Consider the following 55,490-nt stretch of genomic DNA (forward strand, 5'->3'; position numbering starts at 1 on the left):
TACCCCGCCGAGCTCCCCGAGAGCGCCCCCGAACTACCCAACGCCACCAACACAACGGCCGATTGATCGGCTACACCACGACAAGGGACACGACCGCGACCAGCCCCCACCGGCCCGCACGTCGGCGACGAGGACCAGCCCCCGGGACGACCGTCCCCTCCCGCGGTCCATGACGAAGGCCCGCACCCCCGAAGGGAATGCGGGCCTCGGTGTCGCCGGGTCTCGCCAGGTGTTACCGGGACTGCTGGGCCGGAACCCCGCGGGAGATCGGCTCGTCCTCGGTCGGCGAGCCGGCCGCGGCCACCGCGGCGCCCGTCAGCGTGGCCAGCATCTCGCGGACGTTGGTCAGCTGGGCGTTGATGCTGTCGCGACGGTTCGTCAGCGCGGCGAGCTCGCGCTCCGATTCCGAACGGATCCGGTCGGCCTTGGCGTTCGCGTCCGCGACGATGTCCTCGGCCTGACGCTGCGCCGTCTCGACGGTCTGACGTGCCCGGCGCTCGGCGTCCGTGCGCAGCTTCTCGGCCTCCAGGCGGAGCTGCTCCGCGCGGTGCTCGATCTCGGCGAGGCGCTTCTCGGCCTTCTGCTGACGGGACGCCAGGTCACGCTCGGACTGCTCACGCCGCTTCGCGAGGTTCGTCTCGAAGTCGGCGGCGGCCTGCGCGGCCTTCGCGCGGGTCTCCTCGAAGAGGGCGTCCGCCTCCTCGCGCTTCGACTGCGCGTCCTTCTGGGCCTCGGCACGCAGCTGCGACGCGTCGCTCTTGGCCTTCTCGACGATCCGGACGCCCTCGTCCTCGGCCTTGGACTTGCGCTCCGCAGCGAACGATTCTGCGTCGTTGCGCACCTGCTGGGCCGCCGACTCGGCGAGCTCGCGGTGCTGCTCGGCGGCCCGTCGGGCCTCCTCGCGCAGGTCCTTCGCCTCCTCCTCCGCGAGGCGGAGGATCTTCTCGACACGCGCGCCGAGACCCGCGTACGACGGCTCGGCGTCGGTCACGGCGGCCTGGGCGTTCTGCGTCTCGAGGTGGAGCTCCTCGATGCGCTTTTCCAGAGCGGTGATGCGGGCGAGAGCGCTGTCACGGTCGGAGACGAGCTTGGAGATCCGTTCGTCCACCTGAGCGCGGTCGTACCCACGCCGCACAAGCTCGAAGCCGTAGGGGGAAGTGTCGCTCATGGGTTTCCTGTCGAGTGAGACCGGTGAGGTGATAGGTGGAATCCTAGGGGCGAAAGCGGTGTGTCATCGAGCGGATGCGTGTTTGATCTGGAGAATGACACCCCTTTTGGGTGGCTGGCTATGAGATCGCTTGCCAAAGCCTCTGAGGACGAACCGGTCAAACACCACAGAACACTACAGAATCAACCCTGGTCGCTAGCCTTCTGACGACTTGCCACCCGATCGAGGGGCACCCACCGAACTGCCCGCCTTGACTCCGCCCTCCTTGTTGGCCGACGGGGCCTCGAAGGACTCCAACGCCTCCAGGACGTCCTGGACACGGGAGATCTCGCCGTTGATGTTCTCCCGCCGGCGCTCCAGGATCTCCAGCTCGCGCCGGCCCTCCTCGACGGTGCGCCGGGCCTCGCGGATCGCCTCGGCCTTGAGCTCCTCGGCCTCGCGGATCAGCGTGGCCTTCTTCTGCTCGGCCTCCTTGAGCAGCCCCTCGGCCTTCTTGACGGCGGCGATCCGGACCTTGCCCGCCTCGGAGTTGGCCTCCGAGACCAGGTCCTTGGCCTTGGCCTGGGCCTTGGCGAGCTGCTCCTCGGCGGCCTTGATGAGCGCGTCGCAGCGGTCGCCGGTCGACTTCATGGTCTCGGCGGCCTCCCGGCGGGCCCGCTCGTGCAGCTCCTCGATCTCGTTCGTGATGCGCTCGCGCAGCTCCTCGGCCCGCTCCCTTATGGCCGTGGCGTCCCGGCGGGCGCCGACGAGCAGCTCGTCCGCGTCCGTACGGGCCTTCTCGACCCGGGTGTTGCCCTCGACCGTGGCCTCGGACACCAGCCGGTCGGCCTCCTTGCGGGCCGCGCCCACCATGGTGTCGGCCTGCGCCTCGGCGTCCGCGGTGGTCTTGAGCGCCTGCGCCTGCGCCTCGGTGAGCAGCTTGTCCGCCTCGGCGGTCGTCTCGTTGATGAGCGTGTCGACCTGCTCGGCCACGTCCTGGCGCCGCTTGTTGGCGTCCTTGCGGGCCTCGTCGAGCGTCCGGTCGGCCTCCTCGCGGGCGGCGTTGACCATGCGCTCGGCCTCCGCCTCCGCCTCCGCCCTGAGCCGCTCGGCGTCGCTGCGGGTGCGGTCGGCGTGCAGCTGGGCCGAGCCGACCGTCTCCGCGGCCTCGGCGCGCAGCCGCTCCGCGTCCCCGGTGGCGTCCGCGATGAGCTTCTCCGCCTTCGCGATGGCGTCCGCGCGGACGCGGTCGGCCTCCGCGATGGTCTCGTTCTGGAGGAGCTCGGCCTCGTTACGGGCCTCCGTGATGAGGGTGTCGGCCTGGGTCGCCGCGTCCGACCGGATCCGGTTGGCGTCCTCCCGGGCCTCCGCCCGGGTACGGCTGGCGTCCTGGTCGGCCTGGGCGATGGTGTCGGAGGCCTCGGTGCGCACCCGCTGGGCGTGCGCGGACGCCTCCGAACGCAGCCGCTCCGACTCCGACATGGCGTCCGCGACCGTGCGCTCGGCGAGCGCCTTCGCGGCTTCCGACGCCTCGCCCGCCTCGCGCCGGATCCGGGTCGCGTCCTCGCTGGCCCGCTCCCGCTCGGCGTAGGCGTCGGCACGGACCCGGTCCGCCTCCTCCTCGGCCTCCCGCCGGGTACGGTCCGCGGCGTGCTCGGCGGCCGAGCGCAGCCCGGTGATCTCCTCCTGCGCCTGCTCGTGCAGTCCGGCGACCGAGTCCCGTACCTGCTGGGCGTGGAGTTCGGCGGCCGACACCATCTCGGTGGCCCGCCGGTCCGCCTCCTCGACCAGCCGTACCGCCTCGGCCTGCGCCTCCTCGACCCGGTTGCGGGCGGAGGCGAGCAGGTCCTCGCTCTGCTCGCGGGCCCGCTCCCGCTCCTGGTCGGCCTCCTGGCGGGCGGCACCGAGCAGGTCCTCGGCCTCGCGGCGGCGCCGGGCGGCCTCCTCCTGGGCCGCGGCCAGCGTCTCGGACGCCTCGGTGGACAGCCGCTCGGCGGCCGCCTGCGCCTCGGCGCGGACCCGGTCGGCGGTGTCCTGGGCCTCCTGCTTGAGCCGCTCCGCCTCGGCCGCGGCCTCGGACCGCAGCCGTACGGCGACGTTCTCGCCCTCCGCGCGCGACGCGGAGGCGTCCGCGGCGGCCTCGTCGCGCAGCCGCTCGGCCTCGGTCTCGGCCTGCTGCTGGAGGGTACGGATGCGTTCGGCGGCCTCGGAACGCAGCCGCTCCGTCTCCTCGGCGGCCTCCCGGCGGATCCGGCCGGCCTCCTCGCGGGCCTCGGTCAGCGACTGCTCGGCGCTCGCCAGCCGGTCCTCGGCCTCGCCGTGCAGCCGGGCCAGCTCCGCGGCGGCCTCCGCACGCCGGGCCGCCACGCCCCGCTCGGTCTCCTCGCGCAGCTCGGCCGCGGCCCGTTCGGCGTCCGCCTTGAGCGCCTCGGACTGCTCCTCGGCCTCCGCGCGGAGCCGGTCGGCCTCCTGCCGGGTCCGCTCCAGGGTCTCCTCGGCCTGCCGGCGCAGCGCGGTGGCGCGCTCGATGGCCTCGGTGCGGACCTTCTCGCTGTCGGCGGTCGCGGTCTGCCGCAGCTCGTCGGCGTCGGCCTTGGCCTTGGCGAGCAGCTCCTCGGCGGACTTGGCCGCCTCCTCGATCTGCTGCACGGCCTCGCGCCGGGCCTCGGCGCGGATCGACTCGCCCTCGGCGACCGCGTCGGCGCGCAGCTGCTCGGCCTCACCGCGCAGCCGGCGGGCCTCCTCCTGGAGCTCGACCGTCTTGGCGCGGTACTCCTTGGTGTCGTCCTTCGCCGTGCCCTTGAGCTGCTCGGCGATGTCGTGGGCCTCGGCGCGCAGCCGGTCCGCCTCGGTCTCCGCCTCGGTGCGGATCCGCTCGGCCTCCTCGGCGGCGGCCCTGGTGGTCCGCTTGGCCTCCTCGGCCGCCTTGTTCAGGACGTCCTCGGCGGTCTTGGCGGCCTTGGACAGCTGGGAGGCGCTCTCCTCGGCGGTGAGGGTGCGGGCCTTCTCGGAGGCCTCCGCGATGATCTTCTCGGCCTCGGCCTTGGCGTCCGTGACGATCTGCTCGGCGTCCGCCCTGGTGACCTCGGCGTCCTTGGTGGCCTCGGTGACCAGCCGGGCGACCTGCTCCTTCGCCGTCCGGGTGCGCTGCTCGTTGGTGGCCTCCGCGCTCGCCAGCGCCTTGGCGGCGGTCGCCTCGGCCTCCGCGACCAGCTTCTCGGCCTCCGACTGCGCCTTGCGCAGCGCCTCCTCGGCCTCGGCCATCCGCTGCTCGGCGGCCCGGCTCAGCTCCCCGGCCTGCCGACGGGCCGCGTCCGACTCCGTCGCGGTGGAGGTGCGCAGCTGCTCCGCGTGGTCGGTGGCCTCCTGGGCCTGGGTGGAGGCGGCGTTGAGCAGCCGCTCGGCGTCCCGGCGGGCCCGTAGCAGAATCTGCTCGGCCTCCGCGCGCGCCGCCTCGGTGTCGCTGGTCAGCCGCTGCCGGGCCTCGTTCGTCAGGCGCTCGGCCTCGGCGCGGGCCGCGGCCATGGCCTGCTCGGCCTCGGCGCGCGACTCGTCGAGCAGCCGGCGGGCCTGCGACTCGGTGCGCGCCCGCAGCTGCTCGGCCCACGCCACGTTCTCGTTGACGTGCGACTCGACGGTCTGCCGGCGTTCCGCCAGCTCCTGGTCCAGCTGCTGGCGGCGGGTCACCGCCTCCTGGTGCAGCTCGGACTGGAGCCGCGCGGCCTGCTCGGCGTGCTCCTGGAGGATCCGCTGGGTCTGCGCCCGCGCCTCCGCGGCCACCCGCTCCGCCTCCTGGCGGATCTGGTCGGCCTGCATCTGGGCGTTGCGGAGCATCTGTTCGGCCTGGTAGCCGATGTCACCGCCGTCGAACGCGGGCCGGGACATGATGGTGCGCCGCGCCTCGTGCAGCTTGGCGCGCAGCACCTCGACCTGGTAGCCGAGGTCCTCGGCATGCTGGATCGCCTTTTCCCGCTCGGTCTTCAGCCGCTTCATCTCGGCTTCGAAACGAGTGAGGTGGTCGACGTCAGCCGCCGGCTCTCGCTCCTGGCTCTCGTAGCCCCGCACTGCGCGGTCCCATCCGTCCCCTGGTCGCAACCTTCTCCGTACGAGCCCCGTCCATCCGCCGAACGGGGCCCCCGGGGAATGGTGTCAGATCAACGGCGGAGCACGGGCTGCTGCCCCGACGCTCGTCCCCCGAAACCCGGACCCCGGCATGCGGCCGCCCCGGCCCTGCGAACCTGCGAAGGGGCGACCGCCCCCAACCCTACCGGCCCATATGTACGAGGGTCAGTGCTCAGGTGACTCAACGGCCGCCGAAGTGACCAGTTCTGTCAGTACTCCGTGGCAATCCTTCGGATGCAGGAAGGTGATCCGCGACCCCATGGAGCCGCGCCGTGGCTCGTCGTACAGAACGCGTACGCCCTTGGAACGGATGTCCGCGGCGTCGGCGTCGACGTCCGCCGTACCGAACGCGATGTGGTGGACGCCCTCGCCGTTCTTCGCGAGCCACTTCCCCACCGCCGAGTCCTCCCGGGTCGGCTCGAGGAGTTGCAGGTAGGAGGCGCCTCCGTCGGACGTCTCGTTGATCTTGAGCATGGCCTCCCGCACGCCCTGCTCCTCGTTGACCTCGGTGTGGAACACCTCGAAGCCGTACGTGGCCCGGTAGAACTCGACGGTCGCGTCGAGGTCGTGGCAGGCGATCCCGATGTGGTCGATTCGCGTCAGCATGGATTCAGTGCAGCGCCACGGCGATGGTTACGCAACGTGCCAGCGATCACACTGACGGCCCGATGACGGCACGGAGTGCCACGCAATACATTCGAAGTAAACCCTCGTTCACTCCTCGGCAGTGCAGCCGGTAAGGGGAATCACCGCTCATGACTTCTGAAACTCCCGGCAGGCCCACCTCGGTGATCGTCGCGGGCGCCCGGACGCCCATGGGACGACTGCTCGGCTCGCTGAAGTCCTTCTCCGGAGCCGACCTCGGCGGCTTCGCGATCAAGGCCGCCCTCGACCGTGCGGGGATCGGGGGCGACCAGGTGCAGTACGTGATCATGGGCCAGGTGCTCCAGGCGGGTGCCGGGCAGATCCCCGCCCGGCAGGCCGCCGTGAAGGCCGGCATCCCGATGAACGTCCCGGCGCTCACCGTCAACAAGGTGTGCCTCTCCGGGCTCGACGCCATCGCCCTCGCCGACCAGCTGATCCGCGCGGGTGAGTTCGACATCGTGGTCGCGGGCGGCCAGGAGTCCATGACCAACGCCCCGCACCTGCTCCCGAAGTCCCGCGAGGGCTTCAAGTACGGCGCGATCGAGATGCTCGACGCGATGGCGTACGACGGCCTCACCGACGCCTTCGAGAACATCGCCATGGGCGAGTCCACGGAGAAGCACAACACGCGCCTCGGCATCCGGCGTCCCGAGCAGGACGAGTTCGCCGCCCTGTCCCACCAGCGGGCCGCCGCCGCGCAGAAGAACGGCATCTTCGAGGCCGAGATCACCCCGGTGGAGATCCCGCAGCGCAAGGGGGAGCCGGTCGTCTTCAGCAAGGACGAGGGCATCCGCGGCGACACCACCGCCGAGTCGCTGGGCAAGCTCCGCCCGGCCTTCACCCGCGACGGCACCATCACCGCCGGTTCCTCCTCGCAGATCTCCGACGGCGCGGCGGCCGTGGTCGTGATGAGCAAGGCCAAGGCCGAGGAGCTGGGCCTGCAGTGGCTCGCCGAGATCGGCGCCCACGGCAACGTGGCCGGACCGGACAACTCGCTTCAGTCCCAGCCGTCCAACGCCATCGCCCACGCCCTGAAGAAGGAGGGTCTGGGCGTCGGCGACCTGGACCTCGTCGAGATCAACGAGGCCTTCGCCGCGGTCGCCGTGCAGTCAATGAAGGACCTCGGCGTGTCCACGGAAAGGGTGAACGTCAACGGCGGCGCCATCGCCCTGGGCCACCCCATCGGCATGTCCGGCGCGCGGCTCGTGCTGCACCTGGCCCTGGAGCTCAGGCGCCGGGGCGGCGGGGTCGGCGCGGCGGCGCTGTGCGGTGGCGGCGGGCAGGGTGACGCGCTGATCGTGCGGGTACCGAAGGCCTGAGTACGTTTCGCTGAGCGAACGGAAGCGAACGGAGCGAACGGAGCTGTGATGCAGGACGTCTCCTCACTGGTGGCCCAGGCCAGGGAGGGCCGACCGCGTGCGGTGGCCCGGCTGATCTCACTGGTGGAGGGGGCGTCACCGCAGCTCAGGGAGGTGATGGCGGCGCTCGCGCCGCTGACCGGCAACGCCTATGTGGTGGGTCTGACCGGTTCCCCCGGGGTCGGCAAGTCGACCTCCACCTCGGCGCTCGTGACCGCCTATCGCAAACAGGGCAAACGAGTCGGCGTCCTGGCTGTCGACCCGTCCTCCCCCTTCTCCGGCGGAGCCCTCCTGGGCGACCGCGTCCGGATGTCCGACCACGCCTCCGACCCCGGCGTCTACATCCGCTCGATGGCCACCCGGGGCCACCTCGGCGGCCTGGCCTGGTCGGCACCGCAGGCCATCCGAGTCCTGGACGCGGCGGGCTGCGACGTGATCCTCGTCGAGACGGTGGGCGTCGGCCAGTCGGAGGTCGAGATCGCCTCCCAGGCGGACACGAGCGTGGTGCTGCTGGCCCCGGGGATGGGCGACGGCATCCAGGCGGCCAAGGCCGGAATCCTGGAGATCGGCGACGTCTACGTCGTCAACAAGGCGGACCGCGACGGCGCGGACGCCACGGCCCGCGAACTGAACCACATGCTCGGCCTCGGCGAGTCCCGCGGCCCCGGCGACTGGCGGCCGCCCATCGTCAAGACGGTCGCCGCCCGCGCGGAGGGCATCGACGAGGTCGTGGCGGCCCTGGAGAAGCATCGCGCCTGGATGGAGGAGCGGGGCGTCCTGACGGAGCGCCGGCTGGCCCGCGCCTCCCGCGAGGTCGAGACGATCGCGGTGACGGCGCTGCGCGAACGCATCGGCGACCTCCACGGGGACCGCCACCTGGGTGCGCTGGCGGAGCGCATCGTGGCCGGCGACCTGGATCCCTACCGCGCGGCGGACGAACTGGTGGCGGGCCTGACGGCGAGCTGAACACGGCTACGACCGCCGTGGGACGCGCCTTGTCAGGCAGGCTCACGATGCGTGCGGCACCGCTCTGGGGCGCGCTCGCCCAGAGCCCGGCAGACAACCCACAGATCCTGGCAGTCATCGACGTCGATTCCGAAATCTGTGTGGGTGATGCTGATCGATCCGGGCTCTCTCCGCGAGAACCGGGTCAGGAAATCCGAATCCCTCACGAGCGAATCGTAATTCGGATCTCCAAGCGCCTCATGCATGCCGGCCGAGCACCATCGCATTCCGGCATATCGCACGGAGGACGGCGTCACGGAGCGACCCGGCTTCTCGATCGCGTATCCTGACGGGCCGATGTCCCGTACGTATATGGGAGACCGGTCTTCGCCTGCAGGAGTCACCAGCAGATTCATCATGGTGGCCTGCCCGCTGTCGTCCCGTACGTGTTGCAGAAGTCCGGCCAGAGCGTTGTCCGACAGTACTGCGTCGCTGGTCGTCAGGACATGTTCGCGGCCGCCGATCTCCCGCACCAGGGCGCGCACTGCGTGGAGAGTTCCCCTCCTTGGGGTGTGCAGAACGGTCGATTCGAATCGGGAGTCCTCGGACAGAAGCGCATCGACGTCGTCCCTGTCGGGGCCGGAGGCGATCAGGACCTCTCGAATCCCGACCGAGCAGGCCTGGTCGAGAAGTCTTTCCAGGATGGTCTGCCGCCCGATCCTCAACAGGGCCTTGGGAACCTCTATACCGCATTCTCTGAGCCTCGTGCCCGCGCCGCCGGCCATGACGGCGAGCACGGGCGGTTGCAAGAAAGTCATCCCAGCCCCTGATGGTGACATTTCCCCCTAAAACATATGTTTCAGGGCGATGAGTACTTGCACTTTTCTGACTGCATGGTCGTGTTTGAGTGGAAACCTAGCGTTCCGGACCTCCGCTTGCTACTCTCCGTCCTTGTGACGAATGAGCCCGCTCCGGGATTCTTGCAAAGGATTTTGCAACGCCATTCGACTGGGATGCAAGTGCTGCTTCTGGCAGTGGTGACACTGGCCGCCGTCGGGCTTCTTTGGTGGGCTTCCGTACTGCATGCCTCGGCGGGTAAGGATTTCCTGAACGCGATTGCCACCGGGCTTCTAGTGTCTGCTGCTTTCGGTGTTGCGCAGTCGCTCCTGACCGGAAGGGTCGCGACGGAAGTTCTCAGGTCGTCGATCGTCGGCGAGGTGAGTCGGTCACTTTCCACCCTCAACAACACGTACTACCCGACGAACGAATTCGAGGCGTCGGTCGAGCCTTCGGTCTCCTTCAATCAGCTCCTCACCGCGGACCTCAATGAATCCTCGGTCTTCTGGTTCCGCGGGGTTTCGGCGAGGTATACCGCCGTGAGGCTGGAGCTCAACAGGAATGCCAACGTCCAGGCCAACCTGATACTCCCGGATCCTGCTGTCGCCACGTCGATCGACGGCAGAGTCGACTATCTTTATCGGCAAGGGGTTTACCCGGGCAAGAGTGTCGAGGAAATCAGGTCGACCGTCAGTCGCGATATCAGGGTGGGGCTGGTCGGCCTCATGGAGGCGTGCAGGCGCTGCTCGTCCATTCAGCTCATACTCACGCCGACTCCACTCCTCGACCGCTACGAGATCTTCCGGAACGCCATCTGGGTCACCATGTTCAGCGCCAAGGGGACAGGGCTCGTTTTTCCCAGAACGCTGCGCTTCCAGGAGAACTCCGTCATATACCGGATGCAGGAGGCCGAATGCCTGCAGACACGACATCATCCGGGTGTTCGGGTGCTGGAAATACCGAGACTCTCCAGTGATCGGGAATTCATGGACTTCTATGAAGTGGTCACGGGGGCTCGGATTTCATCGCAAGGAATGACGGAGTTGCGGGAGGCGTACAGAGAGTTCGCCTCGGGTTTTCGAGTCAAGGCCGACCTCTAGGGGAGACTGGGACATGAGCGGGGAATTTCTGGGGCGGATCATCGGCAGAGTGGGGTCCTGCTCGGCGGACATGACCGTCCTGGAGCTGCAGGAGATGTGGCAGGAGGTAATGGCTTCCGGCTCGTCCTCCGAGCGGTTGCTGGCCGATTTCGGTAGTCTGCTCCGCGATGAGCGATGGCGAGCAGCACTGGTCGGGCAATCTCGAGAGACGGCGACTCATTACGTCTGGACGCTTGCCGCCGGCTTCGCCGGTCATCCCAGACTCTGCATACACGAGTACAAGAGCCGGACGGAGACCGGGTCCGGCCATGCCAACACCATTCACAATCATCGCTACGATTTTGTGAGCCATATCCTCCGCGGCGGTTACACGCACGAGGATTTCTCGGTGGAAGGCACCGGAAGACCGCTGGCGGACTGGGGTGCCCCAAGCCTGGTCTGTACTTCCCGTCTCGCGGCCGGTCAGGGAATTCTCCTGGAGAGTCATGAATTCCATCGGGTCACGCATATCAAGGACAGCACCTTCACCGCCGTTCTGAAGACGGCGTCCAGGAGGGATCACAGCGTATCCTTCTCGGCGCCGGACCGGGCGCCCGCACGGCACTACCCTCTGCCCGTCCGGGCTCGCCTACTGATGAAAAGACTTACTCTCGACGAGAGCGGGGCTCAGTCCAGTGGACCTTGACGAGTCATTTGCCGCCGAATTGCGCGAAAAAGTGCATGCCCTGTACGCGCGGAAGGTGGGTGACGTCCCATTCCACGGCTGGCATCACGTGAAGTTCGTCTCCGCCAAGGCATGTGAGTTCGCTCCTGAGTTGGGAGCCGACGTCCTGCTCGTGTATATCGCTGCCCTCGTGCACGATGTGAATTACCTGATCGACGTCCGTACGGACGCGAGCGGCGGCTCGGAGTTGCGCCGCAAGATCCTCGGGGAGTCCGGGGCGTCCGACGCGCTGGTGGACAGGGTCGAGCGGATCGTCCTGGAGGCGGAGATCCAGTCCCGGACCTCGGACATCTCCCCGGAGGCGAAAGCATTGAGCGATGGAGACACCCTGTTCAAGGCGCTGCCCGTCACACCCGTGATTCTCGCCCCTCGGTACATGAAAGAGACCGGCCGGGACCTCCGGGAACTCGCGAACAAGATCGTCGACGAGCAGGTCCCCCTTAATGACCAGGGCATCTACTTCTACGCCGATTCAGCGCGGGAGCGCTATCGGGTCTGGGCTGAGACGGGCCTCAACCTCTGGCGGCACATCCTCGACTCCTTGGATGATCCGGCCATCCGCGACCTGGTGGCGTCCGTGGCAGCCCTCGAGGGCTGACAGTGCTCTGTCTGCGGATGGTGTGCCGCCCGCCGTGCGGGCGGCACACCAGGACGCGTCAGGGCGTCAGGGCCTTCCGCGCTGCCCGCGCAGGTGTTCCGCGATGGGCTTCAGGCCCTTGTCCAGCTCCATGAGTGCCTCCGGCGACAGCAGGTCGATGAAGTGCCGCCGCACGGAGGCGACATGATGTGGCGCCACCTTCTTCATGGTCTCCATGCCGTGCTCGGTGAGGACGGCGTACAGTCCGCGGCGGTCCGACTCGCAGTTCTCCCGGCGGACCAGGTTCGCGTTCTCCATGCGGGTGATCTGGTGCGAGAGCCGGCTCTTGGACTGGAGCGTGGCGGACGCGAGGTCGCTCATGCGCATCCGGTAGTCCTCGGACTCGGACAGGTTCACCAGGATCTCGTAGTCGTTCATCGTCAGGCCGAAGGGCTGCAGATCCTTTTCGAGCTGGTACGTCAACAGCCTGTTGACCTCCAGGTGGGTGCGCCAGGCGCACTGCTCCGCATCGGTCAGCCAGCGCGTGGCCGTCTCGGTCTCCATGAATGAAGTCTACCTAAAATGTTGAAAGGCGAACTAGTGAGGGTGGTGTGACTGTGCGCACGCGTTCGAGGTCACACTCCGCAGACTACCGCTCACAGCCCGAAGCGACGCTGGAGGTCCCCCAGCTGTCCGGGAAGGCGCGGTGTGCCCTGCTGCTGTGGCGGCCCGGTGAAAGGGCCTCCCCCACCGGGTACCCCGGGCTCGTGCGGAACCGCTCCCGTGGCCTGCTCCGCCATCAGGGTTTCGGTGGACTGGAGCAGGACCGTGCCGGCCCCCACGAACTCGAACTGGTGCTCTTCCCCGGAGGCCCCGCCGAGGCCCGTCATCGCACGTAGACCGCCCATCACGCCGGTCAGGTAGGCGTGGTCGTAGTGGTGGCAGGGGGAGGGGCAGTCGGCCCATCCCACCAGGGCCTGCGGGTCCACCCGGATCGGCGGTTCCATGAACACCACCGGACCGTTGGACGCGGCCACAAACTTTCCGGTTCCGATAAGGGTCAGAAAACCGGGAACGATGGACTGCTTGAGCGCAAGACTTGGCTGAAAAGCGAGCAGATTGCCGGAGCGAATGGTCAGGTTGCCGTCGTCCAGGTCATACGAATTGACGTCGAAGGCCCGGTCGGCGAGGAGCATCCGGCCCGAGCCCGCCGCCACCACCCAGTCGCTCGCGTGCAGAGGCGAATGGAAGGAAGTGCGGACCAGACGGTCGAGGCGGCCGTGTCCCACGCCGTTGAAGTCGATCGAGCCGTAGTAGGCGATCATCTTCCCCTTCTGCAGGAACCACTGGCTCCCCTTGAGCTCCACGCAGAAGGTGTACTTGTTGACGTTGTCGTCGACGGGCAGCGTCATGGGGTCGTGCACGACCGGTCCGGCGGCACCGTATCCACTCACAGCTTCTCCTCCGAGGCCTGCACGTAGACCATCCCGTTGCCGCTGAGCTCCAGCTGGAACGCCTCGCCGGAGCCGCGGCCCACCATGTCCCGCCAGCCGAGCGCCGTCGACAGCTTGTTGCGGACGTCGCCGTGGTGGGCGACGTACGCCTGGGGGTCGACGTGGACCGGGCGCTGCGGGGTGACCGGGATCTCGAAGACCCCGCCGTGCGCCATCACGGCGACCGCGCCGTGACCCTTCAGGGTGGTGGTGAACAGGCCCTGCCCCGTGACCTGGCCGCGCACCATGCCCATCACCCCGCCCTGCGAGCCCATGAACATCGTGCCCTGCTGGAGCGTCCCCTCGAAGGCCAGCAGCCGGTCCGCCTCGACGTAGAGCGTGTCGCCGGTGAGGGTGATGACCTGGACGTGATGGCCGCCGTGCCCGAAGAAGACCGTGCCGCTGCCCTCGACCGTCATGAGCGGGGTCGCCTCGCCCGCGACCCGGCGGCCGAGCATCGACATCACCCCGCCCTGGCCGCCCTGGATGTTGGGGGTGAAGGACACGTCGCCCTTGTACGCGAGCATCGCCCCGCGCTGACTGAACAGCCGCTGCCCGGGGACGACGGTCGCCTCGACCATCTTGGAGTTCACCTCGCGCAGGGCCATCTCAGACGTCCCCCGCGATCGTGTTCCGCTCGCTCGGCTGTACGTACACCAGGCCGTCCCCCTCGAACCGGATCTGGAAGGCCTCGCCGCCGCCCTCGCCGAGGAAGGTGCGGAACGTCACACCCGACTGGAAGGACTGGCGGAGGTTGCCCTGGTGGGCGATGTACGCACCGGGGTCGACGGTCAGCGGGTACTGCGCGCTCACCCGGAGCACCACCGCCGGGCCGTCCGACATGATGGCGGCCTGGCCGTGGCCCTCGACCGTCGTCGTGAACAGGCCGTTGCCCTGGGAGGCGCCGCGCAGGCCGGTGAACGTGGTGCCGGTGCGCAGGCCGGCGTCGGTCGCCAGCAGGTTGCTGGACTCGACGTACAGCTTGTCGCCCTGGAGGCCGACCAGGTTGATCTCGGACGCCCGGTCCGCGAACCAGCACGTCCCGTGCCCCTTCACCTCCATCACCGTCATCTGCTCGCCGGTGAGCCGCCGGGTCACCATCCCCCGCAGCCCCTCACCACCGCCCGTCATCTTCTTGAACGTCATCTGCCCGTCGTACGCCACCATCGAGCCGTTCTTCGCCTTCACGGCGTCCCCGGTCATCTCGACGGCGAGCACCTTGCTGCCCTGGAGTCGGAACATCGCCACGCAGCGAAGGTAGCCGCAGCCCGGCACCGGCGACAGGTCCCCCGGGTGGACATCGACCCGGATCCTTCCCCTAGAAGGTCGGCCGCCGCTCCCCGGGCAGCCGGATGACCGCCGTGCCGGCCGTCGGGTCGACGGTGGACCTCGGGGGCGCACCGTCCTCCTCGTCGTCGCGCAGCACCAGCGAGCTCTGCCGCTCCTCGAGCTCGTGCTGCTGGCCCGGGGAGAGCGCCGCGTGCAGCTGCTCGAAGCCGGTCGCGGAGATCTGGCCCTGCCGTGCCGCGTTCCGCCAGGGCAGTATCCCGGCCCGTCCGGCCCGCAGCGGCAACTGGTCCGCGAAGGCCAGGGCCGTGAGCACCACCACCAGCCCCGGCAAGGTCATGAAGAAGACGAACTGCACCGCCCGGCACCCCCTCGGTCCGGGGACCCGGCTTCCCACCCCCGCGCCGGGCGCGTGAGGCTTCTTGGCACAATGGGGGAACGTTTGTGCTCGCGTTCACAAAGAGTGGACGTCTCTCCCACCGAAGGTGACCCGTGGACATCAAGACCGCCACCGCCATCCGCCGCCTGCGCCTGGTCTCCGCCCCGGAGGCCGTCTCCTTCCTGATCCTCCTCGTCTGCTCGGTGCTGAAGCGGACCACGGACTTCAACGCGGTGCCCGTGATGGGCGCGGTCCACGGTGTCCTGTTCATCCTGTACGTGATCTTCTGGGCCGACGCCTGGAACCGCACCAAGTGGTCCGCGAAGACCGCGGCCCTCTACTTCGTCCTCTCCGTGCTGCCGACCGGCGGCTTCTTCGCGGAGCGCAAGCTGCGCCGCGAGGCCGAGGACGCGGTCATCGCCGCCCGCGCGCGCAACGAGGGAGTGGTGAACGCATGATCGTCGCCTTCTCCGTGACGCCGCTGGGTGTCGGCGAGGACGTGGGGGAGTACGTGGCCGACGCCGTCCGGGTCGTACGCGAGTCAGGGCTGCCGCACCGCACCGACGCCATGTTCACCTCGATCGAGGGCGAACTTGGGTAGCCTTGAGTACATGAACCTTCAAAGCGCAACCGCAGTAGCCAACGGCCAGCGTCCCGACGTGGCCGCTTACCTCCGGCTCAGCCGAGAGAACGAAGACAGCGCCAGCATTGAAACCCAGCGTGCCGCCGTAGCCCGCTGGTGTGAACAGAACGGCTATGACCCCGCCTCGGTCATTGAGTACATCGACTCTGGCGTATCCGGCGCCAAAGCCCTGGAACAGCGCAAGGGCATGCACCAGCTCATGAGGGACCGACCGGCCGTTGTCATCGCGTGGAAGCTGGACCGGTACGCGCGGAGCGTCTCCGAATTCCTGCGGCTAGTGGCATGGGGCGAGGCACACAACGTGCGCATTGCCACGACGGACAACGCAATCAATACCGGTACCCCTACCGGCCGAATGGTCGCCGTAGTCCTCGCAGCGCTGGCCGAATGGGAACGCGAAATGATCCGGTCCCGAATTCTCGACGGACACGCCACCCGACGCGCCCAAGGTCGCTGGAGTTCTGGCCGGGCCCCGTACGGATATCGAATCGTCCGACGTGATGGCGCCGCATACCTGGAAATCGAGCCGGAACAGGCGGAGCGAATTCGAGCCGCAGTGCGGAAACTCATTTCCGACGATGGAACTGTTGCCGGAACAGCGCGAATGGTCGACCTCAGCGAACCGCAATGGCGGAGGCTCATAAAGTCGGTCACCCTGCGAGGCCAGCGCGAAAGCAAGGGAAAGCTCGTATGCGGCCCCGACGGAGTGACACCAGTCCAATTCGCGGAACCGATCATTTCCGCCGCTGAGCGCAAAGCAATTCAGGCGCGCCTCAAGGCACTTGCGACCGGCGAGGACCGCGCAGCACGGAGTGAAACCCCGCTGTGCGCCGGAATGGGGCAGTGCTACAAGTGCGACGGCCCGTTGAACGGCGGCACCAGCGGCGCAGGAGTGAAGCTGTATAAGTGCAAGCTTGGCCACGTCACGATCTACGCCGAGACACTCGACAAGCGGGTTGAAACGGAGTTTCTCCACCGGTTCGGCCGGGTGGCTGAGTACACCGTGCGCCTTGAGGGTGGCAACGACCTGTCAGACGCCATGACCGAGGCCCAGGAACAGGCAGCACGGATCGCAGCGAGCATCGCGACGGCCGGACCGCTCATGCTGGCCACGCTGGAGGAGAAAGCCGCAGAACTGGAAGCCGCATACGCCGCGCTGAGGGCCGCACACGACCCTGACGTACGGGAAGTGCTGGAACCCACCGGAAGGACGCTAGGGGAGGCTTGGGAGACCGACACGGGCGCACGGGCGGGAATGCTGGCGGACGTCGGCCTCTCCGTCGTACTGCACCCCAAGAGCCGCGCCGATCGGCTGGAAATTCGCTGGGCCAGCGGAGGCGAGGACTACGCGCTGACTGAGTACGTGGACTACTTGGACGCGTGACGCCCATCACGTAAGGCAGACCTAAGGGCCCCGGAACATCCATAGTGATCCGGGGCCTTTTCACATGTGCACATAGTTATCCACAGGCGGCCTGTGGATAACTTTGTCACGGCCGGTGGTGCTTCGCTAGACAGCGCAAGGGGCTGAGCTGCGGTTTTCCCTTGGTCGTGGTGTTTGAGTATCTATCTTGGTAACACATATAGAAACTCTATAGGGAATGCAGTTTCAACCCCTCAAACTCCACTCGCACCACCTCAGCGCTGTCGAGTCAGGAAGTCCACCGCCCGACGTAGCAAGACAGGGGAGTGCCGGAACTTGCCCAACGCTGAAACACAGCTTGAGCACACGGTGCCATAGAAAGTCCGCGAATCCTTGTCGCCGTACGGCACGTTCGGGAGTTGCGCCGTGGCTTCCGCCAAGCAGATTTCACAGGGCAGCGTGCGCGCTTCTTCGTACTGATCAAGCGTCAGGCCCAGGTGACCGGCCCGAGTGCGCATTTTTCGCCGTGCTACCCAGGTTGGATCGTTTAGCGCGCGCTGTGCTTCCGCCTGATTCTTCCGTTTCGTTTCGCACGACCGACACCGTTTGTCAAGCGTTCCGGGCCTTTTCTCGCTGAATTCGCTTTCCGGCTTGAGTTCGCCGCATGCGTTACATGTGATCACGCTCACAGTTTAGCAGAGTGGGTAAATTTACCCGGCTAATGTCAGCACGGCAGGAACCGCTAGCGGTCTAGTGGGATCAGCGAGGGGATGCCGCGCACCCTACCCGGCCTCTTACGGCCCTTGGCGGTCTGTGCCCCCTCGACTACCGGCCGGACGGCTCCGCTCCCTCTCTCCCGAGTGTTGAGCGTCCGGCCCTACGGCGCATAGCTCAGCGGTAGAGCACCGGACAGGGGTCCGGAGGTCACAGGTTCAATTCCTGGGGCGTCGACGCTGGTGTATTCGCGGGCAGGCCCTGACCGGTCAGAGATGCGAATCACCATGGGTGAAACCGGCGCAAACTGGCGTGCCAGTCACACGCAAAGTGCGCGGCGAGTAGCCCTCAATGACGCGTAGCTCAATTGGCAGAGCAACGGGCCGTTAACCCGTGTGTTGCTGGTTCGACTCCAGCCGTGTCAGCCGAGTAAATTTACCCACTGCCCGGAGGTTGCTTTGAAGACTAAGCCTCAGCCGGGCGATTTTGGCCTTTGCCGGATATCCGGCCTCACTGGTCGCGCTGTTTCGATTGGTCAGCGGCTCATAGGTAGCGGAAGCTACTACACGCACGCTTTCGTGTATGTCGGCAACGGGGAAATCATCCAGGCGGAACCGGGCGGAGCGCGGCGTGCATTCCTCGCTGAGGCGCTGGGAGACCGCAAGCGCGTTGCCTATTCGGATCTCGATCTGACGCCACTTCAGCGGAGCAACATTGTGCGTGCGGCCACCCGTTATATCGGCACTCCGTACTCATACCTTGACTACCTCGCAATCGCTGAGGCGCGAATAGCGCGCATTGATTCGCTTGAGGAATTCGTGGGCGAAACCCACCACATGATCTGTTCTCAGCTTGTCGCGCAGTCCTATGCCGATGCTGGGGTGAACCTGTTTCCGAATCGCGTTGCTGGCGACGTTGCCCCTGGCGATTTGGCCCGGCTGATTGGGGCATGATGCCTTCCTGCGGATCTTGCGGCAGCACTGCCCTGGTGGTGTGGAATCGGCGCCCTACGGCGGATGAGCTTGCGGCTATCCCTGCGGAGCATGGTGGCGAAAGCGCTACGGCGGCCAACACGCTGGTTCCCGTATATGCGTGCGGCTCCCATGCCATTTCCGCTGAGCTTGGTGCTCTGACCCATGGTGCGCTGTGTAGTGGTCCTGCTAGTGCAGCACTGCCTAACTGTGATTGCACACCCGAGCCCCTGCCCGAGCCTGAGCCGGAGCCCGCTGGCGTACTGCCGGAAGGTTGGTAGCCGTGCCTCGCCGTCCGTGCCTGGTATGTAAGCGGCTCACCGCTAACGCATCGCGCTGTGATGTGTGCCAGGCACAGTACCTAGCCCAGCGTGAGCGCCAGCGTGGCAGTGCACACAGCAGGGGCTACACCAGTAGGTACAGAACAGTAGCTAGGGCAGTGCTGGCAGAGCACAGGGCTAGTCATGGTGATTACTGCCCAGGGTGGGGAGTTCCCGCGCATGCCTCGCAGGATCTCACTGTTGACCATGTCGTTCCCTTGGCCGCTGGTGGCACCCATGACCGGGCCAACCTCCGTGTGCTGTGCCGAGGCTGCAATGCACGTAAGCGTGACAGGCAGTAGCCGCTATCGCTGTGCATAACCATGCAGTCCCCTGGCCTGGTTCTTGCATATGTATGCCGGGGGGGCGGGGTCAATCTCTGACCTGCGGCTTTACGGGGACCCGGCCCCCATGGCCCCAAACATTTCCGAGGGTTAGAGGGGTGGGGGGTCTTGGTCGAGTTTTGCGCACATTGCCGCATAAATATGCAACCTAGCGCCCACGCTCACCGTAAATACTGCTCAGATCGTTGTCAGCGTAACGCAGCTAAAAAGCGACGGAACGTAGTCAAGCGTTCGGCGGAGCAATCGGCCCGGCTTGCTGAGTGGTCCAGTGCGCGACCTGTTGCCCTGTGCCCTGAGTGTGACGCTGAGTACCTGTTGCCCCCGCCAAACCAGCGCGGAAGACGCCCGCTGTTCTGCTCACGGAAATGCCAAATGGCTGCCCTTGACCGTGGCCGTACGCGTGATGGTGGGTACAAGAAACGCGCTGAGAAATTCGGCGTTCGGTACACGGCATTTCCGCGTGAGTGGGTATTCGAGCGGGACGGCTGGATATGCGGGCTGTGTGATAAGCCGGTAGACCGGCACCTGGCCTACCCGGCGCCAATGAGCGCAAGCCTTGACCACGTCATTCCGCTGTCTAGGGGCGGCCACCATGAGCCGGAAAATGTCCAATGCTCGCACCTGACCTGTAACGTGCGGAAGGGGGCCCGTGTAGATGCCCGGTCCACCCCCCAAGCCGTTGGAGCGTAAGCGCAAGCTAGGGAACCCCGGTAAGCAGACGCTACCCGCGCTTGCCGACACCCAAGCCGTGGCGCCCGTTGGCGAGGCCGCACCCGCTCATCTCGGCGAGGCTGGCCAGGAAATGTACCGGCGCATTGTCTCCGGCGCTGCGTGGCTCGCTGAGACCGATAAGCCAACGCTGGAATTGCTCTGCGAAAAGGTCGACCGGCGTGAGCAGATGAAAGCTCAGCTAGCGCGCAGCGAACTGGTGCTTTTCACAGACAAAATGTACGCGTACCCCAACCCGCTGGTCGGCATGCTCTCCACCATCGAAACGGAGATTGCGAAGCTCTTCAGCGCGCTGGGGCTCACTCCCACAGACCGCACACGCATGGGGCTCGCGGAAGTCAAGGCGCGCAACGCGTTTGAGGACTTCCTGGCCAAGCAAGCGTCCCGGTAGTGGGTAAATTTACCCGGAGGCAGCATGGCTAGGCCCTATCTGCTGACCCCGGTCTCTGCCGCCGACATCAAGCGTGGCGACGGAGCGCAGTTCGTGACGTTCAGCGAGTCGTTCTTGCGGGTCACCAAGGACTCTGTGGGCGGCTCCTCCGGCACGCTGTTGAAGTTCCGGCCGTGGCAGCGCGATACGTTCGGCCGTCTGCTGGCCCGGCGCCCGGATGGCAGATACAAGCATCGGCAGGCGCTCATCGGCATGCCACGAAAGAATGGCAAATCCGCCGTTGGCGCGGCAGTAGCCATTTACGGACTTGTCTCCGGCCCCAAGGGTGGCGAGGTTTATTCCATCGCTGCCGACAAGGAACAGGCCCGGATCGTTTTCGGCACAGCGAAGAAAATGATTGAGATGGCGCCAGAGATGGCGAACAGTTTCAACGTTTATCGCGACGCCATCGAACTTCCGGCTACCGGCTCGGTCTATCGCGTGCTGTCGGCGGAAGCCTTCACCAAGGAAGGCTTGAACCCTCACCTGACCATCGCTGACGAAGTCCACGCGCAGCCTACCCGAGAGCTGTGGGACGTTATGTCGCTGGCCTCAGGCGCGCGGGTCGAACCGATGATGGTGGGTATCACCACCGCTGGTGTGAAGAGCGATTCGACCGGTGGCGACTCGCTGTGCTACGGCATGTATCAGTACGGCGAACGTGTCATTCGGGGCGAGATTGAAGACCCTGCGTTCTACCTTGAGTGGTGGGGAGCGCCGGAAGGTGCCGACCACCGGGACCCGGCAGTGTGGGCAGCCGCTAACCCCGGTTTCAACGACATTGTCAGCGAGGAAGATTTCCATTCCTCGGTTCTGCGCACACCTGAGGCGGAGTACCGCACTAAGCGACTTAATCAGTGGGTGAGCACAGCTCAAGCCTGGTTGCCCGCTGGTGCTTGGGACGACTGCCAGACCGGCGGAGCCATCCCGGATGGCACTGAGGTTGTCTTGGGGTTCGATGGCTCGTTCAACAACGACTCCACAGCGCTAGTGGTCGTTTCCTGCCCACAGGGCGAGGACGACAAGCCGCACGTGGACGTGGTCGCCGCTTGGGAAAAGCCGACGGACGCCGACAACGGCTGGTCGGTCGACATTTTCAGCGTCGAGGAAGAGATCCGTAAGGCGTGCCGTCGCTGGCAGGTCCGTGAGATCGTTTGTGACCCTTTCCGCTGGGCGCGCACGTATCAGATCCTCGAATCCGAGGGGCTTCCGATTGTGGAGTTCCCTCAGTCGCCCTCGCGCATGGTTCCGGCAACTCAGCGGTTCTATGAGTCCGTGATGAACAAGACGCTGACGCATTCTGGTGACCCGCGCTTGGCGCGCCACCTGTCTAACTGTGTGCTTCGCACTGACTCGCGCGGCTCACGCCTCAGCAAGGATGCCAAGGGGTCACCTCGCAAGATTGACCTCGCCGTCAGCGCGGTAATGGCGCTGGAACGTGCCTGCCAGGAACCGGAAACCGTACCCGTGCCCCAATTCTTTTCGTGGGCTGACCTTTAGGGGGAAACCCGTGAGAAAGCTAGCGGGGAAGTTGTCCCGTTCGCTCGCTGCCAATGTGCTGGGTCTCGTCGGTGCTGGTGTGCTGGTTGACGCTGCATGGCGCTGGAGTGCTACGGCAGGTCTGGCAGCGCTGGGCGCGCTTATCCTGGTGGTGGGTTGGGCGGTTGATGAGTAATGGGTGTGTTCTCACGCGCTGAAAAGCGCTTCTACGCGCCATCCGGTGCGGGTGACCCCTGGACCATCCCCTCGAACGGCTCGCTTGCTGCCTATACGGCCTCAGGCGTCCCCGTGACGGACGAAACCGCCATGCAGCTACTCGCGGTGGCCGCGTGCGTTCGTCTGCTCTCAGACGCCGTCTCAGGGCTCCCGTTCGACGCGGTACGCGCCAAGGGTGAGATCCGGGAAACGATCGAACCGGCACCGGCCATCATCGCTGACCCGTTCGGCGGCACCGCTACGGCTGGTTTGCCGACACGGCGCCAAGGCTTCGTTCAGATGATGGTGAGCTTGCTGCTGCGCGGCAATGCCTACTGTCTTGTGCTGTCGCGCGACAGCTATGGGCGCCCCCAGCGGCTCCGCGTGCTTCACCCTGACCGGGTCGACTGCACCTTTGATGCCTACGGCCAGCGGGTATACAAGATTGACCGCAAGCCGCTCGAATCGGTCAACGACATGGTCCACATCATGGGTATGTCAATGCCTGAGTCGCCCACCGGCATGAGCGTGATCTCATACGCGCGACAGTCGATTGGCCTCGGGCTGGCCGCTGAAGAGTTCGGTGCCCGCTTCTTCGGCGAGGGCGCGCACATGACTGGCGTCGTGGAAATCGACGCTGACCTTGACGTGAACCGCGCTCGGCAGATCAAGGAGAATTTCACTGCCTCGCACGCTGGGCTGAAGAACTCCCACACGGTGGGTGTCCTCTCCGGTGGCGCCAAGTGGAAGCCAATTAGCGTGTCCCCGGAAGATGCGCAATTCCTGGGTACCCGCGCGGCACAGAATCTCGACATAGCCATGCTGTTTGGCATCCCGCCTCACATGCTGGGCCAAGTCGACAAGACAACGTCGTGGGGCACCGGCATTGAGCAACAGGGTCTTGGCTTCCTCGCCTACACGCTGAGTGCATGGCTTGGACGTTTCGAAGATGCGTGGTCGGCCATGCTGCCCAAGCCACAGACGGCACGGTTCAACGCTGACGCGCTGTTGCGCACGGATACGGCGGGGCGCTACGCGGTTTATACGGCTGCCCGGAGTACCGGAATCATGACCGTTAACGAAATCCGCGCCCTTGAGAACTATGCGCCGATTGATGGCGGCGACGATATCGCCATGCCGCTGAATTCGTCCGCACCAAAAATGAAGGACAACGAAGCGTCGCCGTCTCCGGCCAAGTCTGACGCGTTGGGAGCTGTGCTCTGATGAGCGATTTTACGAGCCGCGCAGACCGGCGCAACGTACGTGAGAACCGATTCCGACCTATCGACGGTTGTGAGATCCGCGAAGTTGGCAACGGGAACCTTCGGTTTACCGGGTATGCCAGCGTCACGGAAACCCCGTACGAAATGCAGGATTGGCTTGGCGACTACACAGAGGTTGTCCGTCGGGGCGCGTTCAGTAAGACGCTCGCTGAGGGCGCTGACGTCCCGTTCAAGTTGAACCACGACGGCATGACGCTGGCGCGCACCAAGTCGGGCACTATGCGGCTCTCCGAGGACTCCACGGGGCTTCACGTGGAAGCTGACCTAGACCCGAACAACGGGCAGGTTCGCGACATTCGCAGCGCTATGGAGCGGGGTGACCTTGATGAGATGAGCTTTGCGTTTCGGGTCACTCGTCAGGAGTGGTCGCCCGACTACACACAGCGCGATATCACTGAAGTCAACATGAATAAGGGCGACGTCAGCATTGTCAACTACGGCGCGAATCCTCACACGGCGGGGCTTACCTCGCTGCGGAGCGCGCTGAGTGACGGCACCCTGGACCGTGAACGGCTGGCGGAACTGATCCGCTCCGTGCCCGACCTCGCCGACATGCTTGCCGACCGACCGGCTGATGCCGCGCCGGAGGCCGAGCCTAAGCGCAGCGATGACCTTTCGCTGTATGAGGCGCGTCTGCGCCGCTTGAACCTCTGAGTTGCCGGGTAAATTTACCCGCTTCTCCGCCTGCCCGGCATCACGCCGGAGCCTACGCCGGACCCTAAGCAACACAGGGCACCACCTAGGCCACCACCTGACTTTGCGGTGGGCGATTCCCCAAAGAATCGAACCTAGAAGGGTCCCTAATGGACAAGCGTGCACTTATTGCTGAACTGGTCGCCAAGCGTTCCGCTGAGCGTGACAAGCTTGACGGCATTCTCTCTGAGGCCCGAGGCGCCGATAGCGCGCTGACCGATGAGCAGCGTTCTGCTTTCGATGCTGGTGAGGCTGAGATCCGCGCCCTTGATGAGCGCATTGCGGAGCTTGACGCCCAGGTTCGCGCGGATGAGGCTGCGGCGGAGATGGCCAAGCGCTACGCGCCGAAGCCCGGTGACGGTGTCAAGTCTGAGCCGGAGATTTACCGGTCCGGCCTCGGCGGTCAGTCGTATTTCCGTGACATGTGGAATGCGCGCCAGAACGGCGACCGTGACGCCATGGACCGACTTCAGCGCAACAACCGGGGTCGGCAGGCTGAGGCGCGTGCGCTGACTACGGTCAACGGCGCTGGCGGTGAGTTCGTGCCCCCGATCTGGCTTGAGAAGGAGTTCGTCCGTCTCGCGCGACCGGCCCGGATTACCGGCAACCTGGTTCCGACTCAGGCGCTTCCGGCCGGTACCGACTCGATCAACATTCCGAAGGTGCAGACCGGTACTGCCGTGGCCGTTCAGGGCACGCAGAACACTGCCGTTCAGCAGACGGACCTTACGACCGGCTCGATTTCGTCCAGCGTGACGACCATTGCCGGTGGCCAGACTGTTTCGCTTCAGCTCATCGAACAGTCGCCGCTGAACGTTGACGACATTATCTTGGGCGACCTTGCTGCGGCCTACGCTCAGCAGTACAACACCCTGATTCTGTCCGGTTCCGGCTCCGGTGGTAACCCGACCGGTATTTTCACCCTGTCGGGCACCAACGCTGTCACGACCAGCGCGGCCACTATCACGGGTATCTACGGCGCTATCGCCAACGGCATCCAGCAGGTTCACACGAACCGCTTCCTTCCGCCGGATACCATCATCATGCACCCGCGTCGCTGGGCCGCTCTGCTGGCCGCTGTCGACTCGTCCGGCCGTCCTCTGGTGGTCCCGAACGCCAACCAGCCGATGAACGCGCTTGGTACTGACGCTGGCGTCGTTTCTCAGGGCTACGTCGGCACCATTCAGGGTCTGCCGGTTTACGTGGACGCGCTCATTCCGACCAACGTGGGCGCCGGTACGAACCAGGACCGCATCATTGTTGCCCGTCTGGCCGACCTGATGGCGTGGGAGGGCAACGTCAAGGCGGAAGCCTTCCCGCAGACCTACGCGAACCAGCTGTCTGTGTTCGTCCGTCTGTACAACTACATGAGCTTCCAGCCCGCGCGTTACCCCAAGTCGATTTCGGTTATCGACGGTACTGCGCTGGTTCCGCCGACCTTCTAAGCGGACCCTAGGCCGGGGGAGGGTGGGTAAATTTACCCGCCTTCCCCGGCCCCCTTGGCTGAGAGGAATTCATGAATCCCATCAATTACGCGCGCGGTCTCGTGGACGAATTCGAGGGCACGCAGCGATCCGGCGACAAGGAACGCGAGGCACTGGTGCGCGAGTCACTCACCTGGGTCGCTGGCGAACTGGACAAGGTAAACCCCGATTCGCTGCGCGATGAGCTGCGCGAAATGTACGAGAGCGCCAAGCAGGGCGTAGCCGATGCTCTGGCCACCAAGCCAAAGCGGGCCAGCGCTAAGACTGCTGAGTAGGTGAGGGCATGTCGCTGATTTACTACGTCGGGCAAGACGTACCGCTAAAGGTCACGCCGACCGATGACAGCGGCAATGCCCTCACGGGTCTCCAGGGCGTCTCTGTGGCCGTCACAGACCCTTCCGGCTCCGCCAGTGCCCCAGCGGTCTCCGGACCCGTCAGCGGGGCGTACACGGCCGTTGTGAGCGGCGTGAGCGTGCCTGGTGTGTGGCTGGTTCGCTGGAGTGCAACCGGCTGGTCGTACGAGACTCAGTTCCAGGTGCGCACCATGGGCGCCGAACAGTTGGTTGACCTCGCTGGCGTCAAGGCTCACCTGAACATCCCGTCCAACGACACTCGGCAGGATGACGAACTTCAGGGATTCATCCTCGCTGCTGGCGAGATTGCCCGGAACCACTGTGGTCCGTTCATCCCGGAAACGCATACCCAGTGGTTCGATGGCGGACGTAGCCGGATCATGCCGGATTTCACGCCGATATCCAGCGTGCTCAGCGCGACGGAGTATTACGGTCTGAGTGCCTTTCCGCTGACAGAGCAGCCGCTTGGTGGCCAGACGGACGCGTTCGCGTTCACGGTCGACTACAGCACGGGGGAGATCACCCGGCGCACGATGGGTGGCGAGGCTGCCACATTCGCGTACGGGTCCAAGAACATCAAGGTTGTCTATACGGCCGGTCGCGCTGGCGCTGTGCCCTGGACTGTTCGGCTTGGCGTTCTCGAACTGATCCGGCACCTGTGGCAGATGACCCAACAGGGTGGTGGACGGCCGAAGTTCAACGCCGGAGCCTATGACGGGGGCGAGGCCATCGTGCCGACCGGCTTTGCCATTCCGAGCCGTGTGCTTGAGCTGTGGCAGCCGTTCTACAGAGGGCCCGGTATCGCATGAGCATCCCGCAGAGCACAGCACCAGCGGTACGCCAGTGGCTTTATGACCAGTGCACAGCGGGGCTTGCACCGGATCCGGTGAACACCCGTGCCTCGCTGCTGGTCGTGTTCGACGCTCCGGGGCCCAACGAACCAGACGACATCGTGGCCATTGGCCGTGTCCGCCGACAGCTACAGGCGGGGGCCATGGTCGGGGGCGGGGGTCCCGGCTTCCTGGACGAGCATTACACCGTAGAAATTGTGGTGGACGTGTTCAGAGGAAGCGATAGCGGTCAAGTGGCTTACACACGGGCTATGGACTTGGCCAACTCCGTGATCGCAATTGTGCGGACGGATCTCACACTCGGCGGAAACGTCATCAAGTCGCAGCCCAAGGGTGATGACGCGGAAGTTGAGTGGGACAGCGAGCACGGCGGGAAGCGCGCTTGCGTCACTGTCGAAATCGAATGCGTCACGAGGATATGATGCCTGACTTCACATACAGCGGCTCTGATGAGCGCTACTACCCGTCACTCTCGCTGAGCGTTGCTCCGGGCGACACCGTGACGCTTGATTCTGACCCTGGGGACGGCCGGTTCACTCCGCTGGTGGGTAAATTTACCCCCTCCGCCCCGGCTGTCTCCGTTCCCGAGCCGGTGGCCGACGCGCCGGTTTCCACTGACTCCCCGGAGGTTGGCGCGTAATGCCTAAGGCAACTCAGCTCAGTTTTCTCGGAATTGCCAAGGAAACCACGCCGGGCACTCCCGTTGCGTCTACTCAGTTCATCCCGGTCACGCAGATCACCCCCAAGGACAGTCTGACCCTCCTGGACGACAAGGGTTATCGGGGCGCTCTGGTCGACGTTTACGATCAGGTGGCCGGTCCACTGTCCGGGACGCTGGACTTTGACGGCGACGTGTACCCGGACACCATCGGGTTCCCGCTCGCTGGTGTGCTGGCGGACGTGGTCACTTCCGGCGCCTCTGCCCCGTACACGCACGTGTTTTCCGTGCTCAACACCGGTAACGGGCAGCCGACTTCCTACACGCTGAATGATCAGTACGTGGCCGGTAACCGGCAGTATCCCGGTGCCAAGTTCAGCGAGGTTGGTTTCAAGTTCACCGCTGATGGCCTGCTGACCTACTCGGCCAAGACAACCACCTTTGGCAGCGTCGCGGCCACGGCTCCAACGGCCTCTTGGACGTCCGTTCCGCCCATGGTGGGCTGGCAGGGTGTCGCGCAGATTGCTGGCGTGACTCAGGCCGGAGTCATTGACGGCGAGGTGACCATCAAGCGTCCCGTGACCGTTATCAACTCGGTCGACGGTACTCAGGCGCCCGTTCAGCTCTGGTCTGGTCCGGTGTCTGTCGATGGTAAGGCCACGCTGATCATGGAAGACGACACGGCGCTTACGCAGTACCTCACGACTGCCAAGCCGTCCGTCGATTTCAACTTCTCTGCTGGTGCTGGTGCTTCCGCCGTTCAGCTCAAGTTCCACATGTCCAAGTGCTCTCTGAGCGCCGCTGACATCACCCGTGGCAAGGACTACATCGAAATCCCGATTACGTTCACTGCCCTCGCAAACACCACTGACGTAGGCGCGTCTGGCGGGTATTCGCCGATCAAGGTGACCGTTCAGAATGCCGTGACTTCCGGGACGTACAAGTAATGCAGCGAATTAACCTCCCCTCCGGCGCTACCGCAGATCTGCGCGATGTTGCTGACGTCACTGAGCGCGGGCGGCGACCCATCAAGCGAATTCAGACCCGGCTTGCTGGCCTTCCGGCGTTCGTCAACGCTGTTGAGGAAGCGCAGTCACAGGCCGATGGTGTCGACCTCACCCCGGACCAGCAGTTGAAGATTGCGGCCGGTATGGGCGAGGCATTCGACCTCCTTGAGGACCTGAACGACGCGCTTGTTGCTGCCCTGGTGGCCGGTTGGTCGTATGGCTTCGGCGTAAGCGCGGATGCCTGCCAGGATCTTCCCGGCCGGGACCTTGACGCGCTGCGAACGGCGGTAGCCCCGTACCTCGCCCAGCTCAACCCCGACTTTGACCCGTCCCCGGCTGCCGATTCCCCTACCGAAGCCTCCGTCGCCTAACGGAGGCTCTTTCATCCAAGGGCGGAAGCACCTACTCGGCGGATGAACTCCCCAGCGAGGAATACCGGACGTGGCGGCTTTGCACGCTGCTGCACTGTCGCCCGTCTGAGCTGGACGCCGAATCCGCCGTAGAACTTGACTGGTTGCTGGCCGTAGACGACGCCGTTGAGCGCGCCCGGAACATCATCAGCGAAAGGGCGGCCAATGGGTGAGTTTGGTGCAGTAGTCAAGGGTGTCAAGGAAGTCAGCGCCAAGCTGGGCGAAATGCAAGTCGCCTCTAACGAGGGGACACGCGTGGCGCTGCGTAAGGCAACTTCCTATACGCGGTCGCGCATCAAGGGCGGTATGCGTGGCCGCCCTCGCTGGGCACATAAGGGGCCGGATAAGGCAACCGGCGCACCTGGATTCAACATTCACCGGGCACCCGACCACGTCAAGCGTACCGGCGGACCCGGTGTGCTTACAGGTGACCTTCAACGATCCATCCGGACCAGCCGCAAGCCACGCCCTGAGGGTGTCGGCAAGTGGTCGCAGGTGGTCATGTCCGGCGGTAAGGGCGGCTATCAGAACCGCTACAAAGCAAAAATCGAGGGCGAATACCCGTTTTTCAAGCCGGGTGTCGATAAGGCGACCCCCAAGGTTCGCGAATTCTTCGTGGGTGCTTGGGCGGCGGCCACCAATGGCAAGAGAGGCGGGTAAATTTACCCATGGGTGCACTCCCTCCTGTCTTTATCGAATTTCTCGGCTCCGCTACCGGCTTTATGGCCACGGCCAAGGGTGTCAAGACTGAGCTTGCGACCGTTGAGGCCGAAGGTGGCGGAAACATGCGCCGAATGGGCGGTGTGGCGAAAGCCGCGCTGCTTGGTATCGGCGTAGCCGCTGGTGTCGCTGCCGTGAAAACCGTTCACATGGCGGCTGACTTCCAGACTCAGATGACTCGCGTGCGTACCGGCGCTGGCGAGGCCGCCAAGAACATGGGCCTAGTGTCCAATGGCGTTCTGAACATGGCCGGGCGAGTCGGCGAGTCGACCAAGGATCTGACCGCCGGTCTGTACATGGTGGAGTCGGCCGGTTTTCACGGCTCTGCCGCGCTCAAGGTGCTGGAGACTTCGGCCATGGGTGCCAAGGTCGGTGCCGCTGATCTGGCCACGGTGACCGACGCTGTCACGACAGCGATGAACGCGTACAAGCTCGGCGCCAGCGACACAACCACCGTTATGAACGCGTTGGTTGGCACTGAGGCTGAGGGCAAGACGAACCTTGAGGCGCTGGCCGGTTCTATGTCCGGCATCCTGCCGGTTGCTGCCGCCGCGCACGTGAAGCTGAATGAAGTCTTGGGCGCCATGGCCACCATGACGTCACAGGGTACCGACGCGCGCGTATCCGCCACGTACCTCCGTCAGACGATTGGTCAGCTCTCCAATCCGTCGGCAAAAGCTGCGGCCACTATGAAGGGGCTTGGGCTAGACGCCAACAAGGTCTCCCACGAGCTTGGCACCAAGGGTCTGGCCGCGACGCTGAACACGCTTACGGACGCCATCAAGAGCAAGATGGGTCCCGGCGGGGACGTCCTCATTAAGACCCTGCAAAAGGCTTCCAAGAGCAGCAAGGACTTTGAGGGAGCGCTCAATAAGGCGAGTGGATCAAAGAAGACATACATTGGCGCGCTGGCCACCATGGTTGGCGGCACGAAGTCAATGATGGGCGCACTTCAGCTTACGGGCCCGCACATGTCTACGTTTCAGAAGAACGTCGACGGAATCAGCAAGCACGTTAAGGACGGCGGAAAGCATGTCGAGGGTTGGGCGGACGTTCAGCAGACGTTCAATCAGCGCATGGCCGAATTCAAGGGCACGGCCGAGGCCATCGGTATCCGAATAGGCAATAACCTGCTACCGGCAGCAACCAAGCTTTTCGGCGTCCTCACCCAGGGACTCATGTTCCTTGCCTCGCACTCCGTATACCTCAAGGTGTTCGGTGTGCTGCTGGGTGGCGTGACACTCGGCCTCGCTGCTGCCTCGCTGGCGTCGTGGTCCTTCACTGACTCACTGCTGGCCAACCCGATAACTTGGGTGGTCGCCGGAATCATCGCGCTTATCGCCGGTTTGACGCTCTTGATCGTGCACTGGAAGCAAGTGTGGGGCTGGATCAAGACGAACATTCCGGCCGTGGCTCACGCGTTCAAGGCAACTTGGGATGCGACGCTGCGCGGATTTCATGCCACCTGGGCATTCACGGTCAAGGCTGTTCAGGCGCTAGTGAAGTGGTTCAACGCCAATGTGCTCACGTGGCTCAAGGCACGGATGAAGGACTTCAGCGGCTGGTGGAAGTCTCACAGTACGGAGATCAAGGAAACTTGGGCTCTGCTGTGGGCAAGCATCAAGACTGAGGCCAAGATTGCTTGGGCATTCCTGTCTGCCGGTTTTGAGGTTCTCAAGGGTTCACTCAAGCTTTCTTGGGATCTGATCTCCGGCATAGTGAAAACGGCCTGGGCGATTATCTCCGGCGCCGTGACCACCGGAATGCACGAAATCCTGAATATCGTCGCTGTCGTCATGGACGTCCTTACCGGCCACTGGGGCAAGGCTTGGCAGGATCTGAAGAAGCTTGCTTCTCAGGCATTCCATGACACCGTGAGTGCCATTCAGAGCATCACGAGTAGCTTCGGCTCGCTACTGACCAGCGCTGGCGCGGACCTTATCCGGGGTCTCATTAACGGCATCGGCAGTATGGGCGGTGCCGTCGGTAAGGCCATCAGCGACATCGCACACGGTGTCGTGAGTACGGCCAAGTCGATTCTTGGCATTAAGTCGCCGTCGCGCGTGTTCCGGCAGATTGGTATCTGGGTCAATGAGGGTCTGATCCAGGGTCTTACCGGTTCGACCAGTCGCGTTGAGAGCGCCATCAAGAGCACGCTCACCAAGCTCATGAACGCGTACAACGCAGTCGCCGACCAAAAGGGCCGGAAGGGTGTCAGTAACCGTTGGGTGGCGCAGCATGAGGCAGCGATCAAGCACCTTGAGACCTACGTCCGCAAGGAAGGTGCGCAGCTTGACAAGCTGGCCAAGCAGCGTGACAGCGTCGCCAAGCGGCTTAAGTCGGCCCAAGCCAACCTGAAGAACCTGCAAAAGGAATGGGCCGACGAGCGAAACAACATCGCTAGCGGCATCATGCAGGGGACGTCAATCGTCATGCAGCCCCAGGACGATGGCGCGGCTATTACAGCCGGGGACGTCCTTGCCAACATGCAGGATCAGGCGGCCAAGGCGCTCAAGTTCAGCAACGAGCTTGCGGCGCTGAAGAAAAAGGGTCTGCGCGCTGATCTCATCGAGCAGATTGCGGCGGCTGGTGTTGACCAGGGAGGCGCTACGGCGGATGCCCTGATGTCGGCGAATTCCGCGCAGATTGCTCAGCTCAACACCACGCAGAAGAGCCTCAAGGCTTCCGCGAACTCCACGGGCGCTGTGGTCGCAGACGCCATGTATAAGGCTGGTATCGACTCCGCCAAGGGTCTTATCAAGGGACTTCAGTCCAAGGAAAAGGCCATTGAAAAGCAAATGGAGAAGATCGGAAAGGCCATGGCCAAGGCCATTAAGCGTGAGCTAGGGATTCGCTCTCCCTCGCGCGTGTTCCACGAGATTGGTGCGTGGATTCCGGCCGGTCTGGTCAACGGTGTGGATAGCGGCATGTCTGCTGTGCAGCGAGCGGCTAAGCGCATGTCTGCGGCTCTCATAGCAGGCGCTAGCACTCCGGAGCTTGGTAGCTCAGGCACCGGAACCACCAGCGTGGTACACGCCGTTCACATTGAGGTTCACGGGTCCGTTCACAGCGATCGTGACCTTAGGGACGTCGTGCAATCGGAAATGCTCCGCTACGGCGCGCGCAACTCCGTGACCTATCAGCAGTTCAGGCGCTAGACAGGTGGGGGAGGGTGGGTAAATTTACCCGCCCTCCCTTGCTGTGAGGTGAGTATGGCTACCAACCCCAACTATCCGGTCATCCAAGAGCTGTGGGGGCCCGCGTGGACTGCCCAGGGGGGTAGCTTCCCGTCCACGCTGACAGTGAACCTCATAGACCGGACGCTGTCTCAGGCCAACGCGCGACGGGGCAAACAGTACGAACTTGATCAGCCGCAGAGTGGTGAGTATCAGATCACCCTTGGCTCACAGGATGGCGTACTGGACCCAACGAACTCCGGCGGTCCGTACGCATCGCGCATCCTGCCCTATCAGCCGTACCGGCGCCGTGCCCAGTGGCCGCCGACGGCGAACATGCTTGACCCGTGGATAGCCACCGGGGGCGAGGGTACAGCGGCCGGGCCCATTCCGGCATCGTGGGGCATCCTGTCTTCCACGGACGCCAGCAACGGCAGCATTGCGGTTCCCTCCGGCAGCCTGACGGCCTACCAAGGTACGAACACCTTCCGTTTCGCTGTGCCGTCCGGCAAAGCCACTAACTCTCGAATCGCGTATTTCGATGGACTGTCCATACGACCGGGCGCCACCTACACCGTTTCGTTCAAGGTCCGATGCATCACGGACTCTGTAAACCCCAACGTCGGTGCGCTGATTGGCTTTTGTGACGCGACGGCGGCCAATTTCACGTGGACATACGGTTCTACGCCGGTTCTCACGGGAAGTTCCACGGTCAACGGCTGGACCACCGTGAGCGTCACGGCTACCGCCCCGACCACCGGCAACGTGTACGGCATGCGGATTGGACTCCGCCTCGGCGCTGCGGCTCCGGGTGCGTGCACGATCGAGACGGATGCTTGGCAACTGGAATACGCGTCCAGCGCAAGCACTTGGGTGAGCCCCGGCACGTGGTACCCGCTGTTTACCGGCTTTACTGAGCGCTGGCCTACCCAGTGGGCGGACGGCGGCACGTACGGGCAGGTTTCGCCGACGGCCGTTGACGCATTCGCGCTGCTTTCGCAGGTGGCGCTCAAGGAGATTTTCCTTGAGGAAATTCAGTCGCATAATCCGCGTTTCTGCTATGCGCTGGCCGATGCGTCCGGATCTACCTCGTTCGCCGATTCAACCGGCAACTTCCCTGCGGCTCCCCTGACGTATGCCAAGGCGGGTACGGGTAACTGGACGTCGGGTAACTCGATCACGTCTGCCAGTGCTAGCGGGGGAGTGGCCGGGTCTACTGGGACCGTTGTCACGGCGGGCCCGCTGAGTCCTGGTACGAGTGCCCCCGCTCCCGCAACGGTGCTTGACCTTACTGGCGCCACCGTGAAGGGACCGGCCACGACGGCATGGACGCGCATGCTCGCTTTCCGTACTGGGACCCTGCCACCGGACGGCATGACCCTGTGGGAGACGCGAACCAGCCCAGGGACCGACACGTCTTTTGATGGACATTGCCGGATCACCATTGGCAACGATGGATGGCTTCGGATCTTGGCTAACACGCGGAATACCGATGCTTCTTTCGGCAGTCAGGTACTCAAGAATTCGTCTGTGGCCGATGGTAATTGGCACTTGCTTGTGTTCGGTTTCGATGGCACGAACATGCGCTATTCCATGGACGGAGTCACGTCTACGACGACTTGGTCATCTCAGCCGACGCTCAGTAATCCAGTTGACGTGATCGGTGCTACATGGTTCCCGACCACCAAGGTTGCGAACGACGTATTCAAGGGCGACCTAGCGTTTGTCACCGAATTCCCCTCTCTGCTGTCGGCAACCGACATGGGTGCCCTTTACACAGCGTGGCGAACGGCGGCCGTCGGCGAGTCTTCAGCAGCGCGATACGCGCGAATTCTCCGCTACTCGGGATATACCGGTGCCAGCAGCATTGGGACCGGCCTCACCACGTCCATGGGCCCGGCAACTGACATCGGCGGCACTGACGTCATGTCCGCGCTGAATGCCGTCGTTGAAACCGAGAACGGTGAGCACTTCGTAGCCGCCGACGGCACGGTCACCTTCCGGGGGCGCAATGCGCGCTACAACGCGCTGACTCCGGCGCTGACATTCGGCGACGGACCGGGGGAGCTGCCCTTTGAGGATCTGCAACTCGATTTCGACAGTACGCACTTGGCGAACGTGGCGACTATCACGCAGACCACGACCGGCACGGCTTTCGTGGCGCAGGACAGCGCAAGCATTGCGGCGTACTACGAACGGAACATGACGCGGAGCCTCAACACCACCAGCGCTACCGAGTGCCAGGATGCCGCCGACTACCTCGTGAGCCGGTACAAGCAACCGCTGACGCGCGTCCAGAGCATCAAGCTTCACCCTTCGGCGGCTACCTCTCTGTGGCCGTCTCTGCTGGCGCTTGAGCTTGGTACGCGGGTGCGCATCAATCGCCGTCCGCCGGGTGCCCCAACGGTCACTGTCGACTGTTTCGTTGAGCAGATCACTTGGGACCAGGACAGCAACAACGAGGCATGGGTCACTTTGCAGTGCAGCCCTATCGACCCTGTCACCTACGCGCAGTTCTCCGACACCCTGCCGCAGTTCGATCAGGCATCCTTTGCGTACTAGTGAGGAAGTAAGGCATGGCCACAATCCCTACTCCGTCCATGGCAACGACCGGCGGCATTCTCTCGGCCTCGCTGTGGAATTCGACGGTTTACAACGGCCTGAACTTCCTGCTGAGCCCCGTGGCGTTCAAGGGCTATTCGACCGTGTCTCAGAACTTGGCGAGTAGCACCACGTCGACCGTGCTGAATCTCGACACGGAGCTTATCGACACCGACGGAGCGCACAGCACCACGACGAACACCAGCCGGTTCACGTGCCAGACGGCTGGTTGGTACTACATAACCGGCTCCGTGTGTTTCGCCACGAACTCCAGCGGCACGCGCACGCTGAACATCTTTCTGAACGGGGCCGGAGTAGTCGGGGCGGCCAACCAGGTGGCCCCGTCGGCATCCAACGGCACTTCGGTGCTCAGCAGCACGTTCGTTCAGCTCAACGTGGGCGATTACGTGGAACTTGCGGCGTGGCAGAACTCCGGCTCGTCGCTGGGTACGTCCACCAGCACAGCTATCGCGACCACCATGTGCGTGTATCGCGTGTCCAACTAAGGGGGACCCATGCAGGAACTCAACAACATCAACTACTCGATTACGGCAGCCGACGGGAACGGCAACGTGATCATGTACCTACAGTTCACCTCTGACGGTGGCATGACGGATGACGCTGTGCTGGCGCTGGTCACCAACCTGCGTAACTTCGCTTGGCCGTCGGCAATGGAGCCGGTAGGCGTGTCCGCGAATCGCGTCGCCTCAACCGCCGAAGTCACACAGTTCGGCGTGAACACCAATCCGCCTGTCTTCAGCTAAGGAGTTCGGCACATGGCAGTTCTCGGCGTAGACGTTTCCGGCTATCAGACGGCGACGTTCGACACCAAGGGACTGGCGTTCGTGTTCGTCAAGGCGACCGAGGCCACTTCCTACGTAAACCCGCGCTACCACGCCCAGGTGGCTCACGCACGCGCTGCGGGGCTGGTCGTGGGGCATTATCACTTCGGCCGGAACGGGGGAGCGGCTGAGGCCGATTACTTCCTTTCCAAGGTCGAACTGCACAGCGGCGATATCCTCGCGTTCGACTGGGAGACCTCCGGCGTGAGTCAGGCTGAGCGGGATGCGTTCGTGTCTCGCGTCAAGGCCAAGGCGCCCGGTCACAAGGTGGTTCTGTACTGCAACGTGGACTACTGGCGCACGCGCGACAGCGACAACGGTGGACCGGCGGATGGCCTCTGGATCGCTGACCCGAACCGCCCCGCTGGCAAGCCGGGTATCAAGCACGCGTGGGTTATCCATCAGTATTCGTGGGCGGGCGGCATTGACCGCAACGTGGCGAATTTCAAGAGTGCTGCGGCGCTCCGTGCTTGGGCGCTGCCTCCGGCGCCTCCGACTAAGGTCCGGCCGGTCGGCAACAAGCCTCCGGTCAAGGTGCCTCCGGCGCCCCCGGCCACGCCGACGCTCGATCAGCGCGTGTCCACCCTTGAGGCTGAAGTCAAGGCACTTCAGGCCAAGGTGCGGTAATGGACGGAGCGCAGGTTACGCCGGGCGCATGGTGGGCCATGGCAGCGGTATTCACCTCTGTCGTCACCACCGGTCCGGCGTACCTCGCTGCCAGACGTAGCCGTGGCGCTGCCCGCGAGGAAGGGGCACAGACACGTGACGCCATCAGCGAGGCTATCGGCAGCCTGAATGGCCGACTTGACGAACTCCGTAACGACGTAGGTGAAGTTCGGGACTGGCAAGCGGCACACACGACCGACCATGCGATTGCGGCTATCCGGCAGACGGATCCGCATCCGGGCAGACGGCGGATGGAATTCCGCAGAGATCAGGAGAGTTAAAATGCAGCCCATTTCCGGCAAGGTCAAGGCAGCGAGCGCGGCGGCTTCCGTGTCGACCGTTATTACCGGCATTCTCGCGCCCCACATCTTCCCCCACACCATGGCCAGCGACGTTCGCGGACTTGTCGAGGGTGGCGTAACCGGCCTGGTGACGTTCGCGTTCGGGTGGCTTGCCAAGCACGGGGTCGATGGCGAGGCACTGGTGGCCGACGCTGAGGCCGTTGCCAGCGACCTTGGGGTGCCCTTCACGGCGCTCAGCGAGGCCCCTGAGGCTCTGGCGGCTGATCCGGCTCCGCCTGCCCCGGCGGCTTCCCCCGAGGCTCCCAGCGTGGCGTAGGAATCGTTTGCCCTCCTAGATAGCTACCGGCTACCTAGGAGGGCATTTTGTTTGGTATCGCGCTGTGTGGTAAGGCACGCTCCGGCAAGGACACCGTGGCAGCACGCTTGGTCGCGGAGCACGGCTATACGCGGCTGGCTTTCGCCGACCCGCTCAAGGAAATGGCGCTGTCCGTGGATCCGCTGATTCCGACCGAATGGAACGGCGGGGGATACGCGCACGTCCGGCTGTCCAGTCTCGTGCAGAGCCTCGGGTGGGATTACGCCAAGGCCAAGTACCCGGAGGTTCGCCGCGTGCTTCAGCACATAGGCCAGACGGTTCGGACCCTGGACCCTGGTTTCTGGATTCGTGCGCTGCTGGAGCGCTCAGTCAAGGCCGACGGCCCGATTGTCGTGACTGACATGAGGTACGAAAACGAATATCTGACACTTGAGCGCGCTGGCCTGATTCCCGTCCGCGTGAGTCGCCCTGGTGCTGGCCTGAGTGGAGCCGCCGGAACGCATGACAGCGAGACAGCCCTAGATGACTTCACGTTCACTGAGGGCATCCTCAATGACGGCTCCCTGGATCTGCTGTACGCGCGCACGGATGCGCTGATCACCCGGCTTGGCTAGTTCTTCCCTGCCCCCTGTTGCTGGCGCATTCGCGCTGGTGGCAGGGGGTTTGTCGTGTCCGGCTCCGGCGGCTGCCGGGTAAATTTACCCACCTGGGTAGACAGCGGGTCTCCGCCCGTGCCATCCTGGTGCCTCGCCGGACGGACCGGCCGGAAGAGAGGGATAAGTGCCACGCCATCCAGACACTTGGTTCGGTCGAATGGCCACACTCGGCGGACTGGGACGTTTCGGCAGGGATTTTGCCTGCACGTTTTCGATCAAGATTCGCGGCGGACGGGAAGATGGGCGATGGGTCAAGGTGCCGCTGACCATCTCTGAGGCTGAAAACATCGGGCGCAACCTGCTGGAAGCCGCCCAGAAGATGCGAGACTACCAAGAGAGTGGCCAGCAAGGGCCCTACTGGGTCGGTTGGCCGGAAGAGTAGGAAGCACTTGCGGTCTAGTGGGTAAATTTACCCACCGAGCTTGTAACGGGGCGGCCACACTGGTAAGGTCGCCCCGTACCTAAGAACGACGACAGACAAGGGGCGGGGAAATGGAAGAGCGCAACGAGCTTCACGAGTGGCTGAACGCCAAGCCGTCGCGCTCTTTCTGCAAGGTCAGCACCAAGGGCGGGGCCCACCTCAGCAGGGGCAACGACGAAACCCTGTGCGGTCGCCTGATGTTCAGCGACAAGGGCGCCCGGTACATCAGCAGCGTAGACGCGTCGGAACTGAACATCTGCGCGTCATGCTGGAAGATCATGCAAAAGGAAATGGGAGAGATCATGGCAGCGAAGAACGCTCAGGCCGAAACCGTCGAGATTGACGAGTCGCTGGCGGATGCGCTGGGTGACAGCGTGGAAGCCGCAGACCCGAACCTGGTCACCTGCGATCAGGTTGTCTCCAACATCGAGCGGGCCCGGTCGCTGGCGGAAGCAGAGAACACGGAAGGCTTGGCGGAACTGGCCAAGGAAACCGAAGATCTGATCTCCAGCCTCCCGTCCAGGGGCAAGGTGCCTGGGGACTTGGACGGGCAGAGCTGGACCCAGCTCAAGAAAAAGTTCCGGGATGGCTTCCGGGAGGCCGCTCAGGCTCAGCCCAAGCCGGAGCCGGAGCCGTCCAAGGCTGTGGCCAAGCGCGCGCCCAAGGCTGAGGCCGTCCTGCCCGACTACAGCAAGTTCGAGGGCGTAGCGGAGCGTGTGGACGCCGCTGTGGGCATCATGCACGATGGTGCCAAGCTCACGGTGAAGGTGGCCCAGACGGCACGGCAGGCGGCTGAGATGTTCCTTGACGGCCAGCGCCGCATCATCCGCCCCGACGGCCTGCCGGACCTCACCACGACCACGCCCGAGGCTCTCCAGGCGCGCAAGGACATGATCACCACGACCAAGGCCAAGCTCGCTGATGAAGGTGGCGACGCGGAGCACGCGGCCAAGCTGGTCGACAAGTTCTGGACGTCGGTCAAGAACCAGATGTCTGACGTGCGAATCCAGATGGTCCGCGCGCTGGACGACTCGCCCGAGGAATTCGCCGAGCACTTCGCGAAGATCGCTGAGCTGAAGCCGGAGCTTGCCGAACTCAAGCCGTCGGAACAGGTTTTCAAGTTCTACGACATCGCAACCAAGTCCAAGCGCGAACTGATGGCGGAGCGCAACGCCGAAAAGGCGGCCAAGCTCAAGGAACTTGAGGCCAAGGCCAGCGAGGGCGACGAGACGGCGGCTGAGGCCGTTGAGGAGCTGAAGACTGAAACGGTCGCCCAGCGGGTGGCCACCAAGTTCCAGGCGGGCGACAAGCAGATCCGTGAGGCGCTCAAGGCGGCTAAGGAACTCAGCGACGATGACAAGCAGGCGCTCAAGGCCAAGATCATGGAACTGGTTGCGCTGGCGAGTGAGCTGTAGGCCGTAGGCAGGGTGGGGCCCGGTGGCAACGCTGGGCCCCTTTCCCGTGAGGGGGAGTGATGGCACGACGAACCGGCGGTAAGCGTCCGTACCCGGCCGAGGTGACCGGCCACGGTACAGACGGATGGGCCGGGCTAGCCCCGTTCGTGATCCTGTACGCAGAGATCACAGACGGCCCGGACGTAGGGCGCCCGGTCAAGATCAAGATGAGCGAGGCGGACGCGCTCAAGTGGGCGGGCGGTCTGGTAGCCATGGCCGGAATCCTGGCCAAGCGGGACGGCCGGGAAGCGCCCCGGCTGGAAGTGGTCGGCGGACCGGAGCCGGAGCCTGAGGCGGAGCCGGAGCCGTACAAGCCTGCCGGACGGCTGGCGGAACTGCTGGGACTGACTGAGGGAGACAGCAAGTGAGCAGCGAAACCCGGACGGCGAAGTGCGCGCGCTGCAAGCGTGACGTGCCGGTGGTGCGAACCAGAGACAAGGATGGCGCGCGCGTGTGCTCTCCGGATCATGGCGCCAACTACAGCGAGTGCATGACGCTGTGGATGGCGCTGCATGCCGCGTACCGGCCTGAGGGGGAGTCGTGAGCAACGAACCTGAGACCCTGCCGGACGACCACACGCGCGAGTTGACGCTGTCGCTTACCGTGGCAGAGTTCCGGGAGGTCATGCGGTCGGTCGCGTACCGCTCCGCAGGGCTGGCCGACAGTGACCCGCTGGTGGCGTTGCTGGACGGCGCACAGGAAAAGATCGGAGCCGCTTGGGTGACTGCCGACCCGGAGCATCCCGCGAGTGGTCCGCTGGCGCTGTGCACCCGCTGTCGGCGACACGTCGCGGAAGGTCTGACCCGTAAGACTGTCTCCGGCGCCGTGGTGTGCAGCCCTGACAACCCGACTAGTTACGACGAGTGCCAGCGCGTCTATAACGGCGTCTAGCCGCCCGCGTAGCGCCCTCTCAGCCCCGTTGGGTCCCTCCGGCCCGGCGGGGCTTTCTCATGCCCTCAGCGGGGCGTACAGAGCCTCAGCGCCCGGAGCCGTGGCGTTGCGTGGTGCTGGTGGTGAAGTGGTGTCTTTTTTCGTACTCACATAAAAACCTAAGGGCAGTACAGAGAAAGACCTCACTTCACCACTCCCACCACAGGCCCCCCTTGCGGTCTAGGTAGTTCGTACCTAGAAAGGGGTCACCCGTGGCCAAGATCAATACCGTTCAGCGCTCCGGCGCGCGGTTCTACGTGAATCCCGAGACGCGCGTCAGTGTGCCGGGCGTTACGTCATCGCTGTCCATGCTGCCCAAGCCGTTCCTGCGCTACTGGGGGCAAAAGCTGGTGGCAGAAACCGCCGTTAAGAGCTTTGCCTTCCTCTCGCAGATGATCGAGACAGCGGGCGAGGACGCTGCCGTTGAGTACCTCAAGAACGCCCCCGGCCGTTACACGAAGATGCGCGCGAATGTGGGAAGCGACGCGCACGATCTGTTTGAGCGCATGATTCGCGGCGAGGCCGTAGGCCGGGTGCATCCGGACCTTGAGCCGTACCGGCGGGGCTTTGCCGAGTTTCTCCGCATGGTGAATCCGGAGCTTGTCCGCGCTGAGGACATTGCATGGTCCGACACGCACGGCTATGCCGGTTCGTTTGATGCGATTCTCCGCGTGTGGGTAATCAAGCGGCTTGATGGCAAGCTGATCATTGATCCGACGCGCGGCCCGGACAGCGAGCCGGTTCTACTCATTGTCGACTGGAAGACGTCCAAGGACACGTATCCGGACGTTGCGCTTCAAATGTCGGCGTACGCGCATGCCGACAAGCTCATTGACTCGGAGGGTGCGGAGCATCCCATGCCGGAGTTCGATGGCGCTGCCGTGCTGCACATCACGCCGGATAGCTGGGCGTTCAAGCCGGTCGACATCAGCGACAAGGTGTTCGCTGTGTTCCTGGCACTCCGTCAGGTCTTCGACTGGGACCGTGATCTTTCGCGCGAGGTTCTCGGCCGTCCGCTGGCGCGCTCCGCTGGCAAGGTCGTGACCGGCACTCAGCGCAGGAAGTAGGGGACATGTTCTATACCGATCCGTGGTTCTGGGGCACCGTGATCTTTTGGCTTGCGTGGACCGGCAGTAAGGGGAAGTGATGCGACGCGATGAGTGGTGGGGAGTGGTCATGGTCGTCATGGCCTTGACGGTTCTCGCTGGGGGTTGCTGGGCGCAGGTGGACGCCCCCTGTAGCGCGTTCAAGTACACCAGCGCGGCTCACGTCCCCGCGCGCTGCCTCATGCGCCCCTAGGCGCCCCAAGTAGCCCCGTGGACTGGCCTGTTGGCTGGTCTGCGGGGCTTTTTGCTGTCCGGCTCCGCCCTCAGGAATCCCTTGCGGTCCAGCACTCCCACAAGGAAGAAACCACAGAGAACGGGAGTGAGCATGCAGCGAATCAGCGTTCCGGCCAGCAAGGTCAAGGAAACCCTCCGCGCGGTTGTTGCCGAACGGCCAGACTATGTCTACGAACTGCCCGCGCACATGGTCGGCACCACCCTGGACGGGGTACCGGTTACCGAAGGTTCCTGCCTGTACGTACACACGGCTGAGGACGGCACGCGTAGCCCCGGTTGCCTGGTCGGTCACGTGCTGGCGCGTCTCGGCGCACCGCTGGAGAAGTTCGAGCCGCTGGAAGGTACGGGCGCGTGCAACGTGGTCCCGGTCTTCCTGGACATTACCGGTGAGCCGGACGACGTGCGCGAGGCAGAGCTTGAGCTTGTCTACGCGCAGTGTGAGCAGGACGGCGAAGCCACCTGGGCTGACGCGCTGGAAGTCGCCACCCGCAAGCCGGGCGAGTAGCGCGGGAATCCCTTGCGATCCAGGACGTTCAGCACACCGGGTAAATTTACCCACTAACGAAGGGGCCCCGATGGCCGTTCGCATCTTTGAGACCGACCCTGACGCCAAGCCGAAGCGCCGGACCTTTACCAAGCAGGAATTCGCGTTCTTCTTCCGCTCCGGCATGAGCGTGTATGACGAGAAGGCGCGCCGTAACCTCCCTGTCTCGCTGGAACACTGGCGAGTCACCACGCCGGACCCGGCTACGGCGGAGGCTATCGCCCAGCTCTATGGCGGTGAAGCCACCGAGTGGGACACGCCCAAGGACGACGCTATGCAGGTTCTCACCACGCGTAGCGCTGTTCAGATCGTGCTCAGCGGGCCCAAGGCCATTGAGGACCGGCTGATTCAGTGGGGCCGCAAGGGTCCCATTCATGAGTGCGACGGAATCACTTCCCTCATGGACCGGAACTACGGCGAACCCTGCGGCTGCCCGGAACTGCTTATGGAGCGCAAGGCGGCTGCTCGCGACGAAATGGGCCCGGCCCCGCACATCAAGGTCACGTTCCGGCTCGCTGACGACTATGACCTTGGTGTCGGCCAGTTCACTTCCACTTCGTGGGACCTGCTGATTTCGCTGGCGGACGTCGAGAATGAGCTTTCCGCCATCGATGGCGAGGCACTCTGCGAACTTTCGCTTGAGCTGGTGGAGTACACGACTAAGAAGGGTCGTGACGTGTCCTACCGCAAGCCGGTCATCACGGTTATCGAGCCTTGGGCCGACGCCCTTACCCGCTGACAGAAAGGACGACAGTTCAATGGCTTTCTATGAGGTTTACCGCGAGGACGAGAACGGCTACGCGTCCGCCATCGTTCGCGCCCACGGTGTCCGGCAGGCTGTCAACGCGCTGACTCACCTGGGATTCACTCAGGACAACTCCGTTGCGGAGCGCATCCCGGACGGGCGCAGCGAGCCGGTGAAGATTCTGGCGACCGTGGAAGAGCGCTCCGCGCCTGAGCCGGACGATTCTCCGGTGTTCGGTTCCGGCGTTATCGCGCTGGTGTAGCACATGGGTGCGCGGCTGATAAACCGCGCCGTCTGGATTGTTGCTCTCAAGGGGGCGGTGGATGAAGAGATTCGCCGTCCCCTCTGGGAGTACCCGCCGGAGGCGCGTGAGGCGGTAAAGCATGAGCGCCGTAGGCGATTCAAGTGGGACATTGACAGCGAGGGAGAGCGCTGAGCATGGCTGAATTCAAGGTCGACCAGGAAGTCAAGTACAAGGGTATGGAAATGCCCGCGCGGATCATCAGCGGACCGCACCCGACGTACGGCGCTGACCGGTGGCTCGTCCGTAAGGCGGACGGAAAGGTGACGCTGGCGCGCGAGGCGGACCTTACGCCGATTCTCGACACGCGCGAAAAGGTCGCCAAGGCCATCTATGAGGGTGTGTCGGCGTACGGCTACAGGTGGGAGATTGCGGGCCACGCGACGCGCGCTAAGTACCTCGCCATTGCCGACAAGGTTGCTAAGGCCGTTGCTCCGGCGCCTACCCGTCCGCTGGCCGTCGGTGACCGCATCCGCATTCTCAAGTCTGGCCTTGACTGGGCCAGTGTTAGGCGCGGTGACGTGTTGACTGTTCAGCGGCTGGAGGATGACAAGACGTTCCGGACGAACGCACCGGGATACGGCCGTGACACATGGGTTTTCAAGGTTGACAGCGAGGGAACCGGCTGGGAGCGGGTGGCGTAGCCGTGGGCAAGCGAGGCACGGTCACTGACTACGGTGGCGACGAGATTTACGCGGGTGACCTAGTCGCCTACGCGACCCGCCGGGGAAACCGTGTGCGGCTCGCTGACGCCATTGTGCAGCGAGTGACTACCCGCCGGATTAAGGGTCGGGTGTATCCCTTCCTGCTGGTGAAGCCAACCGGAAACGAGAGCGGCTTTGTCCGGCGCAAGACTCAGCGCGCGGTATGGGTCGCTGTGGAACACGTGCGGCTGGTGCTTCCGGCGGAGGCGCTGTAGCCGTTCTACCGGGCCCGGTAGGTACCTCCCGACTCCGGGGTGCCTGCCGGGCCCATTCTCATTTTCGGAGGTTCTATGCAGAGGCGTATTTCCTACGCCAACGCTCCGGCCCTAGGCGACGTTCGCCGAATGGCAGCCGGTGACGTAATCCATGTGCGCAGCGACGCCCATAAGCGCAAGGACTGGCCTCGGTACGCGGACGCCATAAGCGTGGCCGTGACTCGCGGCGCATCTGTTTTGAGGGAGGCATGATGGCGACATTCATAGCGGCGCTGGTTGCGCTGGTTATTGGTTTCACTATGGGGGTGAACGCGCGGTGAAAGTCTGTCGGCAATGCGGTCGGGCCAAGAGCGCGGATAGCTTTCTTGCGGGTAAGGCGCAGCGCGTTTCGTCTAGTTGCTCGACTTGCCGGAGAAAGGCAGCAGCAGAGCACCGGCGCCGCTATTACGCGAGTCTTCCGCCGGACAAGCGCCACACGCTGACTCACAAGCGCCGTGCGGACAGCTATGGCGTAGCCCACGTGGCGTACAGCCGGACGGAGATTCTGGCCCGCTGGAAGCGCGCATGTGCCTACTGCAACGGGGTCGCCACGCACCTTGACCACGTGCAGCCGCTTGCCAAGGGCGGCGAGGACGTTGAAGCCAACATCGTCCCGGCGTGTGCCCCCTGCAACCTCAGCAAGGGAGCCAAGACGTTGGCTGAGTGGGCGGAAACCTTCGGCCCGGAACCTCCGCCGTTCTGACAGGAATCCCTTGCGGTCTAGGCAGGCTCAGGAAGGGAGAAAGCCTTGAAATTCCAAGACATCCTGAGCCGGTTCCGCGACGTCAGCGAGACGACTGACGGATACCTCGCCGTCTGCCCCGGCCACAACGACTCGCGGCCCTCGCTGCGCGTGTGGTACGGGGAGGACGGCCGGGTCCGGCTGCATTGCCGTGCCGGTTGTGACACCCCCTCAGTCGTGTACGCGTGCGGCCTCACCATGGCCGATCTGTTCAACGCTGAGGGACCGGGGCTGACCGTGCCCAAGGAAGCGCCTGCCCCGGCTGGTGCCGGTCACGTGGCTGCGCTGGCGTACTTCGTTGACACTACGTCAATCGCCCTATTCGACTACAGCAACAAGCCTGCCAACGATGCTCGTGCTTATGCACACGGCCGGTTTGGTCTGACGGACGATGCGATGGCGGATCTTGAGCTTGGCTACGCGCCTCGCGGCGTCCAGTTCCGTTATGCCTCGCGCGCGTTCACGTCGTACCCGCGTCTCACGGTTCCGCTCAAGGACTTTGCCGGTCGCCCGCGCGGCTTGCAGGGTCGGGACCTCAGCGGATCGTGCCCCGGTCGCTGGGTCTCGCTGGCCAACCCTGAGGGCCACCGATGGGCCGCATACGGCGTCTTTCGCGGGCAGGGTGGCTACGGGGTCACCCTGGTCTCTGAGGGGCCCGGAGACGGCCTCACAGCGGTTTCCGTGGGCTATGACGCCGTGTCCATCCGTGGCGCTGCGCTGGCGGGTAACCCTGAGTTGCTCCGTGAGCTTGCCGACGGCCTCAAGGGCACTCAGGTCATCGCGTGCGGAGACGACGACGATGCGGGCCGACAGTTCAACCGGCGTCTTGCCGACGGCCTCAAGCCCTACGGGATCACGGTCTATGCGCTGCCCCTGGGCGGGCCGGATCTCACGGACTGGCGCGAGGCTGATCCCGACGGTTTTGCCCGGTCGCTGCACTCGGCCGTCAAGGCGGCTACGCCCGTTGTCGACGTCTATGAGCACAAGGCGGAAGCGGCTACGCAGAGCCTCGCTGAGCGCACCGGAGCGGACTTTGTCAGCCGGGACCAGGGCGTTGAAGCCGCGCGCATGCTGGGGGAGTTGACCAAGCAATACGGCGAGTCGCACGCGATCAGTGCATACGCACTCGTGGCGTGGACGGACGGCCGGATCAAGCACGCGCCGGAGCTTGGATTCATGGTCTGGAACGGCCGAGTCTGGGAGCGGAGCGCAACCAAGGTCAGACAGGAAATTCACCGTATGGGCGCCGCGCTGGCGCTTGCTGGCGAGACTGCCGCCGCTAAGACGTTCCTGAACACGACCGGCATTGACAGCATCCTGACAGAGCTGAAGTCGGTGCCCAGCGTTCACGTGGCTTCCCACGAATTCGACAGCGCTACCCACCTGTTGGCGTTCCGCAATGGCACCGTGGATCTCCGCACCGGAAAGCTCCGGCCGCATCACCCGGCGGACATGATGACTGTCTCGCTGGATATCGACTATAAGCCGGGGGCCCCCGCTCCGCGCTGGGAGTCGTTCCTCCGGGAGATCTTCCCGGACAACCCAGAGTTGCCCGACTACATGCGCCGGATGGTTGGCTACGGCATTACCGGGGACGTCAGCGAACAGGCTTTCTGCGTGCTGTGGGGCAAGGGCGCCAACGGCAAATCGGTTTTCACGGACACGCTTACGAGCGTCTTCCGCAACATCACCCGGACCACCGGCTTTGCCACGTTTGAGGAAAAGGCCAACGGCGGAATTCCGAACGATATTGCAGCGCTGCGGGGCTCGCGCCTGGTTATGGCCAGCGAGGGCGAGGCAGGCAAAGCCATGAGTGAGGCCACGCTCAAGCGAGCGACCGGCAAGGAAATGATGCAGGCGCGGTTCCTGCGGAAAGAGTTCTTTGAGTTCAAGCCTCAGTTCCTGATCATGCTGGCGACGAACCACAAGCCGCGTTTTCGCGGGCAGGATGAAGGACTCTGGCGACGCGTGAAGCTGGTGCCGTTCACCCGCTGGTTCGCCCCGCATGAGCGCGACTATGAGCTTGACCGCAAGCTCTTGGCAGAGGCCGAGGGAATCGCCGCTTGGGCCGTCCGTGGCGCTGTCGAGTGGTACGCGCGCGGACTGGGGGAGCCGGAAACCATCAGCGCCGCTACGGCGGAGTACCGGGCCACGTCCGATGCGCTGGCCGGTTTCTACTCGGCCGATCCTGCCGTCTCCGCTGTGCTGGTGAAGGACCCGCGCAGCACCATGAACGGGACCGACGCATTCACCGCGTATCTCGACTGGTGTGAGGCCGAGAACCTCCCCAACAAGGAACGGTGGACCCGGCGCGGTTTCTACAGCGCCATGGAAGAGCGGGGCGTTTACAAGAAAGCCACGAACAAGGGTGTCGGCCTGGTTGGTGTTCGTCTCGCTGACGCGCCACAGGCGGCCGACGGGCCCGGAATCTTCCGCAAGGACTGATGGGTAAATTTACCCGGCCACTGGGGCGGGGGAAGCCTTTGCGCTCCCTCGCCCTAAGGAGGTATGCATGCAGAATTTCTATTTCGGCGTCATGGGCGACACGATTACGGTCAACGTCCCGGAAACCGATGATGACTTGCGGGAGTTCTTCGCTTGGGTGCAGCGCGCCAACGCACGTGGTCCCATTGCGCTGGACACCGAAACCACCGGCCTTGACATATTCAGCCCGACCTACGGACTCCGCACCGTTCAGTTTGGCGACGGCCTGACGGCATGGGTCATCCGCTGGGAATGGGGCGGGCGCTTTGCGGAGGCTGCCCGGTGGGCGCTGCGCGTCATTGACCGGTTCCTGATCCATAACGCGTCGTTCGATTGGCTTGTGCTGGACCGGCATGCGGGTATTCCCATGGAAGTGCTCAGCGCCAAGACGACTGACACCCGGCTACTGGCCGCGCTGGTCGACCCCCGGCAGCCTCAGGACGGCGGGATAGGTACCGGCCTCAAGCCGCTCAGCGCGTTCTATATCGATCCCACGGCGCCGGACACGGCCGGAGACCTCACGGCGGTATTCCGCAGCGAGGGACTCACCAAGGAAACCGGCTGGCGGGGAATCGACATCCGGAATCCCACCTACAACCTGTACGCAGGTCTTGACGTGATCTACACGTCCCGGCTGGAACCGGCGCTCCGGCGCGAAATGGCACGGCTGGACGTCCGGGCAGCGCTGGAACCGTACGAGCATGAGCTTGCCTACATCTGTGCGTACATGATGCGTACCGGCTTCCTGCTGGATCAGGAATACACCCAGGGGCTTGCCGACAAGCTGAGCGGCGAGGAACTCCGGTACCGGGCGACGGCGGAACGCTATGGCGTGGCCAACGTGAACAGTACGGCGCAGATTGCTGAGGCTCTCTGCGGCATGGGGGAGTCGCTGACGGAGCGGACGGCTAGCGGCGCTCTCAAGGTGGATAAAGCCGTACTGCTTGACTTGGCAGACCTGGACCGGGACTGGAAGCGCGTAGGGGCCCGCACACCCAACCCGCTGGCGGATGCCGTCATTCGGGCCAAGCGAGCCGGTAAGTGGCGCAGCACGTACGCGGATACGTTCCTTGAGTCCATGGATGCCAACGGGCGCATACACCCGTTCATAGGCTCGCTGGTTGCTCGCACGGCCCGCATGTCGATTACCCGTCCGGCGCTGCAAACCCTGCCGTCTGGCGACTGGATGATCCGGCGGGCACTGCTGGCCGAACCGGGGCACGTGATCATTTCCACGGACTTCACTGCCGTTGAGATGCGTGTCTTGGCTTCGCTGGCCAACGTCCGCCGGATGCGCGAGGCCATTGCCAGCGGCGAGGACTTGCACGACTTTACGGCACGTCAGGTTTGGGGACCCGGCTTCACTAAGCAGCACCGCAAGATTGGTAAGGGAATCGGGTTTTCCAAGGTCTACGGCGGAGGGGCCGCGACCACTGCCCGGCAAACCGGCGCCGATGAAAACGACGTGCGACGAGCCATGGCGGAGTATGACCGGGTCTACCCGGAAATCAAGCGTTGGTCGTACAAGCTACAGCGCGAGGCACGGTGGAATTCCTGGGTCGGCGTCAGCGAAACCGGGCGACGGCTGCCGGTCGACCGTAACCGCGCGTACGCCATCGTGAATTACGTGGTGCAGAGCACTGCTCGGGATTGCCTGGGCAACGCGCTGATTACCGCCAAGGAATCCGGCCTGTTGGATTACATGCGGCTGCCCATCCATGACGAAATTCTGGCTAGCGCCCCGCGTGCTGAGGCTAAGGAAATCGCCAAGGAATTCGAGCGCTGCATGACGTTCAGTCTCGGCGGAGTCCCCATTGAGGCTGAGGCCGAAATCGGCGGGAATAGCTGGGGCAGCCTGTACGGAGCGGCGGCATAGCCAAGGGCGGGGGCGGGATGTTCTACCGGCGCAAGCGGAGTGATCCCGCCCCTACGCGGAGCGAAATCTACGCACAGTGGGTAGAAGCGGACGCATGGGCATGCATCTACTGCGGCGCACCCTGGGAACATGCCGACCACTTCCAGCCGCTAGCCCGAGGCGGAGCCGACGCTGTCTGGAATCTGTGGCCAGCATGCGCGCTCTGTAACGTCACGAAAGCGGATCGTGACCCCTATGAGTACCTGCGATCACTAAGAGCGACGGCTCATGGCGGGTAAATTTACCCACCGCGACGTGACCGAATCTTGACCCTGACGCATCGTCGTGCGTTCTCAGTCATGTTTCCGTTGGTAACCCCTTCGATCTACGTGCGTAGCTTCGCTGCATTCACAGCGGACACAGGTGTTTCACCTTGCTTTCACAGGTTGTGAAGATCGTCTAGCCCGCTGACCTGCGGTTTTCACGCCTTCCTTACATGGCGTTTCACGCATACGTTCACGGCACAACGAACGGCGGTCAGCAAAGGCCACGCCCCGCCGGGAGTTACGACTCCTGTGCGGGGCTTGTTCATGCCCCGAACCAAGTGTGACCCAGCTCACGCCGTGGCCTAGCTCCGCTCAGGAATCCCTTGCGCTCTAGCGCAACCACACCTGAGAAACGGAGCAAAACCATGATCGATCTCACCGTTGAGCAGATCCGCGCGGCAGCCGCCAACGATCTTCAGGCCGTCACCGAGGTTCTCGCAGCACTCGAACCGCGCATCGGTCAGTTGGCCAACAAGTACGCGGCTAACGGTGGGGTCCGGAACCACGATCTTGCAGAGGACCTTGAGCAAGAGGGACGCGTGGCCGTCTGGCAGTGCATAGCCCGCTTCGAGGGTGACAGCGTCGCTCAGTTCTTCACCTACATCGATCGGACGCTGCGCGGAGTCATGGACGACAAGCGACGCTGCGAGACCCGCCCCGGAGTCAGCGAGGACACGGCGCGCCGGTTTGAGCGCTGCCTCACGGTGTGCGCTGGCGACCCGTACGAGGCGGAGCGCGAGGCACAGCGGGTGGACGGTTGCTTGGGCCGTGAGCGGCTCTCCCGAGAGATGGCCTACGCCGCGCGCCTTTCGTGGCAGGGGCTCAGGTACCTGGATGCACCGATTCCGGCGGGCCCGAACATGCTTGGTGACCCGAGTGAGCAGACCCGGACGCTGGTGGAAGTGGTCGCGGACAAGTACGTGGGTATCCCGGATGACCTCGCGGATTCCGCTGACATTGAGCGCGGGCACCGTAAGGCCATCAAGGAAGCCGTTCACGCCACGTTGAACCGCATGGGCCGCCAGCAGGCTTTCGTACTCAAGGCGACTTACGGAATCGACCCGGTTCCGCCGATGGACACGGACCGCGAAATCGGTGAGGCGCTGGGGCTCGGCGAAAAGGTCTCCGTCCGGTCGATTCGCGCCCGTGGACACGCCCGGTTCCGTGAGCTGTACCTTGCGGGCGCCGCTGGTGCGGAGGTGACCGCGTGAAGGTCTGGCGAGTGGGGCACCGGTCCATCATCAGCGGATCGAGCGGGTTGCCCCTGGGGCCGTACGTGGACCCCTACAGCCTTCCGGCAGAAGATCGAGAGCGCATCTTCAGCATGCGATTCGATCACTGTGACGACACGCACAACGCGCCATACGGTGACCCGAAGCTTGGCGGAATCGCTTACGACGAAGTCTGTGGGTTGGACTCCCGTGAATCGCTCGCAGAATGGTTCGAGGGGTGGACACACCAGTTGGCCATGAGCGGCTTTGAGATTCACGTCTACGAAGTGCCGGACGAACAAGCACGGGTTGGCGCAGACGGACAGACGGTTTTCCGCGCTGCAAAGGCAGTGCTGATCGGTACCGAATCCCTCACGGAGGCGTAGCCATGCAGACCTACCGACTCACCAGCGGCCACACGGTCACCATTCAGCGCGGCCGACCTGGTATCGAATTCGTGACGCGCAATGCGCAGGGGGAAACCATCAGCAGCGTTACGCGGTCGCTCGCTGACTCCGTCCCGCTGATCAAGCGTCTTCAGTGCTCGGGCACCGCCATCTGAGGGAGAGAACGTGAAGAACAACCTTCGGTTCGTGTTTTGGATGATCACGCTTTGGCTGGTGCTGATCATCTGGTTCGTTGAGGACTTGGCCGGAATCAAGTAGGTCACCACAAGCCGGGGCAGTGAGGGACTGGAACGCGCGACGTGCCCTCCCTCGCTGCCCCTTCCAGTTCTACGAACGAGAGGGGCTTACGCCCATGAAGGTTGAAATCATCGCGTCGACAGAAGTGCACTACGACAACGCGCTTGAGCGTGAGTACGGGTACCGGGTGCATGGCGAGGTGGGCCAGCCGATACCCACAGATGCTGACGCGCTGAGCGAGGCAGCCGGACGCATCTGCTACCTGTCGTGGGGCCGCCAGAGGCCCGCTACAGCGACGAACGCCGGGTACCTGGGGAACATCCTGGCCCAAGGCCATCACAGCGTCCTAGAACACTCCTCAGTGACGTTCCTGGTGCGTGGCGTGAGCCGGAGCCTGCTAGCCGAGCTGACCCGGCACCGGCATCTGTCGTTCAGCGTGGTCAGTCAGCGCTACGTGCCGTACGGCGAGACTGAGCCGGTCATCCCTCCGGCGCTGCGCGATGACCCTGAGATTTCCAAGGTGCTGCGCGATGTGTACGGCAACGCGCTGATCTCATACGAGACACTTACGGCCTCACTGGTGGCCCGAGGCGCGAACCGCAAACAGGCCCGCGAAGCGGCTAGGGCCGTACTGCCAAATGCCGCGCCGGTCGACATGGTGGTAACCGGTAACCTCCGGGCGTGGCGTGACGTCATGAGCAAGCGGTACGCGCCCAGCGCCGATGCCGAGATACAGGAATTCGCGCGGGAAGCCCTTGCGCTCCTAAGGAATATCGCACCAAACAGCTTTCAGGACTTTGCCGGAGGTGGAGAGTGACCAGACTTGAGGCACTGATCAAGGCGCGAGAAATAGTGGACGCGATGGCGACCAACGGCAGGGGCTATCAGGATGGCGTGAAATTCGCCGACAAGATAGCGGCCACTGAGCGTTATGCGCGATTCCTGCTGGGTGACGACGAAAACGAGAGTGAGGTATAGCCCATGTTCGACATGTTCAGCGCGTCCCGGAAGATTGCGGCGCAGTACCGAGAGATCTTTGAGGCTCTGGTGGAAATGGGCTTCACCGATTCTCAGGCCATGACCATTCTTACCGCGCTGATTGGGGCCCCCATTGTCCGGCAGGACTAAGCGCGTCGCTCTCGCGGTAGCCGCCATGCTCGCTTCGCTGCTGGGCCTCTCGGCCTGTGACCCCGGGCCGGATTGCGTGCGGAGCCACACAGATACTCAGTGGGTAACGGTGATCGGCTATAAGGGCGCCGTGACTGTGCATCCCGTATTCGTCTCGGTTTGTGACCAGTACGCCAAGCAGTGATACACCAACCGGAGTACGGGCCGTGGAATCTACACACGTAGTTGGTAACGGTCGCCCCGACTGGGACGCGTATTTCCTAGCCGGGGCATCCTGGGCGGCTACTCGCGCGGACTGCACCCGGCGGAAGGTGGGCGCCATTCTGGTAAACGCACGCAACGAAGTGCGCGGAGTCGGATACAACGGCGCGCCCAGTGGAATTCCAGGATGCGCCAGCGCCGGAGCCTGCCCGCGTGGACAGCTGAGCTACAGCGAATGCGCAGCGAATGCCGATTACGCCAACTGCATTGCCGACCACGCCGAACGCAACGCCCTACGCCACGCCGACCCGGCAGAGCTGAGCGGCGCCACGCTGTATGTCACTGACGAACCGTGCCCCTCATGCTGGACGCTGATTCGAGCCGCTGGTGTGCGCCAAGTCGTTACCCCAGCGGGTAAATTTACCCACCCATTGGAGACTCGCGCATGAAACGAGCATTCGCCGTCGGCCTCGCTGGTCTGGTGCTCAGCCTCACGGCTGGTTGCGGTACCGCCGACCCGCTCAACAACGGCGACGGGGGAGGCCCAACGGCCAGCGCCACGGCCAAGCCTGAGGGTGACTCGCACTACTACCCCAGTGTGGGCAAGGTCACTCATCGGCCCAAGGCCAAGCACCACAAGTCAGCCGGGTAAATTTACCCACTGGGCCCGTTCTTCAGCTTGACGGCTGAGGGGCGGGCCCTTAGCGTGTGCGGAGTTGGTTCGACGGTAGGGGAGGGGCAAGGATGTACACGCGAGGGCAGGCAGTCAGGTACATAGGGGAAGCGGCTGGTCTGTCCGGCGCTGAGGGGCACGTATCTCAGGTGGTGGACCATGGGGAAGAATGGGACAGCCACGGCTACGGGCGCTATACTTACGGCGTTCGGTTTGATAACGGCAAAAAGCACTGCTCAGAGTGGGAGATTGAAGCCATGGCCAAGGGGCGCGAGACGGTAGTGATCCACCCGGACGGTACTCAGTCCACCCGCCGTAGCGAAACCAAGATCTACACGCACGCCGTTGAGTCCAAGCAAGATCTTTGGGCGTCCGCCCGGATTCAGCACGCGCAAGCCAAGGCTGTGCGCGCCCAAAAGGCCAAGTTCATTGAGGCAGTGAAGGGCGGGAAGGTGGTGCGCAAGTCTTCACCCGTGGCGAACTACTCGAAGCGTTCGGATGTGTACCTGTTGCACGCGGACGGCGAACGGTTCTGGCTCGGTTCCGAGTACGGCGCCAGCGAGACCGGCCCGCTTGATCTAAAGGTGGAGATCCGGCGCGTGCTGGCCGACTATGACAAGCGCGCGGAAACCCATGAGCGCGACGCGCGAACCGCTGAGTCAGGTCCCCGGTACCGCTACGGCGTATGGCGCTGGTCACAGAATGAGGTGAACGCCACCAAGGCGGCAAGTGAGTTCGCCAAGAACCACACGCGGGGGACCACCACCTATCGCGTGGTCCCGGTTGAGGCAGCCGAGTAAATTTACCCACCAAGGGGCTTGCATCTACGGGTGCGGGCCCTTTAGTGTTCCCTCGTTAGGTCAACACAGCGAAGGGGCGGGCACGATGAACATCACGGCAGCGCAGCGCAACGGCAAGCACTACGGCGAGGTTCGCAACGGGGACCGCATCGTGTTCCGCTCCGCTGGGTACATCACGGAGCGCATGGCACTGGCCGACGCCCGGTGCTGGGTCGCGTTCCACGGAAAGGCGGTCGAGATGGTACGAATTCCGGTGTCGGGTGGCAGGGAAGTTGAGATCTCCCTGGGAGCCATGTGGGACGTCTGGAACCTCTGGAGCCGGTACCTTGGTGAGCGTCGGGGGCGTGAGAACTTCGCTGCGCACCGCACGATCAAGGAACTCCGCGCGCTGGGTCTGGGGCTTGAGCACAGCGAATTTCGGGACGTGTACCACTGGGTGAACGACCAGCAGTCCCGATGGGCGGAGGAAGGTCGGAAGGCAGTAGAACGGTTCAAGGCGGAGCGGTAGCAGGGCAGGCAGGCGGCTAGGGCGGGTAAATTTACCCACCTAGCCGCTTTTTGGTGGCGTAAGTTACTGTTCGGTATCATCGAACGCTGTGCGTACGCAAGCGACTTTGCGTAAATTTGACTGCAATGCGAACATGGCGCTGACCTGCTGGTTTCCCCAGAAACAGACGGTTTCCTGATTATCCGTCGGTTTCCGACCTTAGCGATCTCTTAACGTTGAAACTTCCGCCCCCCACATGCGGACAAGAACAACCGGAAGATCACATGGTGCCCACGCTCGACGTTTTCATTGAGATAGCCACGAACACACCGAACGGCTGGGCATGGGTCGTGCACCCCGCCGGGCCAGCAAACGAGTACGTCTACACGCGTCCGGAGTTGCTCC

The 55,490-nt window shown here is 64.2% G+C and carries 63 protein-coding genes, 1 tRNA gene and 1 pseudogene (1 of these 65 running past the window's edge); 55 read left to right on the forward strand and 10 right to left on the reverse strand.

Annotation, left to right across the window (positions count from 1 at the left end):
• Positions 1 to 232: 232 nt before the first annotated feature.
• From AB0958_RS21670 to mce, 3 genes are all read right to left on the reverse strand, one after another.
• Positions 233 to 1,168, reverse strand: a complete 936-nt coding sequence (locus AB0958_RS21670) for a cellulose-binding protein (RefSeq protein WP_132888928.1) — start codon at positions 1,166 to 1,168, stop codon at positions 233 to 235.
• A gap of 195 nt (positions 1,169 to 1,363) precedes the next feature.
• Positions 1,364 to 5,212: a polarized growth protein Scy gene (gene scy, locus AB0958_RS21675; RefSeq protein ID WP_366892087.1), complete on the reverse strand. Its 3,849-nt coding sequence runs from the start codon at positions 5,210 to 5,212 to the stop codon at positions 1,364 to 1,366.
• A gap of 222 nt (positions 5,213 to 5,434) precedes the next feature.
• Positions 5,435 to 5,875 carry a methylmalonyl-CoA epimerase gene (gene mce / locus AB0958_RS21680; protein WP_360246706.1) on the reverse strand — a complete coding sequence of 147 codons (441 nt, stop codon included), beginning with the start codon at positions 5,873 to 5,875 and terminating at the stop codon, positions 5,435 to 5,437.
• 149 nt (positions 5,876 to 6,024) lie between these two features.
• Here mce and AB0958_RS21685 point away from each other — a divergent pair, with 149 nt between their 5' ends.
• A complete protein-coding gene (locus AB0958_RS21685) occupies positions 6,025 to 7,233 on the forward strand; it encodes an acetyl-CoA C-acetyltransferase (RefSeq protein WP_366892088.1) in 1,209 nt (402 codons plus the stop codon).
• 48 nt (positions 7,234 to 7,281) lie between these two features.
• Positions 7,282 to 8,238, forward strand: coding sequence for a methylmalonyl Co-A mutase-associated GTPase MeaB (meaB, locus tag AB0958_RS21690; RefSeq protein ID WP_366892089.1), 957 nt, complete (start codon positions 7,282 to 7,284; stop codon positions 8,236 to 8,238).
• 32 nt (positions 8,239 to 8,270) lie between these two features.
• On the opposite strand, the gene AB0958_RS21695 is transcribed toward meaB, so the two are convergent.
• The gene (locus tag AB0958_RS21695) at positions 8,271 to 9,035 is read right to left on the reverse strand and encodes an NTP transferase domain-containing protein (protein WP_366892090.1); all 765 of its coding nucleotides are present in this window, start codon (positions 9,033 to 9,035) and stop codon (positions 8,271 to 8,273) included.
• 201 nt (positions 9,036 to 9,236) lie between these two features.
• On the opposite strand from AB0958_RS21695, the gene AB0958_RS21700 reads away from it, so the two are divergent.
• The 3 genes from AB0958_RS21700 to AB0958_RS21710 are packed head-to-tail and all read left to right on the forward strand — an operon-like array spanning position 9,237 to position 11,476.
• Positions 9,237 to 10,154 carry a hypothetical protein gene (locus tag AB0958_RS21700; protein WP_366892091.1) on the forward strand — a complete coding sequence of 306 codons (918 nt, stop codon included), beginning with the start codon at positions 9,237 to 9,239 and terminating at the stop codon, positions 10,152 to 10,154.
• 13 nt (positions 10,155 to 10,167) lie between these two features.
• Positions 10,168 to 10,839 carry a hypothetical protein gene (locus tag AB0958_RS21705; protein WP_366892092.1) on the forward strand — a complete coding sequence of 224 codons (672 nt, stop codon included), beginning with the start codon at positions 10,168 to 10,170 and terminating at the stop codon, positions 10,837 to 10,839.
• Positions 10,829 to 11,476: an HD domain-containing protein gene (locus AB0958_RS21710; RefSeq protein ID WP_366892093.1), complete on the forward strand. Its 648-nt coding sequence runs from the start codon at positions 10,829 to 10,831 to the stop codon at positions 11,474 to 11,476. Before AB0958_RS21705 ends, AB0958_RS21710 begins: the two co-directional genes overlap by 11 nt.
• Before the next feature lie 66 nt (positions 11,477 to 11,542).
• On the opposite strand, the gene AB0958_RS21715 is transcribed toward AB0958_RS21710, so the two are convergent.
• The 5 genes from AB0958_RS21715 to AB0958_RS21735 form a co-directional block, all read right to left on the reverse strand.
• Positions 11,543 to 12,019 carry a MarR family transcriptional regulator gene (locus AB0958_RS21715; protein ID WP_360567338.1) on the reverse strand — a complete coding sequence of 159 codons (477 nt, stop codon included), beginning with the start codon at positions 12,017 to 12,019 and terminating at the stop codon, positions 11,543 to 11,545.
• A gap of 92 nt (positions 12,020 to 12,111) precedes the next feature.
• The gene (locus tag AB0958_RS21720) at positions 12,112 to 12,909 is read right to left on the reverse strand and encodes an AIM24 family protein (RefSeq protein ID WP_366892094.1); all 798 of its coding nucleotides are present in this window, start codon (positions 12,907 to 12,909) and stop codon (positions 12,112 to 12,114) included.
• Complete coding sequence (locus AB0958_RS21725) at positions 12,906 to 13,556, reverse strand: AIM24 family protein (protein WP_366892095.1); 651 nt, start codon at positions 13,554 to 13,556, stop codon at positions 12,906 to 12,908. The genes AB0958_RS21720 and AB0958_RS21725 overlap by 4 nt, the downstream gene beginning before the upstream one ends.
• A gap of 1 nt (position 13,557) precedes the next feature.
• The gene (locus tag AB0958_RS21730; protein ID WP_358985359.1) at positions 13,558 to 14,190 is read right to left on the reverse strand and encodes an AIM24 family protein; all 633 of its coding nucleotides are present in this window, start codon (positions 14,188 to 14,190) and stop codon (positions 13,558 to 13,560) included.
• A 76-nt stretch (positions 14,191 to 14,266) separates the two neighbouring features.
• The gene (locus AB0958_RS21735; protein ID WP_366892096.1) at positions 14,267 to 14,593 is read right to left on the reverse strand and encodes a DUF6191 domain-containing protein; all 327 of its coding nucleotides are present in this window, start codon (positions 14,591 to 14,593) and stop codon (positions 14,267 to 14,269) included.
• 134 nt (positions 14,594 to 14,727) lie between these two features.
• Between AB0958_RS21735 and AB0958_RS21740 the strand changes: the two genes are divergently transcribed.
• The 3 genes and pseudogenes from AB0958_RS21740 (at position 14,728) to AB0958_RS21750 (ending at position 16,641) form a co-directional block, all read left to right on the forward strand.
• A complete protein-coding gene (locus tag AB0958_RS21740) occupies positions 14,728 to 15,072 on the forward strand; it encodes a DUF3817 domain-containing protein (RefSeq protein WP_358985278.1) in 345 nt (114 codons plus the stop codon).
• Positions 15,069 to 15,206, forward strand: a pseudogene (locus AB0958_RS21745) (thiamine-binding protein); the annotation flags it as partial. The gene AB0958_RS21740 and the pseudogene AB0958_RS21745, both read left to right, overlap by 4 nt.
• A 19-nt stretch (positions 15,207 to 15,225) precedes the next feature.
• A complete protein-coding gene (locus AB0958_RS21750) occupies positions 15,226 to 16,641 on the forward strand; it encodes a recombinase family protein (RefSeq protein ID WP_366892097.1) in 1,416 nt (471 codons plus the stop codon).
• Positions 16,642 to 16,895: 254 nt separating this feature from the next.
• Here the strand turns inward: AB0958_RS21750 and AB0958_RS21755 are convergent, their stop codons facing one another.
• Positions 16,896 to 17,138 (reverse strand): endonuclease domain-containing protein, encoded by a 243-nt coding sequence (locus AB0958_RS21755; protein WP_366892163.1) that lies wholly within the window; start codon positions 17,136 to 17,138, stop codon positions 16,896 to 16,898.
• Positions 17,139 to 17,686: 548 nt separating this feature from the next.
• On the opposite strand from AB0958_RS21755, the gene AB0958_RS21760 reads away from it, so the two are divergent.
• From AB0958_RS21760 to AB0958_RS21990, 47 genes are all read left to right on the forward strand, one after another.
• Positions 17,687 to 17,759: transfer RNA gene (locus AB0958_RS21760), tRNA-Asn, on the forward strand.
• 153 nt (positions 17,760 to 17,912) lie between these two features.
• Entirely contained in the window at positions 17,913 to 18,287 is a 375-nt protein-coding gene (locus AB0958_RS21765) for a hypothetical protein (protein WP_366892098.1), read from the forward strand.
• A gap of 457 nt (positions 18,288 to 18,744) precedes the next feature.
• A complete protein-coding gene (locus AB0958_RS21770; RefSeq protein ID WP_366892099.1) occupies positions 18,745 to 18,927 on the forward strand; it encodes an HNH endonuclease in 183 nt (60 codons plus the stop codon).
• A gap of 414 nt (positions 18,928 to 19,341) precedes the next feature.
• Positions 19,342 to 19,659 (forward strand): HNH endonuclease, encoded by a 318-nt coding sequence (locus AB0958_RS21775; RefSeq protein ID WP_366892100.1) that lies wholly within the window; start codon positions 19,342 to 19,344, stop codon positions 19,657 to 19,659.
• Positions 19,625 to 20,089: a phage terminase small subunit P27 family gene (locus AB0958_RS21780; RefSeq protein ID WP_366892101.1), complete on the forward strand. Its 465-nt coding sequence runs from the start codon at positions 19,625 to 19,627 to the stop codon at positions 20,087 to 20,089. Before AB0958_RS21775 ends, AB0958_RS21780 begins: the two co-directional genes overlap by 35 nt.
• A 24-nt stretch (positions 20,090 to 20,113) precedes the next feature.
• On the forward strand, positions 20,114 to 21,628 hold the full coding sequence (locus AB0958_RS21785; RefSeq protein ID WP_366892102.1) for a terminase large subunit: 1,515 nt from the start codon (positions 20,114 to 20,116) through the stop codon (positions 21,626 to 21,628).
• Between the two features lie 288 nt (positions 21,629 to 21,916).
• On the forward strand, positions 21,917 to 23,047 hold the full coding sequence (locus AB0958_RS21790; protein ID WP_366892103.1) for a phage portal protein: 1,131 nt from the start codon (positions 21,917 to 21,919) through the stop codon (positions 23,045 to 23,047).
• Positions 23,047 to 23,760, forward strand: a complete 714-nt coding sequence (locus tag AB0958_RS21795) for an HK97 family phage prohead protease (RefSeq protein WP_366892104.1) — start codon at positions 23,047 to 23,049, stop codon at positions 23,758 to 23,760. Before AB0958_RS21790 ends, AB0958_RS21795 begins: the two co-directional genes overlap by 1 nt.
• Before the next feature lie 149 nt (positions 23,761 to 23,909).
• Entirely contained in the window at positions 23,910 to 25,244 is a 1,335-nt protein-coding gene (locus tag AB0958_RS21800) for a phage major capsid protein (RefSeq protein ID WP_366892105.1), read from the forward strand.
• Between the two features lie 71 nt (positions 25,245 to 25,315).
• Positions 25,316 to 25,558, forward strand: a complete 243-nt coding sequence (locus AB0958_RS21805) for a hypothetical protein (RefSeq protein ID WP_366892106.1) — start codon at positions 25,316 to 25,318, stop codon at positions 25,556 to 25,558.
• An 8-nt stretch (positions 25,559 to 25,566) separates the two neighbouring features.
• The gene (locus tag AB0958_RS21810) at positions 25,567 to 26,445 is read left to right on the forward strand and encodes a head-tail connector protein (protein ID WP_366892107.1); all 879 of its coding nucleotides are present in this window, start codon (positions 25,567 to 25,569) and stop codon (positions 26,443 to 26,445) included.
• Positions 26,442 to 26,909, forward strand: coding sequence for a hypothetical protein (locus tag AB0958_RS21815; protein ID WP_366892108.1), 468 nt, complete (start codon positions 26,442 to 26,444; stop codon positions 26,907 to 26,909). Before AB0958_RS21810 ends, AB0958_RS21815 begins: the two co-directional genes overlap by 4 nt.
• A 217-nt stretch (positions 26,910 to 27,126) precedes the next feature.
• Complete coding sequence (locus AB0958_RS21820; RefSeq protein ID WP_366892109.1) at positions 27,127 to 28,092, forward strand: phage tail tube protein; 966 nt, start codon at positions 27,127 to 27,129, stop codon at positions 28,090 to 28,092.
• The gene (locus AB0958_RS21825; RefSeq protein WP_366892110.1) at positions 28,092 to 28,523 is read left to right on the forward strand and encodes a hypothetical protein; all 432 of its coding nucleotides are present in this window, start codon (positions 28,092 to 28,094) and stop codon (positions 28,521 to 28,523) included. The genes AB0958_RS21820 and AB0958_RS21825 overlap by 1 nt, the downstream gene beginning before the upstream one ends.
• Positions 28,524 to 28,727: 204 nt before the next feature.
• Positions 28,728 to 29,222, forward strand: coding sequence for a hypothetical protein (locus AB0958_RS21830; protein ID WP_366892111.1), 495 nt, complete (start codon positions 28,728 to 28,730; stop codon positions 29,220 to 29,222).
• Positions 29,223 to 29,230: 8 nt separating this feature from the next.
• Positions 29,231 to 32,440: a phage tail tape measure protein gene (locus AB0958_RS21835; RefSeq protein WP_366892112.1), complete on the forward strand. Its 3,210-nt coding sequence runs from the start codon at positions 29,231 to 29,233 to the stop codon at positions 32,438 to 32,440.
• Between the two features lie 54 nt (positions 32,441 to 32,494).
• Positions 32,495 to 35,020, forward strand: a complete 2,526-nt coding sequence (locus AB0958_RS21840) for a hypothetical protein (protein ID WP_366892113.1) — start codon at positions 32,495 to 32,497, stop codon at positions 35,018 to 35,020.
• A 38-nt stretch (positions 35,021 to 35,058) separates the two neighbouring features.
• Entirely contained in the window at positions 35,059 to 35,565 is a 507-nt protein-coding gene (locus AB0958_RS21845; RefSeq protein WP_366892115.1) for a hypothetical protein, read from the forward strand.
• Positions 35,566 to 35,574: 9 nt separating this feature from the next.
• Positions 35,575 to 35,823, forward strand: coding sequence for a hypothetical protein (locus AB0958_RS21850; protein ID WP_366892116.1), 249 nt, complete (start codon positions 35,575 to 35,577; stop codon positions 35,821 to 35,823).
• Positions 35,824 to 35,835: 12 nt separating this feature from the next.
• Entirely contained in the window at positions 35,836 to 36,528 is a 693-nt protein-coding gene (locus AB0958_RS21855) for a GH25 family lysozyme (protein ID WP_366892117.1), read from the forward strand.
• A 321-nt stretch (positions 36,529 to 36,849) separates the two neighbouring features.
• Entirely contained in the window at positions 36,850 to 37,185 is a 336-nt protein-coding gene (locus AB0958_RS21860) for a hypothetical protein (protein ID WP_366892118.1), read from the forward strand.
• 95 nt (positions 37,186 to 37,280) lie between these two features.
• Entirely contained in the window at positions 37,281 to 37,799 is a 519-nt protein-coding gene (locus tag AB0958_RS21865) for a hypothetical protein (RefSeq protein WP_366892119.1), read from the forward strand.
• 199 nt (positions 37,800 to 37,998) lie between these two features.
• A complete protein-coding gene (locus AB0958_RS21870; RefSeq protein WP_366892120.1) occupies positions 37,999 to 38,223 on the forward strand; it encodes a hypothetical protein in 225 nt (74 codons plus the stop codon).
• A 110-nt stretch (positions 38,224 to 38,333) separates the two neighbouring features.
• Positions 38,334 to 39,677, forward strand: a complete 1,344-nt coding sequence (locus AB0958_RS21875) for a hypothetical protein (RefSeq protein WP_366892121.1) — start codon at positions 38,334 to 38,336, stop codon at positions 39,675 to 39,677.
• 59 nt (positions 39,678 to 39,736) lie between these two features.
• The gene (locus AB0958_RS21880) at positions 39,737 to 40,084 is read left to right on the forward strand and encodes a hypothetical protein (protein WP_366892122.1); all 348 of its coding nucleotides are present in this window, start codon (positions 39,737 to 39,739) and stop codon (positions 40,082 to 40,084) included.
• Positions 40,081 to 40,260, forward strand: coding sequence for a hypothetical protein (locus AB0958_RS21885; protein WP_366892123.1), 180 nt, complete (start codon positions 40,081 to 40,083; stop codon positions 40,258 to 40,260). Before AB0958_RS21880 ends, AB0958_RS21885 begins: the two co-directional genes overlap by 4 nt.
• Positions 40,257 to 40,607 (forward strand): hypothetical protein, encoded by a 351-nt coding sequence (locus AB0958_RS21890; RefSeq protein WP_366892124.1) that lies wholly within the window; start codon positions 40,257 to 40,259, stop codon positions 40,605 to 40,607. The genes AB0958_RS21885 and AB0958_RS21890 overlap by 4 nt, the downstream gene beginning before the upstream one ends.
• Before the next feature lie 251 nt (positions 40,608 to 40,858).
• On the forward strand, positions 40,859 to 41,713 hold the full coding sequence (locus AB0958_RS21895; protein ID WP_366892125.1) for a hypothetical protein: 855 nt from the start codon (positions 40,859 to 40,861) through the stop codon (positions 41,711 to 41,713).
• Positions 41,714 to 42,077: 364 nt separating this feature from the next.
• Positions 42,078 to 42,491, forward strand: coding sequence for a hypothetical protein (locus tag AB0958_RS21900; protein WP_366892126.1), 414 nt, complete (start codon positions 42,078 to 42,080; stop codon positions 42,489 to 42,491).
• A 70-nt stretch (positions 42,492 to 42,561) separates the two neighbouring features.
• On the forward strand, positions 42,562 to 43,269 hold the full coding sequence (locus AB0958_RS21905; protein WP_366892127.1) for a hypothetical protein: 708 nt from the start codon (positions 42,562 to 42,564) through the stop codon (positions 43,267 to 43,269).
• A 19-nt stretch (positions 43,270 to 43,288) separates the two neighbouring features.
• The gene (locus AB0958_RS21910) at positions 43,289 to 43,537 is read left to right on the forward strand and encodes a hypothetical protein (RefSeq protein WP_366892128.1); all 249 of its coding nucleotides are present in this window, start codon (positions 43,289 to 43,291) and stop codon (positions 43,535 to 43,537) included.
• A gap of 176 nt (positions 43,538 to 43,713) precedes the next feature.
• Positions 43,714 to 44,220: a hypothetical protein gene (locus tag AB0958_RS21915; RefSeq protein WP_366892129.1), complete on the forward strand. Its 507-nt coding sequence runs from the start codon at positions 43,714 to 43,716 to the stop codon at positions 44,218 to 44,220.
• A 795-nt stretch (positions 44,221 to 45,015) separates the two neighbouring features.
• Positions 45,016 to 45,237 carry an HNH endonuclease signature motif containing protein gene (locus AB0958_RS21920; protein WP_366892130.1) on the forward strand — a complete coding sequence of 74 codons (222 nt, stop codon included), beginning with the start codon at positions 45,016 to 45,018 and terminating at the stop codon, positions 45,235 to 45,237.
• A gap of 45 nt (positions 45,238 to 45,282) precedes the next feature.
• Positions 45,283 to 47,721, forward strand: a complete 2,439-nt coding sequence (locus tag AB0958_RS21925; protein WP_366892132.1) for a phage/plasmid primase, P4 family — start codon at positions 45,283 to 45,285, stop codon at positions 47,719 to 47,721.
• Between the two features lie 67 nt (positions 47,722 to 47,788).
• Entirely contained in the window at positions 47,789 to 49,636 is a 1,848-nt protein-coding gene (locus AB0958_RS21930) for a DNA polymerase (protein ID WP_366892133.1), read from the forward strand.
• Between the two features lie 17 nt (positions 49,637 to 49,653).
• Complete coding sequence (locus tag AB0958_RS21935; protein WP_366892134.1) at positions 49,654 to 49,914, forward strand: HNH endonuclease signature motif containing protein; 261 nt, start codon at positions 49,654 to 49,656, stop codon at positions 49,912 to 49,914.
• Positions 49,915 to 50,306: 392 nt separating this feature from the next.
• A complete protein-coding gene (locus AB0958_RS21940; protein ID WP_366892135.1) occupies positions 50,307 to 51,152 on the forward strand; it encodes a sigma factor in 846 nt (281 codons plus the stop codon).
• 65 nt (positions 51,153 to 51,217) lie between these two features.
• Positions 51,218 to 51,538, forward strand: a complete 321-nt coding sequence (locus AB0958_RS21945) for a hypothetical protein (RefSeq protein WP_366892136.1) — start codon at positions 51,218 to 51,220, stop codon at positions 51,536 to 51,538.
• Positions 51,539 to 51,540: 2 nt separating this feature from the next.
• Positions 51,541 to 51,714: a hypothetical protein gene (locus AB0958_RS21950; RefSeq protein WP_366892137.1), complete on the forward strand. Its 174-nt coding sequence runs from the start codon at positions 51,541 to 51,543 to the stop codon at positions 51,712 to 51,714.
• 197 nt (positions 51,715 to 51,911) lie between these two features.
• Positions 51,912 to 52,613, forward strand: coding sequence for an FAD-dependent thymidylate synthase (gene thyX / locus AB0958_RS21955; RefSeq protein ID WP_366892138.1), 702 nt, complete (start codon positions 51,912 to 51,914; stop codon positions 52,611 to 52,613).
• On the forward strand, positions 52,610 to 52,774 hold the full coding sequence (locus AB0958_RS21960; protein ID WP_366892139.1) for a hypothetical protein: 165 nt from the start codon (positions 52,610 to 52,612) through the stop codon (positions 52,772 to 52,774). Before thyX ends, AB0958_RS21960 begins: the two co-directional genes overlap by 4 nt.
• 3 nt (positions 52,775 to 52,777) lie before the next feature.
• The gene (locus AB0958_RS21965) at positions 52,778 to 52,924 is read left to right on the forward strand and encodes a hypothetical protein (RefSeq protein WP_366892140.1); all 147 of its coding nucleotides are present in this window, start codon (positions 52,778 to 52,780) and stop codon (positions 52,922 to 52,924) included.
• A gap of 206 nt (positions 52,925 to 53,130) precedes the next feature.
• Entirely contained in the window at positions 53,131 to 53,574 is a 444-nt protein-coding gene (locus AB0958_RS21970; protein WP_366892141.1) for a deaminase, read from the forward strand.
• A complete protein-coding gene (locus AB0958_RS21975; protein WP_366892142.1) occupies positions 53,571 to 53,777 on the forward strand; it encodes a hypothetical protein in 207 nt (68 codons plus the stop codon). Before AB0958_RS21970 ends, AB0958_RS21975 begins: the two co-directional genes overlap by 4 nt.
• 170 nt (positions 53,778 to 53,947) lie before the next feature.
• The gene (locus tag AB0958_RS21980) at positions 53,948 to 54,598 is read left to right on the forward strand and encodes a hypothetical protein (protein WP_366892143.1); all 651 of its coding nucleotides are present in this window, start codon (positions 53,948 to 53,950) and stop codon (positions 54,596 to 54,598) included.
• Positions 54,599 to 54,683: 85 nt separating this feature from the next.
• Entirely contained in the window at positions 54,684 to 55,106 is a 423-nt protein-coding gene (locus AB0958_RS21985; RefSeq protein ID WP_366892144.1) for a hypothetical protein, read from the forward strand.
• A gap of 263 nt (positions 55,107 to 55,369) precedes the next feature.
• Positions 55,370 to 55,490: the start of a hypothetical protein gene (locus tag AB0958_RS21990; RefSeq protein WP_366892146.1), read on the forward strand. It continues 401 nt past the right edge of the window; 121 of the gene's 522 nt are visible here — the first part of the coding sequence; its start codon is at positions 55,370 to 55,372; the stop codon falls past the right edge of the window.

The organism is Streptomyces sp. NPDC006655, from assembly GCF_040703965.1.
Classification (GTDB): Bacteria; Actinomycetota; Actinomycetes; order Streptomycetales; family Streptomycetaceae; genus Streptomyces.

What these genes read in the sequence shown, in the direction of transcription:
- AB0958_RS21670 (WP_132888928.1), bottom strand. Translation starts at nt 1,168, where the DNA reads ATGAGCGACACTTCCCCCTACGGCTTCGAGCTTGTGCGGCGTGGGTAC.
- mce (WP_360246706.1), bottom strand. Translation starts at nt 5,875, where the DNA reads ATGCTGACGCGAATCGACCACATCGGGATCGCCTGCCACGACCTCGAC.
- AB0958_RS21685 (WP_366892088.1), top strand. Translation starts at nt 6,025, where the DNA reads ATGACTTCTGAAACTCCCGGCAGGCCCACCTCGGTGATCGTCGCGGGC.
- meaB (WP_366892089.1), top strand. Translation starts at nt 7,282, where the DNA reads ATGCAGGACGTCTCCTCACTGGTGGCCCAGGCCAGGGAGGGCCGACCG.
- AB0958_RS21695 (WP_366892090.1), bottom strand. Translation starts at nt 9,035, where the DNA reads ATGACTTTCTTGCAACCGCCCGTGCTCGCCGTCATGGCCGGCGGCGCG.
- AB0958_RS21705 (WP_366892092.1), top strand. Translation starts at nt 10,168, where the DNA reads ATGAGCGGGGAATTTCTGGGGCGGATCATCGGCAGAGTGGGGTCCTGC.
- AB0958_RS21715 (WP_360567338.1), bottom strand. Translation starts at nt 12,019, where the DNA reads ATGGAGACCGAGACGGCCACGCGCTGGCTGACCGATGCGGAGCAGTGC.
- AB0958_RS21725 (WP_366892095.1), bottom strand. Translation starts at nt 13,556, where the DNA reads ATGGCCCTGCGCGAGGTGAACTCCAAGATGGTCGAGGCGACCGTCGTC.
- AB0958_RS21730 (WP_358985359.1), bottom strand. Translation starts at nt 14,190, where the DNA reads ATGTTCCGACTCCAGGGCAGCAAGGTGCTCGCCGTCGAGATGACCGGG.
- AB0958_RS21750 (WP_366892097.1), top strand. Translation starts at nt 15,226, where the DNA reads ATGAACCTTCAAAGCGCAACCGCAGTAGCCAACGGCCAGCGTCCCGAC.
- AB0958_RS21755 (WP_366892163.1), bottom strand. Translation starts at nt 17,138, where the DNA reads ATGCGCACTCGGGCCGGTCACCTGGGCCTGACGCTTGATCAGTACGAA.
- AB0958_RS21775 (WP_366892100.1), top strand. Translation starts at nt 19,342, where the DNA reads ATGGCTGCCCTTGACCGTGGCCGTACGCGTGATGGTGGGTACAAGAAA.
- AB0958_RS21780 (WP_366892101.1), top strand. Translation starts at nt 19,625, where the DNA reads ATGCCCGGTCCACCCCCCAAGCCGTTGGAGCGTAAGCGCAAGCTAGGG.
- AB0958_RS21785 (WP_366892102.1), top strand. Translation starts at nt 20,114, where the DNA reads ATGGCTAGGCCCTATCTGCTGACCCCGGTCTCTGCCGCCGACATCAAG.
- AB0958_RS21795 (WP_366892104.1), top strand. Translation starts at nt 23,047, where the DNA reads ATGAGCGATTTTACGAGCCGCGCAGACCGGCGCAACGTACGTGAGAAC.
- AB0958_RS21800 (WP_366892105.1), top strand. Translation starts at nt 23,910, where the DNA reads ATGGACAAGCGTGCACTTATTGCTGAACTGGTCGCCAAGCGTTCCGCT.
- AB0958_RS21805 (WP_366892106.1), top strand. Translation starts at nt 25,316, where the DNA reads ATGAATCCCATCAATTACGCGCGCGGTCTCGTGGACGAATTCGAGGGC.
- AB0958_RS21810 (WP_366892107.1), top strand. Translation starts at nt 25,567, where the DNA reads ATGTCGCTGATTTACTACGTCGGGCAAGACGTACCGCTAAAGGTCACG.
- AB0958_RS21815 (WP_366892108.1), top strand. Translation starts at nt 26,442, where the DNA reads ATGAGCATCCCGCAGAGCACAGCACCAGCGGTACGCCAGTGGCTTTAT.
- AB0958_RS21820 (WP_366892109.1), top strand. Translation starts at nt 27,127, where the DNA reads ATGCCTAAGGCAACTCAGCTCAGTTTTCTCGGAATTGCCAAGGAAACC.
- AB0958_RS21825 (WP_366892110.1), top strand. Translation starts at nt 28,092, where the DNA reads ATGCAGCGAATTAACCTCCCCTCCGGCGCTACCGCAGATCTGCGCGAT.
- AB0958_RS21830 (WP_366892111.1), top strand. Translation starts at nt 28,728, where the DNA reads ATGGGTGAGTTTGGTGCAGTAGTCAAGGGTGTCAAGGAAGTCAGCGCC.
- AB0958_RS21835 (WP_366892112.1), top strand. Translation starts at nt 29,231, where the DNA reads ATGGGTGCACTCCCTCCTGTCTTTATCGAATTTCTCGGCTCCGCTACC.
- AB0958_RS21840 (WP_366892113.1), top strand. Translation starts at nt 32,495, where the DNA reads ATGGCTACCAACCCCAACTATCCGGTCATCCAAGAGCTGTGGGGGCCC.
- AB0958_RS21845 (WP_366892115.1), top strand. Translation starts at nt 35,059, where the DNA reads ATGGCAACGACCGGCGGCATTCTCTCGGCCTCGCTGTGGAATTCGACG.
- AB0958_RS21850 (WP_366892116.1), top strand. Translation starts at nt 35,575, where the DNA reads ATGCAGGAACTCAACAACATCAACTACTCGATTACGGCAGCCGACGGG.
- AB0958_RS21855 (WP_366892117.1), top strand. Translation starts at nt 35,836, where the DNA reads ATGGCAGTTCTCGGCGTAGACGTTTCCGGCTATCAGACGGCGACGTTC.
- AB0958_RS21860 (WP_366892118.1), top strand. Translation starts at nt 36,850, where the DNA reads ATGCAGCCCATTTCCGGCAAGGTCAAGGCAGCGAGCGCGGCGGCTTCC.
- AB0958_RS21870 (WP_366892120.1), top strand. Translation starts at nt 37,999, where the DNA reads ATGGCCACACTCGGCGGACTGGGACGTTTCGGCAGGGATTTTGCCTGC.
- AB0958_RS21875 (WP_366892121.1), top strand. Translation starts at nt 38,334, where the DNA reads ATGGAAGAGCGCAACGAGCTTCACGAGTGGCTGAACGCCAAGCCGTCG.
- AB0958_RS21880 (WP_366892122.1), top strand. Translation starts at nt 39,737, where the DNA reads ATGGCACGACGAACCGGCGGTAAGCGTCCGTACCCGGCCGAGGTGACC.
- AB0958_RS21900 (WP_366892126.1), top strand. Translation starts at nt 42,078, where the DNA reads ATGCAGCGAATCAGCGTTCCGGCCAGCAAGGTCAAGGAAACCCTCCGC.
- AB0958_RS21905 (WP_366892127.1), top strand. Translation starts at nt 42,562, where the DNA reads ATGGCCGTTCGCATCTTTGAGACCGACCCTGACGCCAAGCCGAAGCGC.
- AB0958_RS21910 (WP_366892128.1), top strand. Translation starts at nt 43,289, where the DNA reads ATGGCTTTCTATGAGGTTTACCGCGAGGACGAGAACGGCTACGCGTCC.
- AB0958_RS21915 (WP_366892129.1), top strand. Translation starts at nt 43,714, where the DNA reads ATGGCTGAATTCAAGGTCGACCAGGAAGTCAAGTACAAGGGTATGGAA.
- AB0958_RS21930 (WP_366892133.1), top strand. Translation starts at nt 47,789, where the DNA reads ATGCAGAATTTCTATTTCGGCGTCATGGGCGACACGATTACGGTCAAC.
- AB0958_RS21935 (WP_366892134.1), top strand. Translation starts at nt 49,654, where the DNA reads ATGTTCTACCGGCGCAAGCGGAGTGATCCCGCCCCTACGCGGAGCGAA.
- AB0958_RS21940 (WP_366892135.1), top strand. Translation starts at nt 50,307, where the DNA reads ATGATCGATCTCACCGTTGAGCAGATCCGCGCGGCAGCCGCCAACGAT.
- AB0958_RS21950 (WP_366892137.1), top strand. Translation starts at nt 51,541, where the DNA reads ATGCAGACCTACCGACTCACCAGCGGCCACACGGTCACCATTCAGCGC.
- thyX (WP_366892138.1), top strand. Translation starts at nt 51,912, where the DNA reads ATGAAGGTTGAAATCATCGCGTCGACAGAAGTGCACTACGACAACGCG.
- AB0958_RS21965 (WP_366892140.1), top strand. Translation starts at nt 52,778, where the DNA reads ATGTTCGACATGTTCAGCGCGTCCCGGAAGATTGCGGCGCAGTACCGA.
- AB0958_RS21975 (WP_366892142.1), top strand. Translation starts at nt 53,571, where the DNA reads ATGAAACGAGCATTCGCCGTCGGCCTCGCTGGTCTGGTGCTCAGCCTC.
- AB0958_RS21985 (WP_366892144.1), top strand. Translation starts at nt 54,684, where the DNA reads ATGAACATCACGGCAGCGCAGCGCAACGGCAAGCACTACGGCGAGGTT.